General features: G+C 36.1%; 46 protein-coding genes, 3 tRNA genes and 1 pseudogene (1 of these 50 running past the window's edge). 17 read left to right on the top strand and 33 right to left on the bottom strand.

The annotated features are described in order from the left end of the window. From NK356_RS10140 to NK356_RS10160, 5 genes and pseudogenes are all read right to left on the bottom strand, one after another. Positions 1–983, bottom strand: a pseudogene (locus NK356_RS10140) (T9SS C-terminal target domain-containing protein); the annotation flags it as partial. Positions 984–1260: 277 nt separating this feature from the next. Continuing rightward, on the bottom strand, positions 1261–2718 hold the full coding sequence (locus tag NK356_RS10145; protein ID WP_253316906.1) for a TolC family protein: 1458 nt from the start codon (positions 2716–2718) through the stop codon (positions 1261–1263). After that, entirely contained in the window at positions 2690–5881 is a 3192-nt protein-coding gene (locus NK356_RS10150; RefSeq protein WP_253316907.1) for an efflux RND transporter permease subunit, read from the bottom strand. Before NK356_RS10150 ends, NK356_RS10145 begins: the two co-directional genes overlap by 29 nt. 21 nt (positions 5882–5902) lie before the next feature. Then, the gene (locus NK356_RS10155) at positions 5903–6988 is read right to left on the bottom strand and encodes an efflux RND transporter periplasmic adaptor subunit (protein ID WP_185103654.1); all 1086 of its coding nucleotides are present in this window, start codon (positions 6986–6988) and stop codon (positions 5903–5905) included. 145 nt (positions 6989–7133) lie between these two features. Next, positions 7134–7520, bottom strand: coding sequence for a hypothetical protein (locus NK356_RS10160; RefSeq protein ID WP_034693732.1), 387 nt, complete (start codon positions 7518–7520; stop codon positions 7134–7136). 637 nt (positions 7521–8157) lie between these two features. Here NK356_RS10160 and NK356_RS10165 point away from each other — a divergent pair. Then, entirely contained in the window at positions 8158–8550 is a 393-nt protein-coding gene (locus tag NK356_RS10165; RefSeq protein WP_034693729.1) for a multicopper oxidase domain-containing protein, read from the top strand. A 38-nt stretch (positions 8551–8588) separates the two neighbouring features. Continuing rightward, positions 8589–9023, top strand: coding sequence for an META domain-containing protein (locus NK356_RS10170; RefSeq protein ID WP_034693726.1), 435 nt, complete (start codon positions 8589–8591; stop codon positions 9021–9023). A 69-nt stretch (positions 9024–9092) separates the two neighbouring features. Here NK356_RS10170 and NK356_RS10175 read toward each other — a convergent pair whose 3' ends face one another. From NK356_RS10175 to NK356_RS10215, 9 genes are all read right to left on the bottom strand, one after another. Beyond that, positions 9093–9353 (bottom strand): SemiSWEET transporter, encoded by a 261-nt coding sequence (locus NK356_RS10175; protein WP_034693722.1) that lies wholly within the window; start codon positions 9351–9353, stop codon positions 9093–9095. A 34-nt stretch (positions 9354–9387) separates the two neighbouring features. Continuing rightward, entirely contained in the window at positions 9388–10422 is a 1035-nt protein-coding gene (locus NK356_RS10180) for an FAD-binding oxidoreductase (RefSeq protein WP_253316908.1), read from the bottom strand. 55 nt (positions 10423–10477) lie between these two features. Then, positions 10478–11416 carry a gliding motility protein GldN gene (gene gldN, locus NK356_RS10185; protein ID WP_034693716.1) on the bottom strand — a complete coding sequence of 313 codons (939 nt, stop codon included), beginning with the start codon at positions 11414–11416 and terminating at the stop codon, positions 10478–10480. Positions 11417–11438: 22 nt separating this feature from the next. Beyond that, a complete protein-coding gene (locus NK356_RS10190; protein ID WP_034693715.1) occupies positions 11439–13028 on the bottom strand; it encodes a GldM family protein in 1590 nt (529 codons plus the stop codon). Positions 13029–13081: 53 nt separating this feature from the next. Further along, positions 13082–13774: a gliding motility protein GldL gene (gldL, locus tag NK356_RS10195; protein WP_034693712.1), complete on the bottom strand. Its 693-nt coding sequence runs from the start codon at positions 13772–13774 to the stop codon at positions 13082–13084. Positions 13775–13833: 59 nt separating this feature from the next. Further along, a complete protein-coding gene (gene gldK, locus NK356_RS10200; protein ID WP_034693708.1) occupies positions 13834–15255 on the bottom strand; it encodes a gliding motility lipoprotein GldK in 1422 nt (473 codons plus the stop codon). A 108-nt stretch (positions 15256–15363) separates the two neighbouring features. Continuing rightward, a complete protein-coding gene (gene glmS, locus NK356_RS10205; RefSeq protein WP_034693705.1) occupies positions 15364–17217 on the bottom strand; it encodes a glutamine--fructose-6-phosphate transaminase (isomerizing) in 1854 nt (617 codons plus the stop codon). A 36-nt stretch (positions 17218–17253) separates the two neighbouring features. Beyond that, the gene (locus NK356_RS10210; RefSeq protein ID WP_051934259.1) at positions 17254–18906 is read right to left on the bottom strand and encodes a DUF4270 family protein; all 1653 of its coding nucleotides are present in this window, start codon (positions 18904–18906) and stop codon (positions 17254–17256) included. Positions 18907–18919: 13 nt separating this feature from the next. Beyond that, the gene (locus tag NK356_RS10215; RefSeq protein WP_034693703.1) at positions 18920–19690 is read right to left on the bottom strand and encodes a glycogen/starch synthase; all 771 of its coding nucleotides are present in this window, start codon (positions 19688–19690) and stop codon (positions 18920–18922) included. Positions 19691–19861: 171 nt separating this feature from the next. Between NK356_RS10215 and panC the strand changes: the two genes are divergently transcribed. Next, positions 19862–20710, top strand: a complete 849-nt coding sequence (gene panC, locus NK356_RS10220; RefSeq protein ID WP_034693700.1) for a pantoate--beta-alanine ligase — start codon at positions 19862–19864, stop codon at positions 20708–20710. Positions 20711–20895: 185 nt separating this feature from the next. On the opposite strand, the gene NK356_RS10225 is transcribed toward panC, so the two are convergent. From NK356_RS10225 to NK356_RS10235, 3 genes are all read right to left on the bottom strand, one after another. After that, positions 20896–20968: transfer RNA gene (locus NK356_RS10225), tRNA-Lys, on the bottom strand. A gap of 55 nt (positions 20969–21023) precedes the next feature. After that, positions 21024–21106: transfer RNA gene (locus NK356_RS10230), tRNA-Leu, on the bottom strand. Positions 21107–21141: 35 nt separating this feature from the next. Beyond that, positions 21142–21214: transfer RNA gene (locus tag NK356_RS10235), tRNA-Lys, on the bottom strand. A gap of 115 nt (positions 21215–21329) precedes the next feature. Here NK356_RS10235 and NK356_RS10240 point away from each other — a divergent pair. Further along, positions 21330–21845 (top strand): shikimate kinase, encoded by a 516-nt coding sequence (locus NK356_RS10240; protein ID WP_034693808.1) that lies wholly within the window; start codon positions 21330–21332, stop codon positions 21843–21845. Positions 21846–22295: 450 nt separating this feature from the next. Here NK356_RS10240 and NK356_RS10245 read toward each other — a convergent pair whose 3' ends face one another. After that, the gene (locus NK356_RS10245; RefSeq protein WP_253316909.1) at positions 22296–22733 is read right to left on the bottom strand and encodes an RNA-binding S4 domain-containing protein; all 438 of its coding nucleotides are present in this window, start codon (positions 22731–22733) and stop codon (positions 22296–22298) included. 55 nt (positions 22734–22788) lie between these two features. On the opposite strand from NK356_RS10245, the gene NK356_RS10250 reads away from it, so the two are divergent. Then, a complete protein-coding gene (locus NK356_RS10250; RefSeq protein WP_034693695.1) occupies positions 22789–23541 on the top strand; it encodes a hypothetical protein in 753 nt (250 codons plus the stop codon). A gap of 74 nt (positions 23542–23615) precedes the next feature. Here NK356_RS10250 and NK356_RS10255 read toward each other — a convergent pair whose 3' ends face one another. The 5 genes from NK356_RS10255 to NK356_RS10275 form a co-directional block, all read right to left on the bottom strand. Beyond that, positions 23616–25133: an FMN-binding glutamate synthase family protein gene (locus tag NK356_RS10255; RefSeq protein ID WP_034693692.1), complete on the bottom strand. Its 1518-nt coding sequence runs from the start codon at positions 25131–25133 to the stop codon at positions 23616–23618. A gap of 53 nt (positions 25134–25186) precedes the next feature. Continuing rightward, a complete protein-coding gene (gene mtaB / locus NK356_RS10260; protein WP_034693689.1) occupies positions 25187–26533 on the bottom strand; it encodes a tRNA (N(6)-L-threonylcarbamoyladenosine(37)-C(2))-methylthiotransferase MtaB in 1347 nt (448 codons plus the stop codon). A 66-nt stretch (positions 26534–26599) separates the two neighbouring features. Further along, complete coding sequence (locus NK356_RS10265) at positions 26600–27190, bottom strand: DUF1572 family protein (protein WP_034693686.1); 591 nt, start codon at positions 27188–27190, stop codon at positions 26600–26602. Between the two features lie 85 nt (positions 27191–27275). Next, complete coding sequence (locus NK356_RS10270; RefSeq protein ID WP_253316910.1) at positions 27276–29378, bottom strand: T9SS type B sorting domain-containing protein; 2103 nt, start codon at positions 29376–29378, stop codon at positions 27276–27278. Between the two features lie 191 nt (positions 29379–29569). Continuing rightward, the gene (locus NK356_RS10275; RefSeq protein ID WP_034693680.1) at positions 29570–30367 is read right to left on the bottom strand and encodes a hypothetical protein; all 798 of its coding nucleotides are present in this window, start codon (positions 30365–30367) and stop codon (positions 29570–29572) included. Positions 30368–30571: 204 nt separating this feature from the next. On the opposite strand from NK356_RS10275, the gene glgP reads away from it, so the two are divergent. Continuing rightward, positions 30572–32236, top strand: coding sequence for an alpha-glucan family phosphorylase (gene glgP / locus NK356_RS10280; RefSeq protein WP_034693672.1), 1665 nt, complete (start codon positions 30572–30574; stop codon positions 32234–32236). Positions 32237–32303: 67 nt separating this feature from the next. Here glgP and NK356_RS10285 read toward each other — a convergent pair whose 3' ends face one another. After that, positions 32304–32492 carry a DUF6496 domain-containing protein gene (locus tag NK356_RS10285; protein ID WP_034693670.1) on the bottom strand — a complete coding sequence of 63 codons (189 nt, stop codon included), beginning with the start codon at positions 32490–32492 and terminating at the stop codon, positions 32304–32306. Positions 32493–32502: 10 nt separating this feature from the next. Next, entirely contained in the window at positions 32503–32976 is a 474-nt protein-coding gene (locus NK356_RS10290) for a hypothetical protein (RefSeq protein WP_034693667.1), read from the bottom strand. A 221-nt stretch (positions 32977–33197) separates the two neighbouring features. Here NK356_RS10290 and NK356_RS10295 point away from each other — a divergent pair, with 221 nt between their 5' ends. From NK356_RS10295 to recG, 7 genes are all read left to right on the top strand, one after another. Beyond that, positions 33198–35327 (top strand): S9 family peptidase, encoded by a 2130-nt coding sequence (locus NK356_RS10295; protein WP_034693663.1) that lies wholly within the window; start codon positions 33198–33200, stop codon positions 35325–35327. Between the two features lie 405 nt (positions 35328–35732). Continuing rightward, positions 35733–37388: a peptide MFS transporter gene (locus tag NK356_RS10300; protein WP_034693660.1), complete on the top strand. Its 1656-nt coding sequence runs from the start codon at positions 35733–35735 to the stop codon at positions 37386–37388. 134 nt (positions 37389–37522) lie between these two features. Next, entirely contained in the window at positions 37523–39277 is a 1755-nt protein-coding gene (locus NK356_RS10305; protein WP_079240545.1) for a peptide MFS transporter, read from the top strand. Between the two features lie 58 nt (positions 39278–39335). Further along, complete coding sequence (locus NK356_RS10310) at positions 39336–40328, top strand: YhcG family protein (protein ID WP_253316911.1); 993 nt, start codon at positions 39336–39338, stop codon at positions 40326–40328. A 23-nt stretch (positions 40329–40351) separates the two neighbouring features. Continuing rightward, positions 40352–41863 (top strand): peptide MFS transporter, encoded by a 1512-nt coding sequence (locus NK356_RS10315; protein ID WP_034693651.1) that lies wholly within the window; start codon positions 40352–40354, stop codon positions 41861–41863. A 41-nt stretch (positions 41864–41904) separates the two neighbouring features. Beyond that, on the top strand, positions 41905–42438 hold the full coding sequence (locus NK356_RS10320) for a thioredoxin family protein (RefSeq protein WP_034693649.1): 534 nt from the start codon (positions 41905–41907) through the stop codon (positions 42436–42438). Between the two features lie 163 nt (positions 42439–42601). After that, positions 42602–44689: an ATP-dependent DNA helicase RecG gene (gene recG, locus NK356_RS10325; protein WP_034693646.1), complete on the top strand. Its 2088-nt coding sequence runs from the start codon at positions 42602–42604 to the stop codon at positions 44687–44689. Positions 44690–45302: 613 nt separating this feature from the next. On the opposite strand, the gene NK356_RS10330 is transcribed toward recG, so the two are convergent. From NK356_RS10330 to dapA, 4 genes are all read right to left on the bottom strand, one after another. Continuing rightward, positions 45303–45749, bottom strand: a complete 447-nt coding sequence (locus NK356_RS10330; RefSeq protein WP_253316912.1) for a response regulator — start codon at positions 45747–45749, stop codon at positions 45303–45305. Beyond that, positions 45742–46323: an AraC family transcriptional regulator gene (locus NK356_RS10335; protein ID WP_034693638.1), complete on the bottom strand. Its 582-nt coding sequence runs from the start codon at positions 46321–46323 to the stop codon at positions 45742–45744. The genes NK356_RS10330 and NK356_RS10335 overlap by 8 nt, the downstream gene beginning before the upstream one ends. A gap of 285 nt (positions 46324–46608) precedes the next feature. Continuing rightward, positions 46609–47121 carry a GNAT family N-acetyltransferase gene (locus NK356_RS10340; RefSeq protein ID WP_081906403.1) on the bottom strand — a complete coding sequence of 171 codons (513 nt, stop codon included), beginning with the start codon at positions 47119–47121 and terminating at the stop codon, positions 46609–46611. Between the two features lie 118 nt (positions 47122–47239). Continuing rightward, positions 47240–48112 (bottom strand): 4-hydroxy-tetrahydrodipicolinate synthase, encoded by an 873-nt coding sequence (gene dapA / locus NK356_RS10345; protein WP_034693636.1) that lies wholly within the window; start codon positions 48110–48112, stop codon positions 47240–47242. A 107-nt stretch (positions 48113–48219) separates the two neighbouring features. On the opposite strand from dapA, the gene NK356_RS10350 reads away from it, so the two are divergent. From NK356_RS10350 to recO, 4 genes are read left to right on the top strand one after another with little or no spacing between them, the layout of a single operon-like run. Beyond that, on the top strand, positions 48220–48975 hold the full coding sequence (locus NK356_RS10350; protein WP_034693634.1) for a 5'-nucleotidase C-terminal domain-containing protein: 756 nt from the start codon (positions 48220–48222) through the stop codon (positions 48973–48975). 2 nt (positions 48976–48977) lie between these two features. Continuing rightward, entirely contained in the window at positions 48978–49928 is a 951-nt protein-coding gene (locus NK356_RS10355) for a bifunctional UDP-sugar hydrolase/5'-nucleotidase (protein WP_034693630.1), read from the top strand. Position 49929: 1 nt separating this feature from the next. After that, positions 49930–52194: an isoleucyl-tRNA synthetase gene (locus NK356_RS10360; RefSeq protein WP_034693628.1), complete on the top strand. Its 2265-nt coding sequence runs from the start codon at positions 49930–49932 to the stop codon at positions 52192–52194. Next, positions 52194–52880, top strand: coding sequence for a DNA repair protein RecO (gene recO, locus NK356_RS10365; RefSeq protein ID WP_034693625.1), 687 nt, complete (start codon positions 52194–52196; stop codon positions 52878–52880). The genes NK356_RS10360 and recO overlap by 1 nt, the downstream gene beginning before the upstream one ends. A gap of 6 nt (positions 52881–52886) precedes the next feature. On the opposite strand, the gene NK356_RS10370 is transcribed toward recO, so the two are convergent. From NK356_RS10370 to NK356_RS10385, 4 genes are all read right to left on the bottom strand, one after another. Beyond that, entirely contained in the window at positions 52887–55559 is a 2673-nt protein-coding gene (locus tag NK356_RS10370) for a glucosidase (protein WP_253316913.1), read from the bottom strand. A 151-nt stretch (positions 55560–55710) separates the two neighbouring features. Beyond that, a complete protein-coding gene (locus NK356_RS10375) occupies positions 55711–56520 on the bottom strand; it encodes a glucose 1-dehydrogenase (protein ID WP_253316914.1) in 810 nt (269 codons plus the stop codon). Between the two features lie 73 nt (positions 56521–56593). Next, positions 56594–57067 (bottom strand): N-acetyltransferase, encoded by a 474-nt coding sequence (locus tag NK356_RS10380; protein ID WP_034693619.1) that lies wholly within the window; start codon positions 57065–57067, stop codon positions 56594–56596. A gap of 4 nt (positions 57068–57071) precedes the next feature. Continuing rightward, positions 57072–57671, bottom strand: the 3' portion of a protein-coding gene (locus tag NK356_RS10385; RefSeq protein WP_034693803.1) for a DUF1684 domain-containing protein. The gene runs 18 nt beyond the window's last position; only the last 600 of its 618 coding nucleotides appear in the window; its start codon lies beyond the right edge, outside the window; it ends in the stop codon at positions 57072–57074.

Here is a 57671-nt window from a genome sequence, read left to right on the forward strand (position 1 = left end):
TCAATGCCTACGGTTTTGTTTCCTGATCTCTCTGACCTGGATTCTCCACCAATGATAAAGCCAGTTGACGTTAAAGCCAGAGTTCTCAAATGATCATCTCCTTTACCTCCAAAGTTCTTCTCCCATTCTACTTTTCCGTTTTTGTCTAATTTGACAATCCAATAGTCGCCCTCACCGAAGTTTTCAGTTTGTTTCGAGTTTCGAGATACAGGATTCGGGTTTTGAATGTTTGATGCAGAACCCGCACCTCGCATCCCGGAACCTTGTTCAGAACCCGAAACACGAACTTCGGAACTTCTGGAATAAATCCCCAGTAACGCTCCTCCATCTCTCGTTGGAATCATCTTTTCCACTTCATCTAGTCCTTTTCCTCCTAAAACTAATTGAGAGAGTTCTTTTCCGTTTTTATCGAGTCTGGTAATCCAGACATCTTTAGATCCATAACCTTTTGATGAGTTCTGTATATTTCCAGCCACAAAAAATCCTAAATCAGTAGTTTGAATAACAGCTCTCGCTTCTTCATCGGAAGAATTTCCCAATGTTTTCTGCCACAATTCATCTCCGAATTCATTGATTCTGATCAGCCAGATATCTGAGCCTCCTTTGGAATCGTCTTTTTTGTCTAATCCTTTTCCGGAATAAGATGTTCCTGCTAACAGAAATCCTCCATCCTGAGTGGTAACAGTAGCCGACAGATAATCATGATTTTGTCCTGAGAAATATTTCTCCCAAACTTCTTGACCCTGTTGATTGAGTTTTACCAGATGAAAATCGTAACCGTTGTTTTGCTTACTGCCTGAAACCTGTTGCTTATTGCTTTGAATAGAACTTCCTGTGATAAGGTATTGTTGATCAATGGTTGTCGTGACCTGGCTTAGAAAATCCTGGGTAGAGGATTGGATGTCTTTTTGCCACACTACTTCCTGAGCAGATACGCCCAAGATTGTGCATAAAGTAAATGCACCGAGATAAAGTTTTCTCATTCCCGTGTTGTCGTTTTTTGAGTTAGTAATTAGTTTATTAAAAACGCAGCGAATTTAGTACTTTTTAAGACACAAAAATTGATATACTCCAACCTACTATAAATCATGCTATTAATAGTTAGATTTTCTTTATATTGTATTACAATTTGTATCATTATGATGCAAAAAAATCTACTCACGGCGACAGAACCTGTCGTATTAAAAATAAAAAGGGCCAACTCAAAAGAATTGACCCTTCCAAAAAACATTAACTGTTTATTGATAGAATTATGATGTTTTATTTCCAGCCTCCACCTAAACTTTTATAGATGTCGACTACAGTGCTGAGCTGTTTTTGCTTTGCTTCGATAAGTTCCATTTTGGCATCCAATGCATCTCTCTGGTTCAAAAGAACTTCAAGATAATCTGCTCTTGAATTACGGAACAACTGATTGGCAATATCAATAGACTGATCCAGGGCTTTGGTTTCCTGTGATTTTAATTGATAATACTGGTCAATATTTTTAACTTTTGACATCAGATTGGCAACGTCCAGATAAGCATTCAAAATGGTTTTGTCATATTCGTATAATGCCTGAACCTGTTTTGCATCTGCTGTCTGAAAATTAGCTTTTATTGCACTTTTGTTAATGAGTGGTCCAGCCAGCTCGCCCACAAGATTATAAGCTATTGATTCCGGTAATTTAACAAGATATGAAGGTTTGAAAGCCTCCAAACCTAACGTTGCAGAAATTTCCAAAGAAGGATAAAATTCTTTTCTTGCAGCTTCCACATCGAGTTTTGATGCCTTCAATTCAAGCTCTGCCTGTTTGATATCAGGACGGTTGGCTAATAACTGAGATGGGATTCCGGTATACACTGTGGGAGGAATGGTAGACATAAAGTTTTCCTTTGTTCTCACAATTGGCTGTGGATATCTTCCCAGTAAAGCATTGATTTCGTTTTCTTTCTCTGTGATCTGCTGACGGATTGTATATTCTGCTGCTTTGGATTTCGCCAGTTCTGCCTCAAATTTCTTCACAGCCAGTTCCGTTGCAGCAGCGGCTTCTTTCTGAATTTTGGAAATTTCCAATGCTCTCTGTTGCAGCTTGATATACTGCTGTATAATATCCAATTGATTATCAAGTGCCAATAACTCATAATAATTATCCGCAACTTCTTCAATAAGATTAGATAAAACGAAGTTCTTCCCTTCCACAGTAGAAAGATAATGAGCAACTGCAGATTCTTTTTCTGTTCTGAGTTTTTTCCAGATATCAATCTCCCAGCTCGCATTTAATCCTGCTTCAAAATTTCCAAGCGGATCCGGCATTTCTTTTCCTGGTTCTATTTCTGTAGTAGCATCACCAGCTCCTTCACTGGTATAACGGCCTGATTTTTTCAACCCTGCTCCTATTCCTGCAGAAACCGTTGGAGTCAATCTTCCTTTTTTAGCTAAAACACCACTTTTAGCAATTTCAATCTCCTGAAGTGTGATTAGAAGCTCCTGATTATTTTTTAAAGCAGTTTCAATAAGCGTCACAAGATTCGGATCAGTAAAAAACTGTCTCCATGGTGTTGTTCCGCTATTGTTGTTAGCATCCTGCTGTTCTTCCTGATTAAAGTTCTGAGGAATATTTTCTTTTACCTCATCTTTTATGACAGTCGCCATCGGTGCCTTACAACTTGCAAGTACAAGCGATAAGGCAATGGCTGCGATTATATTTTTAGTCTTCGAATTTTCCATCATGTTCATAAGGTTCAGTTTGTTCTGTTAAAGGATTCTCTTCTTCATATCTTGCCAGTCTTGACTTATCAGCAATTGTTCCGAAGATATAATACAGTCCGGGGATAATCATCAATCCGAAAATAGTCCCGATTAACATTCCTCCTGCTGCTGCAGTACCAATGGTTCTGTTACCAACCGCTCCTGGTCCTGTTGCGATCACCAGAGGAATCAACCCTGCAATGAAGGCAAATGATGTCATCAAAATCGGACGGAAACGGATGGCAGCTCCTTCAATAGCAGCTTTTGCCACAGGAATTCCTTCTTCTGCCTTTTTCTGAACGGCAAATTCTACAATCAACACGGCATTTTTACCCAGAAGTCCAATAAGCATGACCATGGCCACCTGTGCATAGATATTGTTTTCCAATCCTAATAATTTTAAGCATAAAAAAGCTCCGAAAATACCTACCGGAAGGGATAAAATAACCGGTAGCGGAAGGATGAAACTTTCATACTGTGCAGAAAGGATCAGATAAACAAATCCTAAACACACCAGGAAGATAAATACGGCTTCATTTCCACGGCTTACTTCATCTTTAGAAATCCCCGCCCAGTCGATACCAAAACCTCTTGGAAGTGTTTTATCTGCAACTTCCTGAATGGCCTTGATGGCCTGTCCACTACTATATCCAGGCGCCGGAGTTCCGCTCACCTCTGCAGAATTATACATATTATGTCTGGTAATTTCGGATAGTCCATATACTTTTTCCAATCTCATGAAGTCTGAGTATGGAACCATCTGGTCTTTATCATTTTTAACATACAGTTTCAGCAGGTCAGTTGGTAAGGCTCGGTATTGAGGACCAGCCTGAACAATTACCTTATACGGTCTGTCAAAGCGGATGAAACTCGTTTCATAGTTGGACCCGATCAATGTAGAAAGGTTATCCATCGCTTTCTCAATCGTGACTCCTTTTTGTTCTGCAAGATCATTATCAATCTTCAGCATATACTGTGGGAAACTCGCAGAATAGAATGTAAATGCTGATCCCAATTCCGGACGCTTCTTAAGCTCCTTCACAAAGTCATTACTTACCTGTTCCATTTTATGATAATCTCCACTTCCCGCTTTATCCAGCAAACGAAGTTCAAAACCTCCTGCTGCTCCATACCCCGGAACGGAAGGCGGCTGGAAGAATTCTATATTAGCTCCCGGAATATTCTTGGCTTTTTCTTCCAGTTTTTCAATGATTTCCGCAGCTGATTCTTTACGTTCTTCCCAGCTTTTAAGGTTGATCAGACAGGTTCCGGAGTTGGATCCGGTACCTTCTGTCAAAATCTCATAACCTGCAAGAGAAGAAACGGATTGTACTCCATCAATGTCTTCAGATTCTCTCAAAAGTTCTCTGGCAATCTGGTTTGTTCTTTCCAAAGTAGATCCCGGAGGTGTCTGAATAATGGCATAGATCATTCCCTGATCTTCAGCCGGAATAAATCCTGAAGGTAAAGAGTTACTCAGGAAGAATGTACAGGCACAGAATGCTAATAGTAAAGGCAATGTTATTGTCTTTTTCGTCACTGTTTTATTCAGCATCTTCTCATATCTTCCTGCTCCCTTCGTGAACAGGTTGTTGAATTTATCAAGGAAAATAGTAATCGGAGTTTTCTTCTTCGCTTTTCCATGATTATTTCTTAAGATCAGAGCACATAAAGCCGGTGTCAAAGTAAGCGCCACTACCCCTGATAAAATAATGGATGAAGCCATTGTAATAGAGAACTGACGATAAAATACCCCTACCGGTCCTGACATAAATGCAATCGGAATGAATACAGAAGCCATTACCAGCGTAATTGCAATAATCGCCCCACTGATCTCATGCATTGCTTCTTCAGTGGCCTTTAATGGGGAAAGATGTTTTTCTTCCATCTTGGCGTGAACAGCTTCAATAACTACAATCGCGTCATCTACCACAACCCCGATCGCCATTACTAAAGCAAAGAGGGAAATCATATTCAGGGTAATTCCGAAAGCAGACATTACCGCAAATGTTCCTACCAATGAAACCGGAACAGCTAATGCCGGAATCAATGTTGAACGCCAGTCTCCAAGGAATAGGAATACTACGATAGCAACCAGAATAAAGGCTTCAAACAAAGTATGGATTACTTTTTCCATGGATGCATCCAGGAATCTTGAAACATCATAACTGATATCGTAATGCATTCCCTTAGGGAAGTTATTTTTTTCAAGATCTTTCATCAATGTTTTCACATTTTTGATAACGTCACTTGCATTGGATCCATAGGATTGTTTTACCGTGATTGCTGCTGAAGGTTTCCCGTTCAATGTGGAATAAATATCATACATGGAACTTCCAAACTCTATATCGGCAACATCTTTCAGTCTTACAGATTCTCCGTTCGGTTTTGCTTTTAAAATAATGTTTCCGTAATCTTTTTCATTATTGAAACGACCAGGATATTTTAATACATATTCGAAAGACTGAGAGCGTTTTCCGGAACTTTCACCTGTTTTACCCGGAGAAGCTTCCAAACTCTGCTCATTCAGAGATTCCATTACTTCATCTGCTGAAATATTATATGCTGTTAATCTATCTGGTTTAAGCCAGATACGCATTGCATATTCACGGGTTCCGAGGATATCGGCAAAACCAACACCGCTTACCCTTCTCAATTCAGACATTACGTTGATGTCTGCATAGTTGAAAAGGAATTTCTGGTCAGCTTTAGGATCGTCACTGTACAGGTTAATATACATCAACATGTTGGGTTCTTCACGCGTGATCTTTACCCCTTCACGCACTACCAAAGGCGGAAGTTTATTTACCACTGAAGATACACGGTTCTGCACGTTTACTGCAGCAACATTGGGATCGGTTCCCAGATCAAATACAATCTGAATGGAAGCTTCCCCGTCATTTCCGGCATCCGAAGTCATATATTTCATACCGGGAACTCCATTTAATCCTCTTTCCAAAGGAATTACTACGGATTTAATCAACAATTCGTTGTTAGCTCCGGGATATTCTGCGGTGATATTTACTTTAGGCGGAGAGATGGATGGGAACTGCGTCACCGGAAGTTTTACCAATGACAGTATTCCCATAAATACAATAATCAATGAGATTACTATAGACAGAACTGGTCTGCGAATGAATTTCTTAAACATACTGCTTCATTTTAGAGACCACTACTCTGCTTTTAATTTCAATGATTGAAGAACTTTCTTAGGATCCTGGAATTTTGTTTTCACCTTTTGATCATCCTTTACTTTCTGAACTCCTTCCAGAAGGATCTGATCTCCTTTTGAAATTCCTGATCCCACTACATAAAGATCCTGAAGTTCATAAGCTACTTTGATATTTCTGGATTTTGCTACTCCATTTTTATCAATTACAAATACATATTTCTGATCCTGAATTTCATAGGTTGCTTTCTGTGGAATGATCAATGCGTTATGAACAGGCATTGACATCTGCACTTTTCCGGTTTCTCCGTTTCTCAGAAGTTTGTCTGGATTCGGGAATTTCGCACGGAAAGCAATATTTCCGGTTTCGTTATCGAATTCTCCTTCAATTGTCTGGATTTCTCCTTTTTGTGTATACGTTTCTCCGTTTGCTGTAATCAGAGAAACCTGGTTACTGCCTCTGTCTGCAGCATGAGTCTGGTAGCTTAAATATTCAGGTTCTGAAACGTTGAAATAGGTGTAGATACTTGTGTTATCTGATAACGAAGTCAACAAATCACCTTCATCTACAAGGCTTCCCAATTTCAGTGGAATTCTGTTAATAATCCCTGAAAACGGTGCTTTGATATCAGTAAAAGACAAATGGATCTGGGCCAGTTTCATTTCTGCATTGGCAGCATCCAATTTGGCTTTTGCCATTGCTCTTTCATTTTTAGAAACAATGTTGTTTCCTGCCAGCGTACTTGCATTTTTAAGCTCAATAGAAGCCTGTTCTACTTCTGCTTTTGCTTTTAATAATTCTGCCTGATACAGTTTAGGCATAATTCGGAACAATGTTTGTCCGGCCTGTACGTATTGTCCTTCATCTACAAAGATTTTTTCCAGGAAACCTTTTTCCTGAGCTCTCACTTCAATGTTTTTTACAGATTGAATCTGAGCTACGTATTCTTTGTTGATTACGGTATCCATTACCACAGGGGACGTCACCGGATAGACGGTAACTTCTTCTTTTTCTTCTTTTTTCTTATTGCAGCCAACCGCCAACAAAAGGGCACTCAACGCAATTCCCGAAGCAACTCTTTTTATCATAATTCTAGAGTTTATATAAATCGTTAATGTTTTGATAGAAATAAAAAACGGTAATAAAAGGGGTACGATGTGATGATTACCGGCATACACAACGCAAGTACTTTCCACCCGGAATCAGGCAGAAAATAAATAGAACGGAGAAATTTTAGATTCTAATGGAGCGGATAAGAATAAATCTTTTGGTTGCTAAACCAAGAACAAAGCCATGAATATCCGGCTTGGATCTTTTATAGCTTTTTAATCCAAAAATATAGACTAAAGAGAAGACTCCGGCAAAAACAATAACAGCCTGCCATACATCAGACAGCTGGAAATCATCTTCGGTAAGTTCTAAAGTGGAATTGTCTACATTATCGGCCATCTGCTGAACAGAGAGTTTTTCAAAAGTCTGATTCAGGCGGTTGGCTCTTTTTGGCATATGATGAGAAACATGACCGTTATAGTCGTTTCGGAGCGTTTTAACATCAAGTCTGCTTTCTACTACAAAGAGCAGAAAAAGACTGGTTAAAAAATATACTACGAAGTTTCTCATTTTGAAGTTGCAAATGTACACCCAGATTATGATATTACCATCATGGATTAACAAAATTTAACTCTTCTTTAAAATACCTGAATATAAAAAATTGATAAATATTAAATATTTCGTTTATTCAAGCGTAATTCAAGCAATCCTGATATCTCATCTGTGCAAGTTTCAATTTTCAAATATCAAGCCATTTTTTTTGATTTAAGGAAATTTTAATTTTAAAGCTGTTGCTTTTTTGAACATTTTAAGTGGTTGGATACTCTATTTTGAAAATTTTCCTATCAAACCTAAACTTTATCATGAATTATAATTATTAACATTAACTTATTGTTACTCTCTTCTTTTTGAATTATTTTTGCCGAAAATTAACACAACAAATGAAAAATGAAAAAAAAACAACATTATACCATTGAAAACAAGTTCGTTAAAAATCCTGAATTAACAATGGTTCTCCTTAATTTTCTACAATAATTATCACTTTCTGTTTCGTGAATTTTGTTTCAAAAAACAGTGAGTTAAATTGCATAAAACTTTAATTTTCTGTTAGTTTATGAAAAATTAACATATATTTATTAAAAATATTTGTAAATTTATATAGCATTAACATCATAATTCATGAAACACTTTAAAATCACTTATCACTATGAAAAAATTATTATTACCAGTCCTTTTCGGATTGACCATTATTTCCCTAACAGCGTGTAAACATCCCGGAAAAGAAGCTGAAACCATTACTGCTGTTACTCCAGAAAATACAGATGACATTTCAAAAAATGTGTATGTTGACAGCTATGGAGAAAAAATTGAAGTTACGATCAACAACACCAAAAATACAGCAACAATACATTTAAACGGTAAAACTTTTGACCTTAAAAAAAGTGATGCTTTACCTGAATATACTGCCTCTAATGAAGAGTATCAATATTCTGATATTAAAGGGAATATCACCTTCCTGAAAAAGAATGTAGATATGGTTCTGTTCCATCTTAAACAGGCAAAAAAAGAGTCTGGTCCTGCAAAAATGGCATCGTATTAGCATAAGGATTAGCAATTCAAATTAAAAAAATAAACATTATGAAAAGTTTATATTATTACTTATCAGCACTTGTTATCGCAACATTTTTAGTTGTTTCTTGTAAAACACAGAACGCTCAAAAAGCAACTACTGATATTACAGGAAAAACATGGAAACTTACAGAGCTTAACGGGAAGCCGATTGAACTGAAAAATCCTAAAAACAATCCTTATTTTAAACTTGAAATGGATGGTATGAGATATCAGGGACATGCAGGATGTAATGGTTTGGGAGGAACTTTTGAGATCAAACCTGAAATGATGAGAATTAAGTTCAATCAGGGAATGTCTACCATGATGGCTTGCGAGGATCTTGATATTGAAAATCAATTTACCAAAGCAATTCTTGCAGCAGACAATTACTCTGTAAACGGAAATACGCTTACTTTAAACAAAGCAAGAATGGCTCCTTTAGCTAAATTTGTTCTTCAGTAATTGAATCTCACTTAAATAAAAATAAAATACGCCTCATCATGATGAGGCGTATTTTTTATATTGATATTTCTATTTTTTGTTGTTGTACTTTATATAACAGATCAGGAGGCTGATATTCACCAGAACTGCAAATGCATTTGATATAATAATAGGAAGTTCGTCTTTTTCAAAACCATACCATACCCATAAAGAGAGCCCTGAAATCAGAACCAGAAGCATGAGTAAAGAAATATCTTCTACATTCTTTTCTCTGATTACTTTTACAAGCTGCGGAATCATAGAAACAGAAGTAAGAACTCCGGCCACTATACCTAATATATTTTCATTCATACATTTTCACCTTGAATATCAATACTAAGATACACTATTGAAATCTCTTCCATGAAACTTCTTCATGCAATGGAATATCTTCTTCCATAAAACGGAAAAGATCTCTTGAAAAATAGCACCCATTAAGAATCCCACGGGCTCCAAGTCCATTAAAAACATAAAGATTACTGAACGTATCGTGCCTTCCGATGATAGGTCTTCTGTCTTTTACGGTTGGGCGAAATCCAAAATGTACTTCTTCTACTTCAAAATCATAAGGATAAAACTCTGAAAGTCCTTTCACCAGTTGGGCAACTGCTGATTCATCAATATGATGGTGAAGCTGCTCTCTGTCATAAGTTCCTCCATAAAAATATAATCCGTTTCCGGTTGGAAATAAAAAGTGTTTCTTTTTAATGGTTATGTTTTCCGGAATCGGTTGAGAAAGTTTTACTTTTATGTGGTGACCTTTGTTCGGGTTTACTGTAATCTCTGAAAAGTATGGATTATCCTTCACACCCATTCCTTCACAGAAGATTATATTTTTGAAAGTAAAATCTTTATATACGGATTCAGATGGATTCAATTTTGAATAATCGAATTTTTCTTTTACCAGATGATCGTTTTTTTCAAAATAATTGAATAAACCACTGAAAAATCCATTAACATTAAGTCTTGCAGATTGATTCACCTTTCCGGTAAGAAAATCGTTTTTTACTACATTTAAACGATCGAAATTTTGATCAAGAAAATGTGATAATTCTTCATTTGCCGATTTTTTCAACCATAAATTCTGTTCATTCTCATCATGGAAAATTCTGTGAATGGGAGCATCGATCAAATAATTTTCTCCTGTATATGATTCTATTTCTTTAAGACTGTCTTTAAGAAAATCTATTTGCTCCTGTGCTTTCCAGAATGTGGTAAACTTCTTTAGAACAACAGGATTGATAATTCCTGCTGAAACCTGAGAAGCGCTTTTTCTTCCTTCCGTAAAGATCACAAAAGACTTGTTATTTTTAATGAGCTGATGAGCTAAGAAAAGCCCTGCATATCCGTCTCCAACGATAATATAATCTACATTTTTCATAATAAAAAAAACCTGAGTAAAAATACTCAGGTTTTCTATAAATATCAAGTGAAATCTAGTAATTCCACATATCATTTTCCATGTCAAGAATCTGTGCTTTGATTCTGTCACTTTCTTCAAGCTGTTCGTCAGCATTTTTAGGAATATAGTCCTTAATAGTACCATCTCCTAAACCGTTTGAAGACTTATAAATAATAGAAGAGAATCTTCTTGCATTGATAACATCATCGAAAGATAAGTCAGCAGAAGAATTTTTTCTATTGAAAACATAATTGTTTGCTAAGATATCACGAGCACTTGGGTAATAAATCCAGAACAAATCAATCAATTCATCAGCACCTGCCAAAGGCTGGCCATCAGGACCAATTCTTCCTACAGATGTTGGATCCGGCCCCATAGCAGCGATGCCAAGAGGTCTGTACTTCATCTGACCGTCTCTCTTATCGATAAACCACATACCCATTACTTTAAGAACTTTTACTTTATCAGTAGTTGTTCTGATGATATCTGTTAATCTTTTCTTTTCGTCCTCTGTAAGTGTTCTTCCAGAGTTAAGGATATCGATAGCTTCTTCGTCAAGTCTTACACTTTCCAATCTTTTCTGAATAGCTTCAGGTGAAAGTCTTGTAACGAAGTTTTCGTCATCATAAACTTCCTTGATATCCCCCTTAAGGGCGCCATCAAGTAATAATTGATATAATGATCTTGTAGAACTTGAAAGAAGACCATCCGGATTGTCATAATAAAACGGCTGGTTGATCTTATCATTCATATCAATGATTTCCCAAACAAACATACTTTTGTAAATATCCTTGTCATCAACGAAACCATATTCAAGAGGCTTTACTTTATTGCTGATAACAGTATCCCCTGCTTTTCTCATTGATTCAGCCCTCATTTGTCTGAATTCTTCAGGAGAAGCAGCATTCAGAATAGTTTGGGAAAAAGCGAATCCCGAAACTAAAACTAAAAGGGTGCTAATATATTTTTTCATAATATGATTTTACAAATTAACCTTATTGAACATTAATAATTACAGGTGAAATCTCCTTAAGCCTTTGGTTTCCTAGCCCTGTAGCAGTAGCCTGAATATCATAGATCTGAACTACGTCACCAGGTCTAAGATTTCTAAGCATACCTTCAGCTCCTGATAATGAACTTCCTTGAATCAGAGTACCTGCTTTTCCTGGAAGCTTAATAATAAAGCTATTAACAGTGAATGAAACAGGGAAATCAAAGTCAGGTAAAGTAGCAGAAACAATCTGGTTAGGTATAGAACCTGCCGGCATAAAGTTTACAGCTTTACCTCTGATCTGACCTTGTGGTCTAGGGATATTCTTAATTCTATATTCAAATACCTGAGAAACTGTTTTACCATAAGGGTCAGTTCCTGATAATGTTAACTTAACTACATTTCCTGTAGTAGGAGTTACATCCCATTTACCTGGACCTTTACCTTTCACAGTAGCTCCTGCAGCAGATAATGAAAGTTTAGAATTGTCAGCACCTAAGATTGATCCTGAAACAGGGTTCTCAAGTCCTCTATACATTACATTCATTTTATCCGCAGAAAGTAATAATCCTTTTTCAAGTTTTACTTCTCTTGGTCCAGCGATTACATTATAAGTATGTGTCCAAGGGAAAGACTGTGGTTTCCCTGAAGCATCTGTCAATGTAATTGTACCTCCTAATTTATGTTCACCTATTCCAGAACCTGAAATAGCGATAGAACCTTTACCGTTTTCTACTTTACTTACTCCAGAAATGCTGATCTTATTACTATTAGAATAAGTACCTAACATTACTTTTACTTCAGCCTGTTTTCCTGCCTGGATATCAACTGGACCTGAAACAATAGGCTCGTAGCTTGAGAATTTAATATTCGCATCTACTTTTTCCTGAAGTAATAGTGCCAATGCATCAGACTGAACGTTTCTGGCATCATTTTGGATAATTTCCAAATTAGATATTGCAGCAATTAACGGCTGATGATAAAATTTATTCTGGAACCAAGTCTTTTCATTTGGAGATGTTCCTTTCGGATACTCCGCAATAAGAGACTTGTTAGCTCTTGCAACTAAATCCTGTAACTGAGCATTGCTTCCAAAAGTAGCATTGATGTAGTTTCTTACGTCATCAATTTTAGCTTTCAGATCTAATGCATTCTTTGATGGAGTATTTTCATCTCCTTCCTTGAAGAAATATTCAGTAGTCGCTTCGTTATTGTTAAGTGCAGCAAAGTTTTCACTTACGTCAATATCTTTCCCGTCCTTATCTTTATCGTGAAACTCAGATTGTTTTTTCAACAAATCTTTAACATCCTGAGCAGATTTCACCAATGCATCAATTTTGGTTTTCAATACTTTGTACTGAGCCCAAGGTTGTGCGTAGGTATCCGGAACTTGCTGAGCCTTAGCTTCCAACGTTCTTTCAAAGATCTTCTCGTTCTTTTTTTCTGTTAAAGTTCTGGTTTCATTTAATGCTCTGGTAGAGTCATAGTATGATCTGATGATTTCTGCATCAATATTTAGGGCCATCATCGCGATGAACACCAAATACATTAGGTTGATCATCTTCTGACGAGGGGTCTGTTTTCCTTGTGCCATTCTCTTTTCTTGGTTTTTTTGATTAAGTAGTTAAATTTAGAAATGGTTAGGAATTAAGACTTCATAGCAGTTAGCATACCACCATAAACTCTATTTAAGTTATTAAGATTAGATGTTAAACCTTGTAGCTCTTGGTTGAATTTCTCAGATTGCTCTGCAGATTTCTGCATATCTGCAACATACTTGTTCGCAAATTCAGATTGTCTCTTACCGCTTTCAAGTTGCATTGCATAAAGAGCATTCATGCTTTCCATGTGCTGAGCTGCTTTATTTAATTGGTCGTTATATTTATGAGTAGAAGCAGATACGTCTACAGTTTGATTGATCTGATCAACAGAGTTTGAGAATTTATCAATTCCTGTTCTTAATCTTTCAAATAATTGAACGTCTAGTCTGGCATCTTGAAGCATTTTATCCAATTTGTTAGAAAGAGAGTTTTCTAATTCTGCAAATTGAGCGCTTGTATTTTTTGTTGTTACATTAGAGTGTAAAGGATTTGGATTAGCATGCTTATCTAATAACTCAGGATAAACATTTTCCCAGGCATAAGACTCTTCAGTTTTTGGAGGGTCAAATGCAAAGATGATAAAGATAATCGCCTCAGTAATAAGTCCTACGGTAAGAGCGATGTTACCGTTAATAGGTCCCAAGGTAATGTGAGTAATTTTAAGCCAAGCTCCAAGAATTACAATTGCAGCACCGAATGAATAAAAGAAATTCATCCAAGCATCTTTAGTCTTAAACATATTGAGTTAGTTTTTTTAATGTTAAATAAAATTGTTATTGAAAATAATTGTCTGATTAGTTATCTGTTAACTCTTCTTGGTTTAACTGCTGCTTCAGGAATATCCTGTACAGTTCTGAATCCGATATAGCTTCTTGCGGAATCTTTTCTTTCCCAATCTCTAGCACCTGTCATTAGTGCATATCCTATATCTTTCCAAGATCCACCTCTTACAGATTTCTTCGTATCCAACTTATCTTTAGTAGAAGGATTTAATGTAGAAGTGAACCCAGCTGAAGAGTTGTTAAACGAAGATAGTGTCCATTCAGAAACGTTTCCAGCCATATCAAATAACCCAAACCCATTTTTCTTAAATTTCTTAACTGGAGCTGTATATGTATAAGTACCTTTTTTCTCGTCTTCCATATAGTTACCTCTTTTCGGCTTAAAGTTAGCCAGATAGCAACCTCTGTCGTCCATTAAATACGGACCACCCCAAGGGTAAGTAGCATTCTGCATACCTCCTCTTGCAGCATATTCCCATTCAGTTTCTGTTGGAAGACGGAACTCTAATGGTCTTTGTTTTTTTCTTTTTAAACTTTCGTTGTAATCTGTTTTCAATTTAGATCTGAAGTTACAATAAGCCCTTGCCTGATCCCAGGTAACCCCAACAACAGGATAGTCTTTGTAAGCTTTGTGCCAGAAATACTGTTCAAACAATGGCTCATTGTAAGCAAAGTGGAAATCTTTTACCCAAACTGTAGTATCAGGATAGATCGCGATGCTTTCACTTTTCAGGTAATTAGCTCCTCTTTCGTTATCTGCAACTGCAGCGTCCATATCTCCCCAACGGTAAGTATATTTCAGCTTACTTACATCTAAAATTCTTTCGTTTCCGATTCTTGAAGAAGAAGGTAGATACAGAGATTCTAAAACTTCTGCGTATTCTACATCCGGATATTTTGATGTGCTCCAGTGTAAAGGGATTTTCCAATCTAATCTTTTGCTGGCATCATAGCTTCCGTCTTCTCGGCCACCCTGGCCTTCCATATATTCTTGATAAGGTGTTAAATTTTCTTCTTTTTTAGCAAGATATGCATAATCTCCTATTGCTGCTCCTTTACGTCCGCCTTCATCACCACCTTCTCCGGCAGCTTCAGCAAGTAAAGTTCTCGCGATAGAGTCTCTTACATAATTGATAAATACTCTGTACTCCGAGTTGGTAGTTTCTGCTTCATCCATGAAGAAAGAAGAAACAGTAACAGTCTTCAATGCTGCTTTTTCAGGAGTATTTGTTGGATCCTGGTCTGCTAAACCAGCAACAAATGAACCTGCAGGAATTGCAACCATTCCGTATGGTCTTTCCGCAACAAATGATTTAGTTTTTTCTCTTGGTATCAATTCACCTTTTGTTCCTGGCTTCCCTACAGAAGAGCTGCCACCACCTGAACAAGATACCGATGCTACCGACGCAGACAATAATAAAAGAAATATCCTTTTCATGTTAATTTTTATAATTAAGCCGTAAATATATAATTTTTTTAAGAAACTTTTAAGATTTTTTTTGAAATAACGGAAGAAATCTAAATTTATTTTATTTACAACAACTTTTTATTCCACGGTAACAGATTTTGCAAGGTTTCTCGGTTGATCTACGTTGGCTCCTCTATATACTGCTATATAATAAGCAAGCAGTTGCAGAGGTACGGAAGCAACGATTGGAGAGAAACATTCTGAAGTTTCAGGGATTTCGATAACATAATCTGCCATTTCACTCACCTGACGGTCTCCTTTATTAACTACAGCGATAATTTTTCCTTTTCTCGCTTTAATTTCCTGAACGTTACTTACAATTTTATCATAGTGGCCTTTTCTAGGTGCTATAATTACAATTGGCATATTTTCGTCGATCAGGGCAATTGGACCGTGCTTCATTTCTGCAGCCGGGTATCCTTCTGCATGGATGTAAGAAATTTCTTTTAATTTTAAGGCTCCTTCTAAGGCTGCAGGATAATTATATCCTCTTCCTAAGTAAAGGAAATTGGTAGCTTTCACAAAATCTTTTGCAATATTCTGCGTAAGCTCATGAGTGGTATTCAACACTTCTTCGATTTTCTTAGGAATAGCATCAAGCTCAGCAATTAGGCTCATAAATTCAGCGTTTCCTAAGTTTCCGTTGTGTTTTCCTAATTTAAATGCAATTAAAGTAAGAATAGTAAGCTGTGCCGTAAATGCTTTGGTAGAAGCAACCCCGATTTCAGGACCGGCATGGGTATATGAACCAGCGTCTGTAATTCTTGCAATGGAAGAATCCACAACATTACATATACCATATATAAATGCACCTTTTTCTTTTGCTAATTTTAAAGCAGCCATGGTATCAGCTGTTTCTCCAGATTGAGAAATGGCAATCACCACATCTTTATCTGTAATGATCGGGTTTCTGTATCTGAACTCTGATGCATATTCTACTTCCACAGGAATTCTTGCATATTCTTCTATCAGATATTCTCCGATAAGACCGGCATGCCATGAAGTACCACAAGCAATGATAATAATTCTGTTAGCATTTTTGAATCGCTCAACATGATCCCAGATTCCGGCCATTTTGATTACTCCCTCATCTACAAGAAGTCTACCTCTCATGGTATCGTGTACAGATTTAGGCTGTTCAAAGATTTCTTTAAGCATGAAGTGCTCGTATCCACCTTTCTCGATTTGTTCAAGACTCAACTTAAGTTCCTGGATTTCAGGCTCAATCTTAGAGTTTTCATTGATGGTTCTGATATCTACTCCATTTTCCAGAGAAATTGTTGCCATATGTCCTTCTTCAAGATATATAGCTTCTTTTGTAAATTCTACGAAAGGAGAAGCATCAGATGCAATAAAATATTCTTTATCTCCGATTCCGATTGCTAAAGGAGATCCTAATCTTCCTACAACCAATACTCCAGGATAATCTTCATGAAGTACAGTGATTGCATAGGCACCATATACTTCATTCAATGCATATCTTACTGCAGTTGGGAAGTCGATATCCGGATTAAGATCCATAAAATATTGAATAAGGTTTACCAATACTTCAGTATCTGTTTCTGATTTAAAAGTAAAACCTTTCTCAGTAAGCATTGTTTTAATGGTATCATAGTTTTCAATAATACCATTATGTACAATTGCAATTTTTCCGTTGTTTGACAAGTGCGGGTGGGAATTTCTGTCACTTGGAACTCCGTGGGTAGCCCAACGGGTGTGTCCCATTCCAATTTTAGACGTTCCTTTTAGTCCTTTTGAAATATTCACCAAATCCTCCACTTTACCCTTTGTTTTTTCTACTTCCAGCTTGTTCTCTGGTCCTTCTAAAACAATTCCGGCACTGTCATACCCTCTATATTCCAATCTTCTAAGACCATTAATTACAATTTCATAAGCGTCTTGAAAACCTGTATATCCTACTATTCCGCACATATTTTATTTTGTCTAGTGTTGTTTGTTTATCGTGTTCTATTTTTTCGTACCATAAGTCACCATTAGCTGGATTCTTTTTGGATTCGTATTGGCTTTATCTATACCTGTCAGAATAATTCTGTTCATATCAAATGCTCTTGTCGTATTACGAACTCCTAAAAGGGTTCCTGTAGTACTTGCAGCAAATGTTCCTGCAGTGATTATTAATGGTTTGTTAACGATCGGTTGCTCAGTTCCATCTACGGTTTCTTTTTTCCCTTCAACAAGATCCTTGATTGTTTTTGTGACTACAAAATCATAATAACCAGGCTCAGGTTTATCTTTAAAATAGTACAACCCAAGTCCGCTTGTCAGATCTGAAGTGAATGTTAATTTTGAATAATCAATTTTACCAGCATTTAATGTATTATTTAAAAGGGTAAACCTACGATCTTCGGTAGAGCCCGTATTTTTCCATGTTGAAGGATCAAGATAGATTCTGATCTTAGCACTTACAATACCTGCTTTATCTTTGATAAAAATATCCTTAAGTTGTGCAATAGTCTCATCCTTAATTTTTACTACCACAGAAGGACCTCCCATTCCCTGAACAAAAAGCCTTTCATCTCCTTCACTAGAATTACTTGCAGCCAGTGCAGCTGCAGCAGGTGATCCAGATCTGTTGTACTCATACAATCCGATATGAGCATTAGCACTTCCTAGGTTGAAATTAAGTGTTGTTTGTGGTCTTGTGGTTGTTCCGTTGTCTGTCTTATCATATTTGTAATACATGATAAGCTGCAAATCATTAGGAGAGAACTGGTACAGATATCTATCCGTTTCGTCCACCGAAATTTTTATTCCTTTAAAATATCTGATAAAGTTAGCAGCATCCTGAAGTTCAGGTTTTCCTTTTTTATCAAGAATATGAGTCTGGAAGAAATCTGTATTGCTCAATTTCATTCTGAACCCTAAGTTTCCGGTAAATACTACTGAGTTATCTGATTTTTTAGTAATAGATAAGGAGTTCATGTTACCATCAAATACTCCTGAACCTAATAGCTCACCAGTACTTACTGAGGCATTGGAACGTTTTAGAGCATCATTATTTGCATCTAAGAACGTAGTCACTTCATGTACATTGATTTTCATTGATTTTGAAGCACCCCCTATTTTACCGTATTTACGAACAGGGTAAGTTTTTTTCTCAATAGAAACTTCTGTAGCTACCCCGTCTACCGGGAAATCAGTTTTTGCGTATGTATTTGTCTTTAATGAATCGCTGCTTTCAAAGAAGTAAGTATTCGAAGCTGTATTTGCAGGTGGTCTCACTACAAGGACTACAGAATCAACTTTTGGATTCGCGCCGTTGAAGTCGAAATTATCTACCGGCATTCTTAGCTGCGTAACATAAGATGCTCTCTGCATTCCAAACTGGGATTCAGTAAAGGCTCCAAGAACGGCAACATTTGTGGTAGCACCTGATTCGTTCAATCCGCTGATCAATCTTGAAGCATCACTTCTGATTGAATCATTATTGTCGTAATTGTATGCTATAACAGGATATGCAATTTCATTGCCTTGTGCTGCATCACCATTAAACAGCTGCTCACCTAGAGAATCCGGATCCGGTTCACAGTTATAAAGCAATGCACTTCCAAAAATCGCCAATAGAAGTATGGCGAAAGTCTTTTTAAGATTATGAGTCATTAAAAATGTGTTTTTAATAAAGTTGATTTATAGAATCTACGTCCAGATACTCCGATTTCTGGGTTGCTGTTTCGTTGAAAGCCTTATCCAGGTCTTCATCCAGAAATTCATCCCCTTTTACAACGGCATCTACATAGTTCATACTCTCGATAACAAAACTTTTAATAGTTGGGTTATCTAACGCTTTTAATCCTGAAATATTATCAAACTGTAGCTTTTCATCGATCTTTTTGTCCAAGTCAGCATCTTTCTCATTGTAAAGAGAAAGTACAATTTTTGCGTCTTTGAAATAAGTATCTGATTCGTAGTAAGTTTTAAGATAAATTGGAACAAAAGAAGACATCCATCCATTTAAATGAATAACGTCCGGCACCCAGTTTAGTTTCTTAATGGTTTCAATAACTCCTCTGGCAAAGAAAATAGCTCTTTCGTCATTGTCTTCGAAAGGGTTTCCTTCATCGTCGAAATAATATTGTTTTCTTTTGAAGTATTCTTCATTATCAATAAAGTAAACCTGAAGTCTTTCCCCCGGAAGAGACGCTACTTTAATGATTAGAGGCTGGTCCAGGTCATTGATAATAATATTCATCCCTGAAAGACGGATTACTTCATGAAGTTGGAACTTTCTCTCACTTATTTGTCCAAATCTTGGCATAAAAACTCTTACATCATTGCCTTCTTGGTGCATCTTAAGTGCCATTTTGTTTACCACTGCAGCCATATTTGTATCTTCCTGATATGGATACATCTCTGTAGTAATGTACAGTATTTTTTGATTCGGCATAAACTTTCTATCTAATTTTTGTAAAAATGCTTTAATGTGCAAAATTACAAAAAAACATCCAACATTATTTTAATTAACATTTTTTTACGAAAATTCCCTTTTTCAAATTATTAAAAGTACATATTATTATGCGATATTTTTAGTATTTTTGAAATAGTATTAAAATAAACTATGGAAGTTCTAAAAAACAGAAAAGTCCTTCAGGATTTCATTGAAAGACAGAAAGAAATGGGAAAAAGAATTGGCTTTGCCCCTACTATGGGCGCCCTGCACAATGGCCATCTTTCTCTGTATGAAGAGGCAAGAAAAGAAAATGATCTTGTTATTTCTTCAATTTTTGTAAATCCAACTCAGTTCAACAACCCTGAAGATCTTGAAAAATACCCAAGAGATATTAACAGAGATATACTTATTCTTCAGAATTCAGGCCTTGTAGATGCTGTTTACATCCCGGAGGTAGCAGATATTTACCCTGAAAAAGCTGAAAGCCAATCGTATGATTTTGACGGATTGGAAAATGAAATGGAAGGTAAATCCAGGCCGGGACATTTCAACGGAGTAGGAACTGTTGTAGAAGAGCTTTTCAGACAGGTACAGCCTGATCATGCTTATTTTGGTGAAAAAGATTTTCAGCAGCTTGCTATTATTAAAAAAATGGTGGAGAAAAAACATCTTCCCGTTAAGATATCCGGAGTTCCTATTTACAGGGCAGAAAACGGACTGGCACTAAGTTCAAGAAACCAGAGACTTCATGAAGACCGAAAAGAAGCTTCTAAAATAATTTATGAGACTTTAAAAAAAGTAAACGACTGGTTCAGAACTGTTAGTATTCCGGAAATAAAGGAAAGAGTAGCTGATGTTTTTGACGATCAGCAGGGCATGAAGCTTGAATACTTTCTGATTGCTGATGAAAACACATTACAGGAGACTGATTTTTTCTATAAAGACAGAAGTTTCAGAGCCTTCATCGTAGTTGTAGTAGATGGAGTAAGATTAATTGACAACATGCACCTGGATTAATCTTTATCTATTAAAATATAATATCCCTGGCTATTTCGGCTGGGGATTTTTCATTGAGTGCACAAATAAAAAGACTAGGTTTAGACTTGAGTTGATACAAAAATCAAAGGCCTCCTGAAGGAAGCCTTTGAAACACCAAATCACAAAATATTAATATGAAAAAAATTTACTTTTCAGTAAACTTGTGACCCGGCTGGGATTCGAACCCAGGACCCATACATTAAAAGTGTATTGCTCTACCAGCTGAGCTACCGAGTCGGCCACAATTAAAATGAAATAAATTTCAATATTAATTATAAAATTTTCTTTGCAGTGCCTGCGACTGGACTCGAACCAGCACATCCTTAGGAAACCACCCCCTCAAGATGGCGTGTCTACCAATTTCACCACGCAGGCAATAAAATTACAAATTAAGTAATTATTATTGCTAGTGACCCGGCTGGGATTCGAACCCAGGACCCATACATTAAAAGTGTATTGCTCTACCAGCTGAGCTACCGAGTCGGCCACTTGTATAACAAGTTTTCATTTAAGTAATGTCCCTTGTTTTAAGTGGTGCAAAGATATGACTTTTTTCTTTATCTCAAAACTTTTTCGCAAATTTGTTAAAAAAAATTTCATGGTAATTTCATTGATCGGATACATGGGAAGTGGCAAATCTCACATTTCCAAAATATTAAGCGAAAAAATAGATTTTAAATTAATTGATCTCGATAAAGAGATTTCCAGAAGAAATAAATTAACCATCCCTGAAATTTTCGAGAAAAAGGGAGAAATTTACTTTAGAAAACTGGAAAGAGAGGCACTTGAAGAGATATTAGCTTCTGAAGAAAATGTGGTTTTAAGCCTTGGTGGAGGAACTCCTGTATATTATAATAATATGGAAATCATTAATCATAACTCCAAGAGTATTTTTTTAAGAACAGGGGTTGGAACATTGGTTGAAAGACTTTCAAAACAAAAAGAAAAAAGGCCATTAATTGCCAATATATCTGATGAAGACCTGCCGGAATTCATTGCCAAACATTTATTTGAAAGGAATCAATTTTACAGCAAAGCACAATTCACTGTAGGGACAGATTCCAGAGAACCGGAAGACATCGTCAACGAAATAATAGAAAAGCTCTATCTCTAGAGCTTTTCTATCTTATTATTAACCTGAGTTCGGGTTAAGTAAAGTAATATTGAAGGCGGGAAGCGAGAAGCTGGAAGCTGGAAGAAATAGGATGGAGGTAATTATTTTTAGTTATAAAATTACAGTCGCATCACAAGTAAATACAGAAGTTGTTTCAACTTATCAAAAAATATTGGATATCTATTAAAACCATTAAGAAGGATTTAAGAAATAAAGTATAGTTAAGATGAATCATTCTGATTTTAAGCTTAAAGCGAAGCTCATCTTAATACTCTCAACACCTTAATACATCTTAATGTTTCAATAAACAAAAGTTTAAACAATTTGAAATTGACTCTTAAAAAAGAGAAACAGCCATTGTTGATGCTCTTCATACCTTCCTTCTCCCAGCTCCCAGCTCCCAGCTTCAAAACCATCTCAATCAGGAATTCTTATCCCGAACTCAGGTTATTAATCTTCACCATCGGCTTCGCTGCCTGTTTCTCCAAAGAAATCATCCCAGTCTGTAAAATCGGAGTCGATATCGTTTCCTACATAGTCGTCCATTTCTCTTCGGTCTTTTTTGGTAGGCCTTCCCTCTCCTTTATTTCTGTAATAGTCTTGTGACATTTTACGGAGTTTCAACAGTTCGTACTGCTCTTTATCTGTCACATCCTGGATGTGAAGAGGGACCAGCTTGGCACCTATTCGGCTTTTAGGAATCTGAATTACCTTTATTTTATAATCAATCTGATTCTTACGGATTTTAATAGTATCTCCTTCTTTTACCTCTTTAGATGACTTTACGGCAGACGTTCCTATAGAAACTCTATTCTTTTTAATCTCCTCTGCTGCAATACTTCTCGTCTTATAAAAACGAATGCTCCATAAAAATTTATCTATTCTCATAATTTTTTATACTTTTGCCGTTATATTATTTGTAAAGTAATTAAAGTTTTTTGAAATGAAAAAAATATTTTTATATATCCTTGCAGGATCTTTGTGTTTTTCTGCTTGTAAGAAAGATGATGATGTATCAACCTATGTAGAACCGGAAGATATTGCTACGCAAAACACCTATGATGATCAGGCCATTAAGAAATTCATGGATGAGAATTATCTCGATGCACAGGGTAATATAAAAGCTTTCAGTTCTACGGATACTGCAGATGATAACGAAAAGAAATTATCTGAGTTGTCACCTATAACCCTTCCTTCAGGAACAATCTATATTATGAGAAACGGAGCTCAGCCTGTTAATCCTGCCGATGATCAAACGATCAAAGATGATGATGTTATTAAAATCATGGGAAGAGTGTACTCCTATCTGGCTGTTAATTCTGACGGTAACACTTTATTTCAAGCAAAAGCTGCCTTTTTAAATACTATTGACGGAACAGGTGTTCCTGTTATTGACCCTATGTTTTATTACGTAAAGAAATCAATATTAGAGGCTGGTACAACAGATGCTTCAAAAAAAGCAAGTTATTATCAAATTCCTGGTTTCAGAGAAGCTTTGTTGAAATTCAAATCATTCAAAGATCTTCCCAGTGAAACCCCTTATAATTTACAGGGAGTAATCATTGTTCCTTCAAGAGCTGCTTTTGCAAGAAACCCTCATTATCCTTATTTAAATACTTCTTACAGAAATAAATCGTTTGTGTTCAACTTTCAGATTTATGGAAGATCGGACAGACCAAGTGGTGAAAAACAATAATAAGTAAAAAATAAAATATAAACATCCCCCAAATTGTTATTTGGGGGATGTTTATTTATTAGTATCAATTAGAATTACGATCTTGCTTTCTGTTTTACATTTCCTAAAATATCAGGGAAGTATAAATCTGCAAGGTGGTCAAACTCATCTCCTCTCATAAACATGGTAGCATCCACTTCTTCATAAGAGCTTCTTCCTGCAGCAGCAATCAGTTCATTGCAGGTATGAAGTGTATTTTTGTGGAAGTGATATACTCTTTCAGCTTTATCCGTCACATCCAGTCCTTTAATCAGCATTTTATCCTGTGTTGCTACTCCTGTAGGACAGTTGTTTGAGTTACATCTCAACGCCTGAATACATCCTAAAGAAAACATAAATCCTCTGGCATTGTTACACATATCTGCACCCATTGCAACTGCTCTCAGAATATCAAGGCTGGTAAGAACTTTACCACTGGCGATCACTCTTAATTTACTTCTCAGATTATAGTTATTAAGCGTTCTGTTCACAAAGATCAACGCAGGTTCTAAAGGCATCCCTACTCCATCAGAGAATTCTGGTGGTGCAGCTCCTGTTCCTCCTTCTGCTCCGTCTATAGTGATAAAATCAGGATAAATCTTCAGAACATTCATCTGTACACAGATATCTTCAAATTCTTTGGTATCACCAATACAAAGTTTAAAGCCAACCGGTTTTCCTCCGGAAAGGTCTCTTAATTGCTGTACAAACCTCAGCAGTCCGGCCGCATCAGAAAAAGCGCTATGTGAGGGTGGTGAAATAACAGTCATTCCCGGTGTTACGTGACGAATTGCTGCAATTTCCGGTGTGTTTTTTACTCCTGGAAGAACTCCTCCATGTCCCGGTTTTGCTCCCTGTGATAATTTAATTTCCACCATTTTCACATTCGGGAGGGTGGAATATTTTGTAAATAATTCAGGATTGAATTTTCCTTCTGCGTCACGGCATCCAAAATACCCTGTCCCAATCTGCCAGCATAAATCTCCTCCTTCCATATGATAAGACGAAATTCCTCCTTCTCCTGTATTGTGGTAAAAGTTTCCTTTTTTAGCTCCTCTGTTCAGTGAGATCTGTGCTCTGTCACTCAAAGCTCCGAAACTCATCGCAGAGATATTGAATAAAGAAGCATGATAAGGCTGTGTACACTGCTCTCCTCCTACCCATACTCTCGGAAGTTCTTCTGATGGCGATTTTGCATAAATAGAATGCTTGATCCCTTCGTATTTTCTGTGATTTACTTCCAGCTGTGTACCAAAAGCTACAGTATCACTTAAATTTTTTGCACGTCTGTATACTGCAGAACGCTGGTTTCTTGGAAATGGTTTCCCATCTGTCTCCCTTTCTATAAAGTATTGCTGCATTTCGGGTGAAATACTTTCGAAAAAATACCTGAAGTATCCCAATACAGGAAAGTTCCTCAAAATAGCATGTTTCGATTGGTAAGCATTGTAAACACCCAATGCATAAATTGCGGATAACAGCGTTGGTATCCAGTAATGCGCTCTGATCAGTATTGCTATAATCCATGTAGCAACTACTAATACAATTCCCCAAGATAAAAACTTATCTCTCATGAATGTAGTATTTAAAGTTTAAAAATAAATTTAGTAGAATTTTTGCAAAGAGCCTATGCTTTTGCTAAAAAATTTTGGTAAGAAGATTGCACAGAAACCGTGCCATCTGACAGGATTTTTTCTAAATTTAGAAATTCAATTTGGTTGATGGATGCAGGATCAAAGTCTTTCTGGACTCTCACATAGTTTTCTGTGAAGCCGAACATTTTCCCGTCTTTATTTTCATGCTCCCAAAGAACAGGAAGCGTTTTTCCAAGTTGTGTCTGATAAAATGCCATTTTCTTCTTTTCAGAAAGAATTCTCAACATTTTATTACGTTTTTTTCTTTCTGCAACAGGAACTACGCCTTCCATGGCTGCGGCTTCTGTATTTTCCCTTTCAGAATAGGTAAATACGTGAAGGTAAGTGATAGGAAGCTCATTAAGGAAATTATAAGTTTCCATAAATCTTTCTTCCGTTTCTCCCGGGAATCCTACAATAACATCCACACCGATAGCCGCATGAGGCATAACCTCACGGATCTTGTTCACTCTGTCATTATAAAGCTTGGTGAGATAACGACGTTTCATCTTTTTCAAGAGATCATCGCTTCCGGACTGTAACGGGATATGAAAATGCGGAACAAAGCTTTTGCTTTTAGAAACCAGCTCAATACTTTCATCTTTTAAAAGATTGGGTTCAATAGAAGAGATACGAATTCTTTCAATTCCTTCTACTTTATCCAGTTCAGAAATAAGATCAAGGAAGGTATGCTCGTGTCTTTTATTTCCGAATTCTCCTTTACCATAATCACCGATATTCACCCCTGTAAGAACAATTTCTTTGATGTCTTTTGCAGCAATTTCTGTCGCATTTCTGAGAACGTTTTCGATGGTATCGGAACGTGAAATTCCTCTGGCTAACGGAATGGTACAATAGGTACATTTATAATCACAGCCATCCTGTACTTTCAGGAAAGCTCTGGTTCTGTCTCCTATAGAATAACTTCCGATAAAGAAATCGGTTTCTTCAATTTCACAGGAATGAACAACACCTTCACTTTCAGATTTCTCCAAATCGTCAAGGTAGCTCAGAATATTGAATTTTTCTTTTGCTCCTAAAACAAGGTCAACTCCTTCAATCTGTGAAATTTCTTCAGGTTTTAACTGTGCATAGCACCCAACAATTACAACCAGTCCTTCAGGATTGGCTTTCATTGCTCTTTTCACGTGAAGTTTACATTCACGGTCAGCATTTTCTGTCACAGAACATGTATTGATAACATACACATTCGCTTTTTCATCAAAGCTTACCTTATCATAACCTGCATCTGTTAATTGACGGGCAATAGTAGATGTTTCTGCAAAGTTTAATTTGCAGCCAAGTGTATGAAACGCGGCAGTTCTATGAAAAGTAGACATTTGTTACTCCTGAATTTTATGGGTGCAAAGATAGTAATTTTAATAAGAATCCAAGATTGATTCAATCTATTGTTTATATTCGTCTCTTACTTCGGGGCTGTTTTGAAAGCAGACGGGTGATGAATTGGTCTCCGGATCCTGATTTGAAAATTTGGTTTTCATTTCTGTATTAAACTGTTGAGATCGGTTTCTGGCAATTGAAAGCGTATTCCAATCTTCATTCTTTATCATTTTAGCGATATAAACCATCTGACCGATATGGTAAGGATAATGAGCCAACTGACGAAGAACGGCATCAATAACCGGATGTGCTTCTCCTCTGATATACGTTGTGGAATAGAGATTCTCCTCGTTTATTTTATCAAGAGCATCAAAGAAACATTTCCAACCCTGTTCCCAAAAATCCAGAACTTGCTCTTTAGTGGTAAAGGTATTGACAAATTCTCCGTCACGGTTACGCCAGGATTTCTCTCCGTCTTCAGTGAGGAAATTGGTCCATCTTGAAAGCATATTTCCTGCAAGATGTTTCACAATAATGGCAATAGAATTACTTTCTTCATTATACTGCCAGAACATCTGCTCATCTGTTAACTGTTCAAAGGTTTTATCACCAAGAGATTTATAGTATTCAAAACGTTTTACAAACAGGTCTTTCATTCTTTCTATTTTGATAACTAATTTAAAAACTTTTAAAAATAAAAACCACCTCGATTGAAGTGGTTTTTTCTATCTGTTTTATATACTATTCTCTGTTTTTCACCAATACCCAACCTGTGAATTTAATGGCTGTATTCTTTTTATCATTTTCATTCCATGTGATAGAATACCAGTATGTTCCTGTAGGGACTCTTCTTCCACCCTGAGTACCATCCCATTTATAGCCATTGGATCTGTCTGCCTGGAAAATTTTGTTTCCATAACGATCAAAGACATTCATGATCAGATTTTGTTTGTTAGCCAAGGCTGAATAATCAATCACATCATTTATTCCGTCTGCATTAGGGGTAATCACATTGATCAGATTAGGGACAACAATTCCTATCTCAATCGGATCACAATCAAAGGCATCTTTTACGTATACTTTATGATCTCCTCTTGACAGATTATTGAAAGTATTGGAATCCTGCCAGATGATATTATCTATTGAATATTTATAGGCTGGAGTTCCTCCTATGACAGATACCGTGATTGTATTATTTGAGATATCAATACCGGAAACAACCGGCTGTTCAGAAGGAAGTACTTTTACAGTCTGTGTTGTAACACATTCTCCTGTTTTAAGCTTTACCCGGTATACACCTATTCCGGCTTTGATCGTTTGTGTAGTAGCTCCTGTGCTCCATTCATAACTTTTAAATCCAGGCCCTGCATCCAGCGTTGTCTGGTCTTCAGCACAAATAGTCACATCTTTAAGTTTATCAGAATAGACAGGTGGAATAACCGCTAAAGTAACCTTCGCCACATTATAACATCCCTGAGCATTAGAAACTCTTATATATACAAATCCATTAGGAGCAATGTAATTATTGGCATTCAGAATCTCATTGGTCTGATTAAGAGCATCCGTTAATGAAGGGTAATATTTTTTTGTCGGATTGGTTTGTCCGGTCACCGAAGCATTCACAAGATTAAAAGAGGCAGTAGACGGACTGGCTTCGATGAAGCATGATCTCAGGGTTGTTTCATTCACTACCACTACCGGATAAAACTTCAAAGTAATCTGTGCGACTGCAGTACAACCAAACTCAGATATTATTTTTACATAAATAATTCCTTCCGCAGATACAAACGCCATTGGGGTGGTAATCTCATTGGTTCCGGCGTTGAGATCCGCCATCGTATGATAATATTTTTTAGTAACATTAGGGTTTCCAATAACGTCCGCTGTGGTTAAATCAAATACAGCTGTACCTGCATTATTATTGTTACATTGGGTCAAAGTTGCATTTTTTGCTGTAATAGAACCATCTTTAAATTTAAATGTTCCGACCTGTTTACACTTATTAAGCGGATTAGATGCATTGGCTGGGTCGGTATAATTGATGCTGTAATAATAGACAGTTGTTGTATTTACTGTGATAGGAGCTGTAATAGGGTTATTCCCTGTTAAAGCATCATTTTGACTCAGATGATAGCTTACTCCAAAATTTTGATTTCCGTTGAGAATTCCAGAGGACAATGTTGAAAAATCAAATAAAGCCGTTGTAGAGCATATTACCACTTCTCTTGGATCACCAGGATTTGCCGCCGGAATTCCAGGAGGATTAAAGGGCTGAGTCTGGATATTTGGATCTGTAAAAGGTGAAGCCAATGTTGCAGTTCCTCCCCATGTCAAAGAAAACGGAGCTGTTGTAGAACTGGTACTGCTCACCCAGTTGTCAATAAACAAATAATAAGTCTGCCCTGGCAAAACATCAAGATATCTGCAATAAGGAGTTAAAGAACCTCCTGCAGCACTTAAAAGCGTACTTGTCATATTTAATCCCGTTGCAGGACCTGGCCCAATAACTGTTGCAGCATTACAGCGTATTGGTGAGCCTAAACTTCCACAGTTTACATTGGGGCCAAAAATCGCCCAGTCATAATCAGCATCCGGATTATTAGGAACCAGATCAAAAGTAAGAGTTCCTCCAGTAGCAATTGTAATTTTATACCAGATTGAGTTGTGCTCCCCTGTAAAGTCTATACAGCTTCCTGAGTTGACCAATTCTTTTATATTGCCATATCCTGTAGGGCTATACGTAATATTTGAGTTTCCACAGACAGACAGTGCAGTAGCACAGTCGGCCTGAGCATAGAAAGTATGAGAGAGGCTGAGAAGTATAAAAAGTAAAAATTTTCTCATAGATTAATGTTTTTATGGTTACATTAGTTATACATTGTATTGATTTTCAATGCACATCAAATATAATCTTATTTTAATTAAAAACAATAAAATCTAAATAATTTTAAACTATTACAAATTAAAACACTGAATATTTTTCAATTATTCATCTTACAATCAATTAAATCATAAAATAACCAAATACAACCAATCTACTTTATGCTTGTAATATTTCCGCACAAATTCTCCAGGTGAAATATTTTATGGAAAGGACTTTTCACTTCTCTCAAATGTTCTTTATCCTGAATGAAGGTATATCGTGAAGCAATAGAATTCATATCTGAAACAATCACCAGCCAGCATTCATCTACAGAGGTGTCGTAGTAAGGAAATTTTTCGTTCTTTTTTTCAATGAGTTCCAGAATCTTTTCGGAGCATAGTTCATCAAACAGATTCATGCTGTATTCATGAGTTATGAATACATTTCTACGATGGAAAGATTTTCTTACACTTTTCACACAGCCCACTCCTTTATTTTTTTTGATGCTCTTATAAATGCTGATGATGTTTTCCTGCTGTACTTCCAGATTATCAAATTTGGTTTCCGGATGGAATTCTAAAAAATAAACACCACGATATTTCGTAGTGTCTTCCTGTTCTAATAATATTTCTGCCTGACGGAACATTTTATTCAAAGTACTTTCTACTTTTTTCATTTCCAGATGATTGATCACTTCGGTCAGCTCTATTCCGATTTTTTTGTCGTTTAATTTGGCGATAAAGTCTGGACTTTCGCAGGTAAGGTTTTCAAATTTCACTTCGGGGAAGTGATGCATAAAAGAATTGAGAAGCAGAATCTCGGATTTCTTTCTGTATTTTTCACGGTCATGCAGCGGAGATTCGTCTATGGTACGGTGATACTTCTCTATGGGCTTTTTTTTCAAATGCCGGTTCAGGTAATATAAACTCAGATTCTTGATCAGATCTTCTTCAGAAAACGTCTTTTTCATGTGTGATTTTTTTATTTAATTAAAGAACACATGCAGCCAATGGCTTTCATTATTAAAAGTTTTTGATAATCAAAAATTTACACTCTTAAAGGTAAGTAAAAAAACAATTCAATACTTAGTTTTTTAATTAATTTATCGATTAATTAATGTAAAGTTTATTTTCATAATTAATACCTTTGTCTTTTTAAACACAAACCCACATTTATGGATTTTAGGAATTTCAGAATACCCTACACGATCAATCCTCAATATTCAAAAAAGACCGTCTATTTCTCAATGGAATTTGCTCTTGAGCAGGTACTGAAAATATATTCGGGAGGACTTGGCTTTCTGGCAGGATCTCACATGAGAAGCGCTTATAATCTTAAGCAGGATCTTATCGGAATTGGTATCTTATGGAAGTTCGGTTATTATGACCAGGCAAGAAATCACGATCAGACTTTACAACCTGTATGGACGAGAAAAATGTACAGTTTTCTTGAAGACACCGGAATAAAATTCCAAATCGAAATCCACAGTGCTCCGGTTTGGGTAAAGGTTTGGTATCTTGATCCTGAGATTTTCAATACGGCACCTATGTTTTTCCTTTCCACAGATGTTCCGGAAAATGATCACGTTTCAAAAACGATCTGTCACAAATTGTATGATGCCAATGAATCCACAAAACTTGCACAATATATTTTACTGGGAAAAGGAGGCGCCAAGTTACTGGATGAAATGAATATTGAAAGAGAGGTTTACCATCTTAATGAGGCCCATGGACTTCCGGCAGCCTTTCATCTTCTGAGAAAATATAACGGAGACCTTAATAGAGTGAAAGAAAAACTCGTTTTCACCACTCATACTCCGGAAGAAGCAGGTAATGAAAAGCATAGTTTCAGATTATGTTATGATATGTCCTATTTTTCAGGATACAGCATGGAAGAAGTAAAAAAGATTGAAGGATCTGATGATGACCGTTTCAATCACTCTCTCTGTGCCTTAAGAATGGCAAGAATGGCCAATGGTGTTTCCCAGCTTCATGGGGTAGTTTCCAGAGCCATGTGGAATAAATATCCGGGAATCTGTGAAATCACCTCTATTACCAATGCTCAGGAATTTAAATATTGGTCTGATAAACCTTTATACAATGCAAAAGATGAAAATGATGCCACTGCTTTCGATTTCCGCAAGAAATATTTAAAGAAAAAACTGTTCAGTATTGTGGCTGATCAAACAGGAAATTTATTTAATCCCAATGTCTTTACGATTGTATGGGCAAGAAGATTTGCAGGCTATAAAAGAGCAGAACTTCTTTTGCATGACAAGGAAAGATTTTACAGACTTCTGAATCATCCAAAATATCCGGTACAGATCATTTGGGCAGGAAAACCTTATCCAATGGACTACTCAGCAATTTCTACATTCAACACCCTGGTGGAAGAAAGTAAATACCATAAAAATATTGCTGTTCTTACGGGTTATGAGCTTTCTTTAAGTAAATCGTTAAAACAAGGTTCTGATGTATGGCTTAATAACCCAAGGGTTCCAAGGGAAGCTTCCGGAACTTCCGGTATGACAGCTGCCATGAACGGTTCTGTCAATTTATCCACAGACGACGGCTGGATCCCTGAATTTGCAAAGCATGGAGAAAACTCTTTCGTTGTTCCTAAAGCAGATTATCAGAATATGAGCATTTATGAACAGGATAATTATGATTTAAATACATTGTATGAAATCCTTGAAAACGAAATTCTTCCCACGTATTATGATCGCCCTGATGAATGGAGAAAAATTCAGCATAATGCAATGAATGATGTGAAAGATCATTTCAACAGCGACAGGATGGCAGATGAATATTACAGGATACTTTATAATGAAACGAAATAATCTATTTATTTTTCGTTTTTCAATACAAAATGCCCGGAAAAAATTTCCGGGCATTTTGTATTGAAGTTTATTTGCTTTTTTTCTTTGAAGGTACTTTTAAACCTTCTTCCCTCGCTTCAGAAATACCAATGGCTATGGCTTGCTTTCTGTCTGTCACTTTTTTTCCGGAAGACGATTTTAGTTTTCCTTCCTTGAATTCGTGCATTACTTCTCCTACTTTGTCCTGAGCTTTATCTGAATATTTTGTTTTGCTCATGATCTTTTTTTTAAGATTTTGGCAGGGAAACCCCTAGTTCATAAACACAGGCATGCTTCAAATATTTTGAACGCTCTCTCGATGTTACCGATTCAAACTGATCATTTTTGATCACAATAATCGGGTCTTCTATATTTTCAATTTCAAAATTAGCAAAGTATCGTTCGTCCGGACTGGTTTTATCATTTCGTGCTTTTATTTTCTGCAGCTCATCCGCATATTTTCTGAATCCCGGATCTGAAGAATGGATAAATTTATACTCATCGCCTGCATACACATAGTAATGAATTTTTTTCTCTATCAAACCCGCTTCATCTGTAATTTCGGGATTATCATTTCCGTCTCTAAACACCACTTCTACCAATGTTCCTCCTTTTTTATGAGCACATTCTTCGGCATCGCTAAAGCTGGAAAAACCTGTATAAACAATCTGGTCGTTTAATACATAACGGTTCAGTTTCTGGTTGTATGCATTCGTTTCCATAATTATTATTTCATTTGATTTATACTTATTATATATTCAATTTTTTTGCCAAATTGGCTTTTTAAAGAAATTTCATTAATGAATATTTTCAATTACTCCAGATTCGAAAACTAAAAAACATTTTCCTGAAAGAGTAAGAAAAAATGATATCAGGTCCTGATTTTTATTTTATATGGTTATGTAAGTAAGAATTATTAAATTTGGAATCATTAAAATTGAAAATGAAAAAACTCCTTTTAACTCTTACTGTTGCTGCCGTATTTCAAAATATCTCAGCACAGGAAATTACTTTAGATAAAATATATTCAGGATATTACCGTGGGAAAGGGATTGCAGGAATCTCATCTATGAAAAACGGAGAGAACTATCTTGTCATTGAACCTTCAGGAATTGCAAAATATTCTTATAAAACTTCACAAAAGGAAGGAAATCTTGTGGATGGAAGGTTTGAAAGCTATATTTTTTCTGATGATGAATCTAAAATCCTTTTACAGACAGGAAGCCAGCCTATTTACAGACATTCTTTTCTGGGAAAATTTGATGTAAAAGATTTAAAATCCGGGAAAGTAATAAGCCTGAATGAAGGAAAACCGGTTCAGGAGCCAACATTTTCACCAGATGCTACAAAAGTGGCGTTTATATCTGACAATAATCTTTTCTATCAGGATCTTAGCTCAGGAAAAATCACACAAATTACTACGGATGGTAAAAAGAACTCTATCCTGAATGGTTTGGCAGATTGGGTATATGAAGAAGAATTCGGGCATGCAAGACAATATGAATGGACAAAAAATTCTGATGCCATCGTATTTGTGAAGTCTGACGAAAGCCAGGTTCCGGAAATCTATATTCCGATTTACGGGAAAAACCTTTACCCTGCTGAGATGCGTTATAAATATCCAAAAGCAGGTGAAAAGAACTCTGTAGTTTCAGCACAGTTATACCGTCTTGATAACGGGAAAACGATGCAGCTGAATTTAGGTTCTTTCAAAAACTATTACATTCCGAATGTATTCCAGACCGCAAAGCCTGATGAGATTGTTTTAATTACTTCTGAAAGAATCCAGAATGCTTCGGATATTTTAAAAGTAAATACCAAAACAGGAGCAGTTCAGAAACTGTTTACTGAAACTGATGATAAATGGATTGATACAGACAGCCCTACTCTTGAATTCCTTGAAGACGATTCTTTCCTTTGGGCTTCTGAAAGAGATGGAAACCGTCACCTTTACTGGTATGATAAAGACGGTAAGTTGAAAAAACAGATCACAAAAGGAAACTGGGAGGTAACGGATTATTATGGTTTTAATCCAAAATCTAAAGAAATTTACGTTCAGACTACTGAAAAAGGAAGTATTAATAAGGTGATTTCCAAAGTAAATATTGAAAACGGAAAAACTCAGCTGATCTCTAATGCAGAAGGAAACAATTCTGCTAACTTCAGCAAAAACTATAATTATTTCATTGAAACTTCCTCTACAGCTGCAAAACCTTATACATACGTTTTAAAAGACGGTAACGGAAAAGCAGTAAAAGAACTTCAGAACAACAATGATCAGCTTCAGAAGTTGAAGACTGATAATTTTGTTGAAAAAGAATTCATTACGATTCCCAATGCTGTAGGCGATCAGATGAATGCCTGGATCATGAAGCCTAAAAACTTTGATCCGAATAAGAAATATCCTTTATTTATGTTCCAGTATTCCGGCCCAGGATCTCAACAGGTTGCCAACTCATGGGACAACGGAAATGCCATGTGGTTCAATCACCTTGTACAAAAAGGATATATTGTTGCTTGTGTAGACGGACGTGGAACGGGTTACAAAGGAGCAAAATATAAGAAAGTAACCTATATGAATTTAGGAAAATATGAGATCGAAGATCAGATCACTGCAGCCAAGTGGTTCGGGAATCAATCTTATATTGATAAAAGCAGAATCGGAATGTTTGGATGGAGCTTTGGGGGTTATATGACCAGCTTAGCAATGACTAAAGGTGCCGATGTTTTCAAAGTAGGAATTGCTGTAGCGCCGGTAACCAACTGGAGATATTATGACTCTGTGTACACAGAAAGATTTATGAGAACACCTCAGGAAAACCCTGATGGATATGATAAAAACTCTCCTACAGAATATTCGAATCTGTTGAAAGGTAAATTCTTATTAATCCACGGAACTGCTGATGATAACGTTCACTTCCAGAACTCTATGGAATTCTCTGAAGCTTTGATTCAAAACAAAAAACAGTTTGATTTCATGGCTTATCCGGATAAAAACCATGGAATTTATGGTGGACAGACAAGACCTCAATTGTATCAGAAAATGACGGATTTTATTTTGAATAATTTATAAGTATTCAACGTACATCTCATAAAAATCCCTTCCAGAATTTCTGAAAGGGATTTTTTTTATCTGGTATTAAGGATATTTTACAGCACACTATTGTCATTCTGACGAAGGAAGAATCTCATACGCGGCTTAGATCCTTCATTTCACTTCGTTACATTCAGAGTGACAGAGTCATAATAATAATCTTTCTTGTATACAACATCATACGCAAACCTGTTGCTTTGAGAAAAACAAATAAATGTTCCTAATAATAACTTTTTCATCATTTAAAATCTGCAATTTAAAATAAAATTATTACTACAGACCAAAATGGTTTTCTATTTATTTCATTAATCATTTAGGTATGTATTATTTATTTTATCAATTGAAATTAAAAACTTATTTTTGGGAAATTTGAAAATTGATTATATGAAGACTAAACATCCTAAAGGGCTACCCTATCTATTCTTTACAGAAATGTGGGAGCGTTTCGGGTATTACCTGATTCTTGGAATCTTTGTTCTCTATGTTATTGAACCTACGGGCATGAAAGGCGGACTTGGACTTCCGGATAAAACTGCTGATGACATTTTCGGAACTTATATTGCCTTAACTTATCTGACTCCATTCATTGGAGGATTCCTGGCTGACAGGGTTTTAGGGTATATTAAATCTATTTATCTCGGAGGCTTTTTAATGGCTGCAGGATATATAGGAATGGGAGTTTTTAAAGATTTGCCTTTGTTTTATGCTTCCCTGGCATTAATTATCATTGGAAACGGTTTCTTTAAACCTACTATTTCAACTTTACTAGGAAATCTTTATTCTGAAGAGCCTTATAAAGCAAATAAAGACTCGGGATACAATATTTTCTATATGGGAATCAATATCGGAGCATTTATCTGTAACATTATTGCGGCTTTCATGCGTAATAAATTCGGTTGGGGTGAAGCTTTCATCACTGCTGGAGTAGGAATGCTTATCGGAATGGTTATTTTTACTATCGGAAGAAAACATTATATCCACGCTGCACAGATGAAACCTGTACAGGAAGGAGATACCAAACTTTCTGAAATTCTGATCAAAGTATTCGTTCCTGCTATCGCTGCCGGGGCAATAGGTTGGTTTATTCCTGGAAATATTTTCGGAAGTGATAGTACGGATGCCTTTATTTTCGCTTGTATACCTGTTATTTATTTCTATGCTTCTCTTTATTTTAAAGCTAAACCAGATGAAAAAGCCTCTATCGGAGCATTACTTTCTGTATTCCTGATCAGTATGTTCTTCTGGGCTGTTTTCAAACAGAATGGTACCGCTTTAACAAGATGGGCTAATTATTATACGGATAGAAGTGTTCCTGCTTCTCTTGAAAAACCATTGGAAGGAATTTATATGGTGGAAGGGAAAAGTTATGAAGATAAGGAAACTCCTGTTTATGACAATCAGTTCCGTTCTCAAAAAGATGATAACGGGGAAACAAAGAAAGAAATGGGAAAAGATGTTTATTTTAAAAACATATCTCCCGAACAACGTGCTGCTCTTGAGAAAAACCCTGAAAACAAAGTATATTTATACAATACAGAATTATTCCAGTCTATCAATCCATTCTGGGTTATTGCTTTAACCCCGGTTATTGTAGGATTCTGGGCATTGCTGAGAAGAAAAGGAAAAGAACCTTTAACGCCTACTAAGATTGTTTTAGGGCTATTCATTTCAGGACTTTCTTGTCTGGTAATGGTTTTAGCAGTAATGGCCGGAGACAATGGATCTGTAAAAGTCTCTCCTCTATGGCTTGTTGCCAGCTACGGAGTGATTACCATCGGAGAGCTATGCCTTTCTCCAATGGGACTTTCATTTGTATCTAAACTTTCTCCAGCGAGAATTACGGCATTGATGATGGGAGGATTTTTCCTTGCTAACTCTGTGGGAAATAAACTTTCCGGAATCCTGGCAAGCACATGGTACAATTACGAAAACAAAACGAATTATTTCCTTGTGAACTTCGCTTTGTTAATATTTGCTACACTTTTAGGCCTTTCTATGTTAAAAAGGCTGAATAAAATTATGACAGAAAAAGGGCATTAAAATCCTTAATATTATAAAGATAAGTAAGCTGCGGAAGAGTTCCGCAGCTTTTTTATTTAAAAATAAAATTAAAACCTTGCCAAAAACCCAAAATAAACTATATTTGTCAGTCTTAACAAAAATTAACAATAGAAATGGATAATATTGAAGCATTGAGTCCGAAACCGGATGAATTTGTAGAGAATAAGAATTCCAGGCATCCTAAAGGATTATGGGTTCTTTTCGGAACAGAAATGTGGGAGCGTTTCAACTTTTATGGAATGAGAGCTCTTTTGACGCTCTTCATGGTAAATTCCTTATTGATAAAAGAAGCTGATGCAGCGATCATCTATGGTGGATTTCTAGCTTTATGTTATTTAACCCCTCTTTTAGGAGGATTTATTGCTGATAAATATATCGGAAACAGATATGCCATCATCATCGGAGGATCGTTAATGGCTATCGGCCAGTTCTTATTATTCATCAGTGCCTCTACTTTCTCTGCGGATATTGGAAGTGCCAAACTTATCATGTGGCTGGCGTTATTCGTTATTATTTTCGGTAACGGATTCTTCAAACCAAATATTTCCTCAATGGTAGGAAGCCTTTATCCGAAGCAGGAAAAATCTAAACTGGATTCTGCTTTCACCATTTTCTATATGGGGATCAACATCGGGGCTTTCTTAGGTCAGTTTATCTGTCCATACGTAGGAGACGTAAAAGATGCTGCAACTGGAGTAAGAGATATCTTCGCTTTCAAATGGGGATTCTTAGCTGCTTCTATTGCCATGGTAATCGGAACAATTACATTCTTTATCCTTAAAAACAAATACGTAGTAACTCCGGAAGGAAGACCTATCGGAGGGTTACCAAAAAATAATACAAGTGCTGACTTCGAAGAAGGAGAAACACAAACTGCTAAATTCTCAGGTCAGGCTTTAGGAATCACCGGAGGAATATTTGTTGTTTTATTCTTCGTTTTCAGATACCTTCTTGTAGGTGAGTTTGGATTCAACTCCGTAGAAATGGGACAGTTGATTAAAGGGATCATTTATCCATTCATCTATTCGGCTGGTATTGCTCTTGCATTCTTAATTATGTCTTCTGCTGAAAACAAGGTGGAAAGACAGAGAATCTGGGTAATCTATATTGTATCATTCTTTATTATTTTCTTCTGGGCTGCATTTGAGCAGGCGGGATCTTCATTAACATTTATTGCAGATAACCAGACTGACAGAAACATTTTCGGATGGAATATGCCTCCTTCAATGGTACAGATCTTCAACGGTATTTTCGTAGTTCTTTTAGCTGTTCCTTTCAGTTTATGCTGGGACAAGTTAAGAGCTAAAGGAAAAGAGCCAGTATCTCCATTCAAACAAGCAATGGGATTAGCATTGATCGCACTTTCTTATTTCATCATTGCACACAATGTAAAAGATCTTGGAAACTCAGGGTTATTAGCCATCAAATGGTTAATGTTACTCTATTTCATCCAGACTTGTGGTGAGCTTTGTCTTTCTCCAATTGGCTTATCACTGGTTGGTAAACTGGCTCCGAAAAGATTTGCTTCATTATTATATGGTGTTTTCTTCATTTCTAACGCTGCTGGTTATGCATTAGCAGGTTCATTAGGAGCACTTATCCCTGCAACAGGTGATAAATTCAAAAAAGCTCAAGAAATGGGTGTTAATTTACAGGATGTTTTGGATAAAAAAGTAACACTGACAGCTGATCAGGTTGCCGCTTTCGATAAAGCTCAGCTTCCATTACACAACCCTACTTTTGTAGGATTTGAGATTCACAATCTATTCGAATTCTTCATGGTATTCGTAGTACTTTGTGGTATTGCTTCTGTTATTTTAGGTTTAATTTCACCTATCTTGAAGAAAATGATGCATGGTGTAAACTAATTGTATCAACAAAATATAATAAAACCTCTGCCAAGTCAGAGGTTTTTTTTATTTTCGTATGATGGAAATTTCCGAAGATTCTTTATTCCAATCCGTAAAGGAAATCATTAGACAGTCGCGCGAAAAAGTTTTTCGGATAGCGAATTCTACTCTACTGCTCACGTACTGGCAGATTGGAAAACTTATTGTTGAAGATGAACAGAATGGAAAAGAACGTGCACAGTATGGAAAATATACGCTGAAAAAACTTTCTGAAAAACTCACTTTGGAATTTGGAAAAGGGTTTGATTATACCAATCTATCCAATATGCGGAAATTTTACACAGCATTTCCAATTGTTGACGCATTGCGTCAACAATTAAGTTGGACACACTATAGACTCTTGATAAGGCTTGACCACGCTGATAAAATGAATTATTATATCAACGAATCCGTTCAAAATAACTGGAATTACAGAGATCTCAAAAGACAAATCAATTCGCTTGCTTACGAAAGGGTTTTGGAACATAAAAAATCTTCTCCGGAAAGTATTCACAGTGTTTTAAAAGATCCTTATATTTTTGAATTTCTTGGGTTAAAAGCTGATGAACAATTCTCCGAAAAAGAAATCGAAACAGCCATTATTGATCACATCCAAAAGTTTTTACTGGAATTCGGGAAAGGATTTGCTTTTGTAGCCAGACAACAACATATTTCAACTGATACCTCAGATTTCTATATTGATCTTGTCTTCTATAATTACATCTTAAAATGCTTTGTGATCATCGACCTGAAAACAGGGGAACTTTCCCATCAGGATATTGGGCAGATTGATATGTATGTGAGAATGTATGATGACCTGAAACGCGGTGAAGGAGATAACCCAACCATTGGAATTTTATTATGTTCAGAAAAAGATGAAACTATTGTAAAATATTCCATTTTGAATGATAAAAACAATTTATTTGCCAGCAAATACCTGCTGTACCTCCCAAAAGAAGAAGAATTAAAACAAATTATTGACCAGGACAGAATCCGTTTTGAACTGGATCAGAAAGATAAAAACCCTTAATTAGAACTTAATCATATATCATTATGAGCTTAACTTTAGATGAAATACAAAATTTCAAAGGAAAGTATCCCAGACAAATCTGGAGCCTGTTTTTCTCTGAAATGTGGGAACGTTTCTGTTTCTACGGAATGCGTGGAATGCTGGTTTTCTTTATGATCTCCCAGCTTAATTTCCATGAAAAAGAAGCCAACCTCCAATATGGAGCCACCCAGGCATTCGTATATGCCTTTACTTTTGTAGGAGGTCTTTTTGCCGATAAAATTTTAGGATTCCGAAAATCCTTGTTCTGGGGCGGCCTTCTGATGATCGTAGGAAGTTTAATTCTTGCTACCGATCCCCACAAATTCTTTTTCTTAGGAATAGCATTCACCGTAGTAGGGACAGGTTTCTTCAAACCTAATATTTCATCTATGGTAGGACAGCTTTATAAACCAAATGACTCAAGAGCAGATGCAGGATTCTCACTTTTCTATGCGGGAATTAACCTTGGTGCATTATTAGGAGGTTATTTGTGTATCGCAATCGGTAAAGGAGAATTCCTGGGCAATATCATTGCAGAAGAGATGAGATGGCATATTGCTTTCGGACTTGCTTCAATAGTAATGGTGGTGAGCTTAATTAATTTTGTATTCACACAAAGAACATTGGGTACTATTGGTTTACAGCCGGGACATCCTTTAGCAGAAGAAAAAACAGCTCCAATACCAAAATGGAAAGAGTATGGAGTATATGTTTTGTCTTTAATTTTCGTTCCTATCATCATGACCATGGTAGCCAAGACAGAATATACAGATTATTTCATGTGGACCATCGGACCATTAACCTTAATCTATTTATTCTATGAAATGTCTAAAGTAACCGCTTCTGAACGCAAAAAACTTTGGGCAGCTTTAGTATTTATTATATTTTCAATCATATTCTGGGGAATCTATGAGCAAAGTGGAGGTTCTTTAAGTATTTTCGCAGCTAAGAACCTGAATAAAGACCTTCTGGGATTAGACCCAAATGGTGTAAACAACTCAGGAGGAGCATTCTTCATTATTTTCCTTGCTCCATTGATCGGACTTCTTTGGATCTGGCTGAACAAAAGAAAAATTGAACCCAACACGATTATCAAATTCGGATTAGGATTCATTTTCTTAGGATTAGGATATTATGTTTTGTTTGCAACCCGTCTTTTTGCAGACCTTCAGGGAATCACTTCACTGAATTTCTTCACACTGGCATTGCTTATCATTACCCTTGGAGAATTATGCCTCTCTCCTATCGGATTATCCATCATGACCAAACTTTCCACTAAAAATCTTCAGGGAATGATGATGGGAATGTGGTTCCTTGCTTCTGCGTATGGACAGTATGTTGCAGGAATTATCGGGGCCAGTCTTGCCACAGCCAAAGAAGGTTCTACCAACTATGATGAATTGATCACTTATACTGATGGATATAAACAATTGGGATTATATGCGGTAATTGCCGGAGTGGTATTAATTTTGATATCTCCGTACGTGAAAAAATTAATGCAAGATGTAAAATAAAAAATAAGTAATTATGCTTATTTTTATCCAAATATCACAATATGAAGAAAATTTTAAGCATACTACTCTTATTTTTATTAAATTTTAGTTTTGCCCAGGTAAAGTGGATGACCATTGAAGAAGCTTTAAAAGCCCAGAAGGAAAGTCCCAAAAAAATATTAATTGATTTCTATGCAGACTGGTGTGGTCCATGTAAAATCATGGATAAAAAAACGTATGGTCACCCTGTAATTGCTCAGATTTTAAATGAGAATTATTATCCTGTAAAGTTTAATGCAGAAGAAAAAAAGAGCATTGAAATCTTTGGAAGAACATTTTCAAATCCTAATTCTGAACATAAAAAGGGAAAGAATTCTCTGCATGAGTTTACACAGTATATGAATGTAGGAGCTGTTCCAAGTACCGTATTTCTGGATGAACATGGCGATCCCATTACCATTCTTCAGGGAGAACTGTCTGCCAAAGAACTGGAACCTTATCTGGAACTGATCTCCAAAGATTTGTTTAAAAAGATTAAGACCAGAGAACAATGGGAGGATTACCAGAAAAAATTCAAATCTAAAATAAAAGATTAATTAGAACTTTGAAACCTGATTTTCTGTTTCAATTCTAAAAATTCACTATAGAGGCTTCCAATTTTTTGGAAGTCTTTTTTATTTTACCGAAATTCGAACCTTTATTTCTATTATCCGAAATAAGGATCAAAAAATTCGAAAATTAGTATCCTGAAACCTGAAAATGAATCTCGAAACCTCCATAGAATATGTAAAAGGAATAGGTCCGGAAAGAGCCAAACTCATCAAAAGTGTGTTGGGTTTATCTACTGTAGAAGATATGTTGAATTTCTACCCTATCCGTTATCTGGACAAAAGTAAAATTTATACTGTTTCTCAACTCAAAGAAGAAACCAGCCAGGAAATACAATTGAGAGGAAGAATTACTCAGGTACAGGAAATTCAGACCGGTAAAACCAAGCGCTTATCTGCAAAGTTCAATGATGAAACTGGTAGTATAGATCTGGTTTGGTTTCAATATTCCAAGTGGTTGAAAGAACAGCTTCCGATCAACAAGGAAGTTTATATTTTTGGAAAGATCAATGTTTTCAACCGCCAGTTTTCTATGCCGCATCCGGAAATTGAAGCAGAAGAAAAAAAAGAAGGAGACACTCGTCTTAAACCCATTTATCCGAGTTCTGAAAAACTAACCAAAAGAGGATTAAATCAAAGGTTTTTCCAGAATGCTTTAAGAAATATCTGCAAAGAGATTCCAAGTCTTATTGAAGAAAATTTCCCGGATTATCTGATGAAAACCTTTAAATTCATGTCAAGACAACATGCTTTTCTGAATGTTCACTTTCCAAAAGATCAGGAACATTTTGATAAAGCAGATTACAGATTGAAATTTGAAGAATCATTTTTCTTTCAGTTAGGATATGGCTTAAAGAAACTCCATCATAAAACACAGTCTCATGGTAATCCTTTCCCGATTATTGGAGATCACTTCAACGATTTTTATGAGAGCCATCTTCCTTTTGAGCTTACCAACGCACAGAAAAGAGTTTTAAAGGAAATAAGAATGGATATGAAAAGGCCGATTCAGATGAACAGGCTTTTGCAGGGAGATGTAGGATCAGGGAAAACAATGGTTGCCCTTCTTACCATGCTGATCGCCATGGATAATGGTTTTCAGAGCTGTTTGATGGCTCCGACGGAAATTCTTGCCCAACAGCATTACAATGGGATTAAAGAGCTGTTGGAAAAAACAGGAATCAATATCCGCCTTCTCACAGGTTCTACCAAAGCAGCAGAAAGAAGAATTATCCATGAAGAACTGGAAAATGGAAGTCTTTCTATTTTGGTAGGAACTCATGCCGTTTTAGAAGACAAGGTTAAATTTAAAAACCTGGGATTAGCCATTATTGATGAACAGCATAGATTCGGGGTTGCTCAAAGGGCTAAACTGTGGGCTAAAAATAAGATTCCACCCCATATTCTCGTGATGACCGCTACTCCTATTCCAAGAACTCTGGCCATGAGTTTTTATTCTGATCTGGATGTTTCTGTGATTGATGAGATGCCAGTGGGAAGAAAGCCTATTATTACTGCGCACCGCAGGGAAAAAGACAGACTGTATGTGTATAACTTCTGTAAAGATGAAATCAAGAAAGGCAGACAGATTTATTTCGTATACCCTCTCATTGAAGAATCGGAAACGTTGGACTATAAAAACCTGATGGAAGGTTTGGAACATGTCATGGATTATTTCTCAGAATACAATGTGACAATGCTTCACGGGAAAATGAAACCGGATGAAAAAGATGCTGCTATGGCTTATTTTGCTTCGGGAAAAGCTGAAATAATGGTTGCAACAACGGTAATTGAAGTTGGAGTAAACGTTCCGAATGCTTCGGTAATGGTGATTGAAAGCTCAGAAAGGTTCGGACTATCACAGCTTCACCAGCTCAGAGGGCGTGTAGGAAGGGGTGCCGAACAGAGTTACTGTATCCTGATGACTTCCGATAAATTATCAAAAGAAAGCAGAACGCGTATTAAAACAATGACTGAAACCAATGACGGTTTTAAAATTTCTGAGGTAGATATGCAGCTTCGTGGTCCCGGAGATATATTGGGAACTCAGCAAAGTGGTGTGGTAGATTTTAAAAGACTGGATCTTATTAATGATTCTGCGATCATCAAAACAACCAAAAATACGGTAGAAAGAATACTTGAAGCAGATCCTATGCTTGCAAGACCAGACAATCTGATCATCAAAAATTATTATATCAGATACTACAAAGGAAAAAATAAGTGGAGTAAAATATCATAAAAAAAACCGCAGAAAAAAACTTCCTGCGGCCCCCTTATAAAACTGTTATTTAGAAGAAATTACTTTTGGTATGTCCAAAAAAAATTTATTTTAATAGTTCAGGCTTAATATTTTGTGATGTGGTGTGAAAATATTTATATAACAATATAATAATGAGCTAAAACCATAACTATTAAAATAAATTATAAAAAAACAAAATGAATTATTTTTTCCAACTTGCTTATTATAAAAACTAACTGTGTTTCGGTGGAGATGAGGGAATGAAACGAATAAAAATATCTCCAACTACTTATTGAGTTTTCATGATTGTACCGTTTTGTTTAAAGATCTTCTGTGCTTTATAATTGGAAAATTAGTATAATCCATTTTGTTTAACTAACATCGTGATTTATATAATTTTGTTCTTTAGAAACAATTACTTTCATTCATCTGTATCTTCTACTATATTATGAAATTTGTGTCTTAGTATACTTTTACAAATGTCTGTATATTAATTCAGTTGCCTTTTATATTATTTTAATTATTAGTTATAAAATTTTCACCTATTTGTGAATAGTATGCTATAAATATGATTTAAAAATCATTAATATTTAATTAACAAATCCTTTATTCATCATATTTTCAAGATGAAATTATCTTTATTCAATCCGGAAGTATGATACTGCCAGTTGATTGTAATAACTTCCGTAAGTACCTTTTTAAGCTTATCAAAACACTCAGGTTTTTTCATAAAAATGTGAGCTCCTTTTACAAAAATATCTTCTATTTCATTTTCCGGAATGGGGTCAGAAAAAATAGCCGTCACCATATTGTTGAATTTTGAATTCGAAACAATATCTTCCAGGCATTCCATGCTCTCTTTTCCGGGAATCCTATAATTGATAAAAACAAGTTCCGGAACTACGGCATCATCATTATTCAGGTATTCCATCAGACTGTTCCCGTTACTGAAACATTGAACTTTTATAGAGATTTTCAACTCTTTCAGAATATTTTTAAAAAAAATCAAAGTGTTTTCATCGTTATCTGCTACAATTACGTTCAGAAATTCTTTATTCATACTGCATTTTATGGTTTATTACAGTGCTTTGTGCTCTTCTTCGTTTGCCTATAATTTTTTGAAACTGGGATGGTGTGATTCCTGTTGTATTTTTGAACTGGGTACTTAAATGCGCCACGCTGGAATAGTTCAGCTTATGGGCAATTTCTGTAAGACTTTGTTTGTTTCTTATGATCAGAGCCTTTGCATGCTCAATCTTTTGAAGAATAATAAAATTCTCAATAGAGGTATAAGCAACTTCTGAAAAAAGATTGGAAAGATATCCATAGCTGTGATTCAGCTTTTCAGAAATATAGATGGAGGCTTTTACCGGTATAATTTCATCAGAAAAAACGAGCTCTACAATAGCATCTTTTATCTTCTGTACCAGCGCACTTTTTTGGCTTTCTATGATCTCGATCCCATAATCTTCAAGATTTTTCTTAAAAAGATTGTGCTGTTCCTGTGTGAGGGGCTCATAGAATTCCACTTCACCGAAGTTCAGTAACCTGTACTTCAGCCCGTGTTCTTTAAGTTTCTCGTCCAATACCTTTTTGCAAAGAGCATTGAAATCAAATTTAACATACATTTTCATCCTAGTATATATAAGCCAATATTATTTAGTAAATATAATAATTTATTTCAAGTAAACGTGAAATAGATGTATATTTTTAATATTTTACTATATATACGAAAAAACTCCTGTATTTTAGAATACAGGAATTTAAACACTAAGGATGAAAAAAATATACTGATAAAAAGCTTTTCAGCTCAAAACCAAGCATATGAATGTATTGTATAAGTGATTTGGTTCTGAAGCAAAGATGAATTAAAAAAACACATCACTCGTTATAGAATTATAATTAAATGTTACAGAATTTTAAGTCAAATCAGGGTGAATTATATATTCCATTTGATAATCATCCATTACGAAACCATTTCCTATATCTAAAATCATTTCATTATATACCTTAAAATTCTGAGATTCATAGAATTTTCTTGCATTGTTTTCTTTGTTTACATTCAGAATAATTCTCTTGTCACTGCTTTCAGAAAGTTTTGACTTCAGGAAGTCCAGAGCTCCTTTTCCGAACCCTTTCCCTTTGCTTTCCGGAACAAGATAAATTCTGTGAAGCTTCGTAGTTTCTATTTCATATCCGTGTTCATACCCAATAAAACCTTCAAAGGAATTATTATTCTCATCAAAAATTAAATAGTAATGATAGTTTGGATTGTCAAGATGTTTAGAAATTTCATCTTTAGAATACATTTCCTCCAGCATATAATTGATCTGTTCATTGGAAATAATTCCTACATATGTACTCTCCCATGATCTTCGTGCAAGATCCTGAATCAAAGGAATATCTGCTGCTGTTGCCTGTTGTAATTTCATGATTGGTTATATTATGATGATTAAAAAAAGTGAAAAGCCTAAACTTTTCACTCTTTATATTGTTCAATGATGACTGATGAGTTTTAACATGATTAAAATTCACTTTGCCAGATCATTATTAAATCTTAGTCATTTCAGCTTTAATTTTTGCATGAAGACCTTCTGAAGCTTTTACCAAAGGAAGTCTCAGATAATTTTTGATGATTCCTTTTTCCGTCAGAATTACTTTAATACCACAAGGATTACCTTCGGCAAAAATCAGACGGGTAATATCTACCAGCTTGTTGTGAATTTCGTAAGCTTCTTTTACTTTGCCTTCGAAAGCCAGCTGTACCATTGTAGAAAATTCTTTAGGATACGCCTGCCCGATTACGGAAATTACACCATCTCCTCCTGCAAGCGTTACAGGTAAAGTATATTCATCATCCCCGGAAACTAAAGAAAATCCTTCAGGTTTCTTTCTCAGAATATCAAAATACTGAAGAATGTTAGGAGAAGCTTCCTTAATCAGGAATAAATTAGGAAATTCCTTTGCAAGACGAAGGGTAGTATCTGCTTCTACATTTTGCCCTGTTCTTGACGGAACATTATAAATAATTATATTTTTTCCTGTAGAAGCTAAAGCTTTATAATGTTGATAAAGACCTTCCTGGTTTGGTTTATTATAATATGGAGATACTGAAAGTACGGCTTCAAATGCAGAAAGATCTGCTTCTTCAATCTGTTTCTTGACGTCAAGAGTATCGTTACCGCCAATTCCTAAAACTAAAGGAAGACGTTTATTATTCACCTTAATGATATGCTCAATTACCTGTTTCTTCTCCTCTGCAGAAAGCGTTGCGGCTTCTGCCGTTGTTCCCAATACAACTAAATAATTGGTTCCGTTTTCGATATTGTACTCCACCAGTTTTGTTAAACTGTCGAAGTCAACGGATAAATCTTCATTAAAGGGCGTTACCAATGCAACACCTACTCCTTTTAAAATGCTCATCTGTTAGAATTATTTTTGTCAAATTTAATAATTTACAGTAAGAATTTGTAATAAATAATAATGTTTTATTATACATATAGTTATATTTGCATATACTAAAAGAGATTATGAAAAATAAATTCTTGTTACTAGGAATTGCTCTGGTGTCGCTTACTGCATGCAAAACGGCTTCTGTGCCGCAGCTTGTGAATGTAAAGACTCAGAAAAATATTTCTATTAATAATGAGCTAAAGAATGATGAGGAGTTTGTAAAATTTATCGAACCTTATAAGCAGAAACTGGATAAAGAAATGAACCAGAAGATCTCGCACACCAATGTGGATCTTACCAAACAAGGCGATAACAGCAATTTGGGCAATCTTTTAGCTGACTATACGTTTGAAGGAGGTAATGAATGGATCAAAACTCATCGTAAGCAAAACGTAGACGCTGCACTGATCAATATCGGAGGAATCCGAACCACTATTGGAAAAGGAGATATTTTACTTAAAAATGTATTTGAAGTAATGCCTTTCGAAAATGAAGTGGTAATTGTAAAAATGAAAGGAGCAGATTTACAGGGTCTTTTTGAGTATTATGCAAAAACGCAGGTCAACAATCCTGTTTCTCATTTATACATTGAAACAAAAAACGGACAGGTAATCAAAGCCTTAATCAATGGTAATACAGTAGATCCTTCTAAAGATTATTATATTGCTACTTCAGACTATCTTGCACTGGGAGGAGACAATATGAAATTCTTTGCCAAAGGAGAATCCATTGCAACAGGGATTAAAATGAGAGATTTATTTATCGATTATTTTAAAAAATCACCTGAAGTGGTGGCTAATTCGGATGTTCGTTTAAATTTTATTGGGAAGTAATAATGGATAGAAAAAGTTTTTTAAAAGCAATAGGCGGCGGATCTTTAGCAATGGCTTTAGCTCCCAATATGATGATGGCGGAGGAATTAAAAATTCTTAATTTAAAATCTGCAAATAAACTGACTATTCTACATACCAATGACCAACATAGCAGAATAGAACCTTTTGACGCAAGCTATACCAAAAACCCTAATCAGGGAGGTTTTGCAAGAAGGGCAAACTTAATCCAACAGATCAGAAGTCAGGAAAGCAATGTTCTTCTTCTTGATTCCGGAGATATTTTCCAGGGAACTCCTTATTTTAATTTCTTCGGAGGAGAACTGGAGTTCAAATTAATGTCTATGATGAAATATGACGCCTCTACCATGGGAAATCATGATTTCGATAATGGACTTGATGGATTTTTAAAAGTGCTTCCTAATGCGAAGTTTCCTTTTATCTGTTCCAATTATGATTTTAAAAATACTGTTCTTGACGGGAAAACTTCTCCCTACCAGATATTCAATAAGAATGGAATTAAAGTAGGCATTTTCGGAGTGGGAATCCAGCTGGATGGCCTTGTAGGCAAAAAACAGTACGGAGAAACCGTTTATTCCAACCCGATTGATGTAGCACAGCATTATTCAAACTTCCTGAAGAAAGAGAAGAAATGTGATCTTGTGATTTGTCTTTCTCACATCGGCTACGACTACAGAGACGAACCTAATAAAATAAGTGATAAAATTTTAGCGGCCAATACAGAAAATATTGATATTATCTTAGGAGGCCATACTCATACATTCTTACCGGAACCTCAAACCTTTACCAACAGACAGGGCAAAAATGTCCTTGTTAACCAGGTGGGATGGGCAGGTCTTCTTTTAGGTAGAATAGATTTTTATTTTGATACAAACAAAAACGTACAGCATATTTCCTGGAACAATCAGGTGATAGATAGCAGCATAACCGCATAATATGAAAAAACTCTCTATAATTTCTCTTGGTATTTTAGCATCCCTGCAGCTGACAAAAGCACAGGTTATTTCATCCAAAAAGTGGGCAGATCTTTTTTCCTACAATAATGTCTTAGCAATGAAAGAAGACAATGGAAAAATCATTGCAGCCACTCAAAACGGAATATTCTATTATACAATATCAACAGGAGAAATTACGAAGTTATCCAAAGCCAATGGTCTTCACAACATCGGAATTACCGCTTTCGATTATAATCCTCAGACTAAAACAGGGCTTATTGGTTATGAAAACGGATCTATGGATGTGATTACCCCACAGGAGATCAAATATATTGTTGATATTCCTATTGCTACAGGATATAATGGGGATAAAAAGATTAACCACATTTCTATCACCGGAAATCAGGCTGTCATTTCTGTTGGATATGGAGTTTCTATATTTAACCTTCAGAATAAAGAGTTTGGTGATTCTGCATTTTTCCTGTCCGGTGGTATTTATCAGGCAAGTAATGAAGCTACGATATTCGGGAATAAAGTATATTCTGTAACAGATACAGGATTGAAAAGTCATCAGATGAATACTACATTTCCTGTGTATTCTACCTGGACAACGGAAGCTCCCGGAGCTTTCAAACATATAGATTCAGAATCAGAATTGGTTTACTCAACGGCTACAGCAGCTTATATTTATAACAATGGTACTCCAACACAACTTCCTACTACTTTTGAAAAAATAAGGGATGTTGTTATGACTTCCAATAGTATTGTGGTTACAGATAACAGAGTATACACCTATGGAATCAACGGAGTATCGCAAAATGCGGTAAGCCTTGGTGAAGAATGTAATACTGCTTTAACAGCTGGTGGAAAGATTTTAGGCGGAACGGTATTATCGGGAATTAAGGATGAAGGTAACAATACTTTTAAACCTTCCGGACCTTACTTCAATTTTGCTTATAATATCAATCTTTTTGATAATAATCAGCTTCTGGTTTCCTCGGGTGCCAGAGCCAATAATTACAACCATCCGTTTATTCAGCCCCAAGAACCAGGATTTTATTATTTCAATGGTACAGAGTGGATTTATCCTTCATTTTTCAATAAAAGTAATCCCAATCGTCCCATCTTTATCAACGTATTGGATGCTATCATAAGTCCTTATAACAGTAATGAAGTACTCTTTACCAATTATACAATGTTGGATAACGGAGTGTATAAAATGAAATATAATGCTACAAGCAAAGATTTTGAACTGGTAAAATATTATAATCTGGGAGCACAGCCTTACCTCAGACGTCCGGTAGGTTTTGCTGTAGACCCACAAAATAATCTTTTTGTTTCTTTTGGATTCAATGATGGAAACCCTTCTATAGGAATCTACGATAAAGCATCTGATGATTTTCTTATCAAGAAAATAGTTCTTGCCAGTGATGGGATACAAAAGACTATTTATCATGAAAACATGCTATGGACACCTCTGCCGAGATCTAATAATTTCTGGGTATACGATTATAAAAATGCCACTAATCTTTCTGATGACAATGATTATATTCTGGGAACGTCTAATGGATTTAACAGTTCCGGAGGAATTTTATCAGTAGCATTTGATAAGGCTGGTGATGCATGGATTGGTACAGACGGAGGTCTAAGGATCATGTCTAACGCAGCAACAGAAATTAAAAGTGCCCAGCCTAAAGTGGAACCTATAGTTATAGAGCAGAATGGTTTAGGAGAAGAACTTTTCAGAGAATCAGCTATTCTTCAGGTCGCTGTGGATGCAGGTGATTATAAATGGGTATCTGTTGATGGTGGTGGTGTTTATTACCTGTCTTCAGACGGTCAGAGAACCATAAAACATTTTACCAAAGAAAATTCACCACTACCTACGAATAGTGTTACCGATATAAAAGTTGATAAGAAAACAGGTAAAGTATATTTTGTGACGTATAATGGTATTGTAACGTATCAGGGAGATGTTGCAGATGTGACTTCCAATTTCGGTGATGTGGTAGTGTATCCTAATCCTGTTGTTTATTCTAATTTCAAAGGAAAAGTAACGATAAAAGGTCTTGCAGAAAAAACCAATATAAGAATTGTAGATGCTGCAGGAAATGTAGTTCACTCAGCTGTAGCACGAGGAGGATATTATGAATGGGATCTGAATAATCAGAAAGGAACAAGAGTAGCCTCAGGGATGTATTTTGTTCTGATGACGAATGAAGACGGATCTGATAAGGCTACCGCCAAAATAGGAGTGGTTAATTAATGAATTCACAAAACGGTTTTTTACTTTCATTTATCAAATATGGGGAAAATGATGCTGTATTGCATTGTTTTACAGAAGAAGAAGGTTTTCAGAGCTATTTTCTGAAGGGAATTTATTCCAAAAAGAATAAAAAGAAAGCCTTGCTTCAACCGTTGAGCCAGCTCAATTTTTCTGTAAATCCACCACGTGGCAACGGTATTCCGTCTGTTTCAAAATTTGAACTGGTAAAAAACAATGACATTTATACAGATATCAAGGTCAATACCGTCATTTTCTTTATTTCAGATTTTCTGAGCCATATTCTTAAGCATGAGAATAAAAATATTCCGATTTATTCCGGTATTGATCATCTTATCAGTGAGCTGACCCATAAAAATTATCAGGCACATCTTCTGTTTTTGCTGGCTTTTTTAAAAATTCAGGGCGTTGCTCCATTGTTGAGTGAAGGCCCATTTTTAGATCCGGAAACCGGAACTTTTTCACTTGGAATCTGTCACCAGCTTTTCAATGAAGAAATTTCCATGCTTTGGAAAGAAGCACTTTGTGCAGAAGATTTTTATGCCACAAAAATCCATTCCTCCTTGAGAAAAGATTTCCTTGACAGCCTTTTGGTATACTATCATTACCATATAACGGATTTCAAAACTCCAGCCTCCTTGGAAATCATACAGCAGATATTTGAATAGATAATATTATTCCTTCTCTGTTGTTTTTTCAATATCTTCCGGCATTTCTGTTTCGGATTCTGCCATTTCTTTTTTGGAAAATCTAGGTTGAAGAATCTTAGCAATAAGTCCTGTCCAGCCCGTCTGATGAGAAGCTCCTACTCCACGGCCGTTGTCTCCGTGAAAATATTCATAGAACAAAATATAATCTTTAAAATCAGGATCAGTTTGAAATCTTTCATACTGTCCATGAACCGGTCGTTTCCCATTTTCATCCTTTAAAAAAATCTTGGCAAGTCTCTTGTTTAAGGCATCTGCAATCTGATCCAGGCTAGAATAATTACCGCTTCCTGTAGGATATTCCACTAAAAAATCCGGGCTGTAATAGAAGAAAAAACGCTGAAGACTGTCAATAATAAGGAAGTTGATAGGAAACCACACCGGACCGCGCCAGTTGCTGTTTCCACCAAAAAGTCCGCTATCACTTTCAGCAGGTGTATATTTTACGCTGTAATTCGTATCATTCAATGTTAAAGTATAAGGATTGTTTTCATATTCTTTGGATAAAGCTCTTACTCCGTAATCACTTAGAAATTCATCCGGATTCAACATTCGGTTTAACAGTCTTTTCAAACGATGTCCCCGAAGCAGAGATAAAAGGTGTTTGGAATCCTGTCCTTTTACTTCCCATCTTGAAACCAGAGAAGCCAGTTCAGGCTTATTATCCAGTACCCATTTCATTCTTTTCTTAAAATTGGGAAGGTTTTCAATCATTTCATCATCGATAACCTCAACGGCAAACATCGGAATTAATCCGACAATTGTTCTCAACTTCAAATACATATGTGTTCCGTCACTGGAAGCTATGGCGTCATAGAAAAACTCATCCTGCTCATCCCAGAGACTGAAATTCTCATCGCCCATATTATCCAGTGAATGTGCAATAGACAGAAAATGTTCAAAGAACTTCATCGCCATCTCTTCATACACCTTATTGTAAAGAGCCAGTTCCAGGGCAATTCTCATCATATTCAGGGCAAACATGGCCATCCAGCTTGTTCCATCAGACTGTTCCAGCTGTTCTCCGTTAGGCAAAACAGAATTCCTGTCAAAAACCCCAATATTATCAAGTCCCAGAAATCCGCCTTCAAAGATATTATTCCCGTTAAGGTCTTTCTTATTAACCCACCATGTAAAATTCATCAATAACTTCTGGAAAGCACTTTCCAGAAATTCCAGATCTGGTTTATCTTTTAAATATTCATCAATTTTAAATACTCTGAAAACCGCCCAGGCATGTACGGGTGGATTTACATCACTTAAGTTCCATTCGTAGGCAGGCAACTGTCCGTTGGGATGCATATACCATTCAAACAGGAAAAGTTTTAGCTGATGCTTTGCAAAATCCGGATCTATCAAAGAGAAACTGATGGTGTGAAATGCCAGATCCCATGTTGCATACCATGGATATTCCCATTTATCCGGCATTGAAATGATATGTTCATTATTAAGATGCTTCCAGTCGTAGTTTCTTATAGTTTCACGGGACTTTGGCGGAGGCATTTCTGCAGGATCACCTTTCAGCCATTTTTCCACATTGTAGTGGTAAAACATTTTATTCCAAAGCATTCCGGCAAAAGCCTGTCTTTGTACCAGTTTTTCATCTTCTGAAGCAATTCCTTTCTGAATTTCTGCATAAAACTCGTTTGCTTCTTTCTGTCTTTGTTCAAAAAGAATCTCAAAATCTTTAAAAGGCCCTCTTATATCTTTATCGGAAAGCCTGAATTCAAATATTTTTGATTCTCCGCCTTTAAAATCCTCATCAATAAAGAAAGAAGCTTTGGTTCCTGTATTTTGGGGATTCACAGACTGAGAATTTCCCGTCATCACAAAATTATTGATCCCGTCTTTACAGTATTTTGACTCATTGGAAGACTGGTAAAGCCTTTCATTATTGGTTTCGTTGTTACAAAATAATGTCTTTAAAGATTGTTTTGCATAGACATTTTTAACCTCGATATCCTGATGATTGATTTTAATATGATCCGCATCTTCAGCAGACAATTGTGGCCTATAATCATCATATCCCCAATTCCAAGTATTCCTGAACCAGACGGTCGGAAGAATTACGAGAGGCGCTTCTTTTTCAGATTTATTAACTACTGTTAGTCTTACAAGGATATCACTCTGACTTTCTTTTGCATATTCAATAAAAATGTCAAAGTATTCATTGTGATCAAAAATCCCTGTATCAATCAATTCATATTCAGATTCCTCTTTTCCTCTTGCTGCATTTGTTTTTATGAGATCTTCATAAGGAAAAGCATTTTGAGGATACTTATACAGCATCTTCATGTAAGAATGCGTAGGGGTGGAATCCAGATAGTAAAAATATTCTTTCACATCTTCACCGTGATTTCCCTGTCCGTTGGTCAATCCAAAGAACCGTTCTTTCACCATTTTATCTTTTTTATTCCAGAATCCTACAGAAAATACCAGTTTCTGAAGATCATCACAGATTCCGCATATTCCTTCCTCACCCCAACGGTAAGTTTTGGCTTCTGCGGTGTCATGATTGGTGTAATTCCATGCATCTCCGTTTTCACTGTAGTCCTCACGAACAAGTCCCCATTCACGGTTACTGACATAAGGCCCCCATTTTTTCCATGAAACATCTGAAATTCTCTGTTTTTCTGACATAAGCGATAATAATTATGAGTAATGAGCAATGAGTAATATATAATTTCGTTTCAAGCTCTAAGAACAACCTCAAAAACTTTAAACTTTGAACCTTGAACCTTAAACCTTGAACCTTAAACTTTGAACCTTAAACTTTGAACTTTGAATTCCCCTATCCTCCCGTAGAAAAACTCTCAAACGTAGTCATTCCACCATCTACGAAAATGCTGGTTCCTGTGATATAATCTGCAAGGTCACTTGCGAGAAATGCAGCTAAGTTGCCGATATCCTGCGGTTGTCCGATTCGGTTATAGGGAATAAGAGTAAGGAGAGAATTGAGAGCTTCCGGAGTGCTCCATGCATTCTGGTTAATCGGAGTCTGAATAGCTCCCGGACAAATGGAATTGACACGAATTTTGTCTGCACCATATTCCTGGGCCAATGTCTGCATCAGCATTCTGACAGCTCCTTTACTGGAAGCATAATTAGCATGTCCTGCCCACGGAATAATTTCATGCACTGAGCTGATATGAATAATTTTCCCACAGGCAACAGACCTTGAAGGATCTATTCCCCTTCTTAGAAATTCTTTAATAGCTTCTCTGGCACAAAGAAATTGCCCTGTCAGATTGACTCCTATGACAGCATTCCATTGATCCAAAGTCATTTCAGTGAATTTTGCATCCTTTTGAATGCCTGCATTATTGATCAGAATATCTACCGTTTGGAATTCAGAAACAACATCCTGAAACATCTTGATTACCTGATCTTCTTTGGAAACATCACACTGGTAGGTTATTCCTTTACCTCCGGCATCCGTTATTTCTTTTAAAACAGCTTTAGCTTCTTCTGTAGATCTTTCTGAAGAATGATTAACAATGACTATTGCTCCTGCCGCCGCCAATGATTTTGCAATTCCCGAACCGATTCCACTGGAAGCTCCTGTGACTACAGCCACCTGATTCTGAAGTGATATTTCCATGTTTTGTAATTTGATGTTACTCAAAGTTAGGGAAAGATATCAGCAGATAAAAAATTATGATTTTAAAATTTTATTAAAGTTTTTTGTACATCAGGTATTGAGGTCCACTTCTTCCGATTCTGGTTTTACCGTCATAAATATATCCTGCCTGAAGATAAATATGATAAGCAGAATTATTTTTCTGGTTGACAGCAAGTACAATTTCATCACAGCTATTGAAACGGTTTCTGACAAAAGTACCCACTTCAAGCATCGCCACTTTTCCAATTCCTTTGCCCTGCATCTGGGGATTCACAGAAAGGGAACGCAGTAAAACCGAATTCTCATTATCCGTAAGATCTAATTTATCTTTTCCAAAATCAAGGACAAAAAAACCTACAGGCAGATCATTTTCAAAGATTGTCACGGGAAATGCATCATCATCATCCCGTTCGCTGATGCTTTGTAAGGCCTGCTGAGCAGTCGCTGTAAACCTCATCTGATTTTCATCCAAAGCATAACTGACTCCGGAAAGATCTTCTGGTTTAAAGAATTCTAAATGTATCATAGTATTAGTGATGGTAGATATCTTCATACATTACCCCAGCACGGATTTCCACGGGAAGTTTATTTTCCTCAGGAACAATAGGGCAATTGTAATCATAAGCGTTGTAAGCACAGAAAGGATGATAGGATTGATTAAAATCAAGCACAATGGTATTTCCTTCCGGGATTTTAAGATCCATATATTTCCCTCCTCCGTAGGTTTCTTTTTCATTGGTAGCATCACGGAAAGGAAGGAAGAGATAATCTTTGTATTTATCCTGTTTGATCAAATCCAGACTCTGGTATAAAGTAACGGTATAAGGTTTCCCATCCAGTGTAAATGTTGCTTTTCCGTATTCCTGATAAGATTTTGTTTTTCCTGAAGACGTAGGAAGATCAAAGGGTTTTGTATCTTCTGATTTCACAAATTCGGCAGTAACTCTGTATTTAGCATCAAAAGGAAAGAAAGGATGTTTTTTAAAATTTTTAAAGTTATCACCTCTTAACGGAGTTTCTTTTGGATTGAGGTATTCGGCATTAAGTTCTTTCTGAAATTTCTGTACCTCTTTTTCCTCTTTTGATATTTTTTTTTGAGAAAAAGCCCATAAAGGAAGCAGTAAAAAGAG

The organism is Chryseobacterium sp. S0630, from assembly GCF_024158915.1.
In the GTDB taxonomy this organism is placed as follows: domain Bacteria; phylum Bacteroidota; class Bacteroidia; order Flavobacteriales; family Weeksellaceae; genus Chryseobacterium.

Coding starts and splice junctions, on each gene's coding strand:
- mtaB (WP_034693689.1), bottom strand. CDS start 26,533: ATGTCTACTTTTCATAGAACTGCCGCGTTTCATACACTTGGCTGCAAA.
- NK356_RS10295 (WP_034693663.1), top strand. CDS start 33,198: ATGAAAAAACTCCTTTTAACTCTTACTGTTGCTGCCGTATTTCAAAAT.
- NK356_RS10310 (WP_253316911.1), top strand. CDS start 39,336: ATGATGGAAATTTCCGAAGATTCTTTATTCCAATCCGTAAAGGAAATC.
- NK356_RS10155 (WP_185103654.1), bottom strand. CDS start 6,988: ATGATAAAAAGAGTTGCTTCGGGAATTGCGTTGAGTGCCCTTTTGTTG.
- NK356_RS10215 (WP_034693703.1), bottom strand. CDS start 19,690: ATGCCGAATCAAAAAATACTGTACATTACTACAGAGATGTATCCATAT.
- dapA (WP_034693636.1), bottom strand. CDS start 48,112: ATGAGCATTTTAAAAGGAGTAGGTGTTGCATTGGTAACGCCCTTTAAT.
- gldN (WP_034693716.1), bottom strand. CDS start 11,416: ATGAAAAAATATATTAGCACCCTTTTAGTTTTAGTTTCGGGATTCGCT.
- NK356_RS10210 (WP_051934259.1), bottom strand. CDS start 18,906: ATGACTCATAATCTTAAAAAGACTTTCGCCATACTTCTATTGGCGATT.
- glgP (WP_034693672.1), top strand. CDS start 30,572: ATGGATTTTAGGAATTTCAGAATACCCTACACGATCAATCCTCAATAT.
- NK356_RS10290 (WP_034693667.1), bottom strand. CDS start 32,976: ATGGAAACGAATGCATACAACCAGAAACTGAACCGTTATGTATTAAAC.
- NK356_RS10275 (WP_034693680.1), bottom strand. CDS start 30,367: ATGAAAAAGACGTTTTCTGAAGAAGATCTGATCAAGAATCTGAGTTTA.
- NK356_RS10180 (WP_253316908.1), bottom strand. CDS start 10,422: ATGAAAAATGTAGATTATATTATCGTTGGAGACGGATATGCAGGGCTT.
- NK356_RS10165 (WP_034693729.1), top strand. CDS start 8,158: ATGAAAAAATTATTATTACCAGTCCTTTTCGGATTGACCATTATTTCC.
- NK356_RS10320 (WP_034693649.1), top strand. CDS start 41,905: ATGAAGAAAATTTTAAGCATACTACTCTTATTTTTATTAAATTTTAGT.
- NK356_RS10340 (WP_081906403.1), bottom strand. CDS start 47,121: ATGAAATTACAACAGGCAACAGCAGCAGATATTCCTTTGATTCAGGAT.
- NK356_RS10285 (WP_034693670.1), bottom strand. CDS start 32,492: ATGAGCAAAACAAAATATTCAGATAAAGCTCAGGACAAAGTAGGAGAA.
- NK356_RS10370 (WP_253316913.1), bottom strand. CDS start 55,559: ATGTCAGAAAAACAGAGAATTTCAGATGTTTCATGGAAAAAATGGGGG.
- NK356_RS10175 (WP_034693722.1), bottom strand. CDS start 9,353: ATGAATGAAAATATATTAGGTATAGTGGCCGGAGTTCTTACTTCTGTT.
- NK356_RS10350 (WP_034693634.1), top strand. CDS start 48,220: ATGAAAAATAAATTCTTGTTACTAGGAATTGCTCTGGTGTCGCTTACT.
- NK356_RS10305 (WP_079240545.1), top strand. CDS start 37,523: ATGGATAATATTGAAGCATTGAGTCCGAAACCGGATGAATTTGTAGAG.
- NK356_RS10315 (WP_034693651.1), top strand. CDS start 40,352: ATGAGCTTAACTTTAGATGAAATACAAAATTTCAAAGGAAAGTATCCC.
- NK356_RS10330 (WP_253316912.1), bottom strand. CDS start 45,749: ATGAATAAAGAATTTCTGAACGTAATTGTAGCAGATAACGATGAAAAC.
- NK356_RS10270 (WP_253316910.1), bottom strand. CDS start 29,378: ATGAGAAAATTTTTACTTTTTATACTTCTCAGCCTCTCTCATACTTTC.
- NK356_RS10375 (WP_253316914.1), bottom strand. CDS start 56,520: ATGGAAATATCACTTCAGAATCAGGTGGCTGTAGTCACAGGAGCTTCC.
- NK356_RS10300 (WP_034693660.1), top strand. CDS start 35,733: ATGAAGACTAAACATCCTAAAGGGCTACCCTATCTATTCTTTACAGAA.
- NK356_RS10245 (WP_253316909.1), bottom strand. CDS start 22,733: ATGAGAATAGATAAATTTTTATGGAGCATTCGTTTTTATAAGACGAGA.
- NK356_RS10170 (WP_034693726.1), top strand. CDS start 8,589: ATGAAAAGTTTATATTATTACTTATCAGCACTTGTTATCGCAACATTT.
- NK356_RS10255 (WP_034693692.1), bottom strand. CDS start 25,133: ATGAGAGATAAGTTTTTATCTTGGGGAATTGTATTAGTAGTTGCTACA.
- recO (WP_034693625.1), top strand. CDS start 52,194: ATGAATTCACAAAACGGTTTTTTACTTTCATTTATCAAATATGGGGAA.
- NK356_RS10150 (WP_253316907.1), bottom strand. CDS start 5,881: ATGTTTAAGAAATTCATTCGCAGACCAGTTCTGTCTATAGTAATCTCA.
- NK356_RS10360 (WP_034693628.1), top strand. CDS start 49,930: ATGAAAAAACTCTCTATAATTTCTCTTGGTATTTTAGCATCCCTGCAG.
- NK356_RS10145 (WP_253316906.1), bottom strand. CDS start 2,718: ATGAACATGATGGAAAATTCGAAGACTAAAAATATAATCGCAGCCATT.
- NK356_RS10355 (WP_034693630.1), top strand. CDS start 48,978: ATGGATAGAAAAAGTTTTTTAAAAGCAATAGGCGGCGGATCTTTAGCA.
- glmS (WP_034693705.1), bottom strand. CDS start 17,217: ATGTGCGGAATAGTAGGATATACAGGTTTTCAAGACGCTTATGAAATT.
- NK356_RS10380 (WP_034693619.1), bottom strand. CDS start 57,067: ATGATACATTTAGAATTCTTTAAACCAGAAGATCTTTCCGGAGTCAGT.
- NK356_RS10190 (WP_034693715.1), bottom strand. CDS start 13,028: ATGGCACAAGGAAAACAGACCCCTCGTCAGAAGATGATCAACCTAATG.
- recG (WP_034693646.1), top strand. CDS start 42,602: ATGAATCTCGAAACCTCCATAGAATATGTAAAAGGAATAGGTCCGGAA.
- NK356_RS10250 (WP_034693695.1), top strand. CDS start 22,789: ATGAAAAAAATATTTTTATATATCCTTGCAGGATCTTTGTGTTTTTCT.
- NK356_RS10265 (WP_034693686.1), bottom strand. CDS start 27,190: ATGAAAGACCTGTTTGTAAAACGTTTTGAATACTATAAATCTCTTGGT.
- NK356_RS10240 (WP_034693808.1), top strand. CDS start 21,330: ATGGTAATTTCATTGATCGGATACATGGGAAGTGGCAAATCTCACATT.
- NK356_RS10160 (WP_034693732.1), bottom strand. CDS start 7,520: ATGAGAAACTTCGTAGTATATTTTTTAACCAGTCTTTTTCTGCTCTTT.
- NK356_RS10335 (WP_034693638.1), bottom strand. CDS start 46,323: ATGAAAATGTATGTTAAATTTGATTTCAATGCTCTTTGCAAAAAGGTA.
- gldL (WP_034693712.1), bottom strand. CDS start 13,774: ATGTTTAAGACTAAAGATGCTTGGATGAATTTCTTTTATTCATTCGGT.
- panC (WP_034693700.1), top strand. CDS start 19,862: ATGGAAGTTCTAAAAAACAGAAAAGTCCTTCAGGATTTCATTGAAAGA.
- gldK (WP_034693708.1), bottom strand. CDS start 15,255: ATGAAAAGGATATTTCTTTTATTATTGTCTGCGTCGGTAGCATCGGTA.